Source organism: Acidovorax sp. GW101-11A03 (assembly GCF_059424825.1).
Map to the genome: position 1 here is coordinate 1 of NZ_JBWKZU010000018.1, position 56,290 is coordinate 56,290.

Consider the following 56,290-nt stretch of genomic DNA (forward strand, 5'->3'; position numbering starts at 1 on the left):
GGGCCACGCGCTGGCGCTGGGCGCCGGACAGGCGCGCGGGCCATTCGCCCAGCCGGTCGCCCAGGCCCACGCGGGCCAGCACGTCGGCCGCTGCGCCGCGCCGCCCGGGGGGCAGGCCCAGGGCCACGTTGTCCTGCACGCGCTTCCAGGGCAGCAGGCGCGCGTCCTGGAACATGATGCGGGTGCTGCTGCTCAGGCCGTCCACGCGGTCGCCGTCGATGCGGATGGCGCCGCCCGACACCGACTCCAGCCCCGCCACCAGGCGCAGCAGCGTGCTTTTGCCGCAGCCACTGCGGCCCACGATGGCGACGAACTCGCCGGGCTCGATGACCAGCTCCGTCTTCTTGAGCACGTCGCGCGTGCCGTAGCGTTTGTCCACGCCGCGCACTTCCAGGCGCACGCCCTGTGGCTGCGGCGGTGGGGAAATATTGGTAGTCAAAATGGCCTCCTGCGCCTGTCCATCAAGCGCTAGCAGCTATGAAAAAGTGAGTATTCAGACGCCGAGAGCGGGTGTCATGCCTGGTAACCGGGATGCCAGCGCAGCCAGTACCGTTCGAGGCCCTTGGCGAAGACGTCGGCCAGCTTGCCCAGCAGCGCATACAGCAGGATGCCCACGAGCACGATGTCGGTCTGCAGAAACTCGCGTGCGTTCATCGTGAGGTAGCCGATGCCCGCCTGCGCCGAGATGGTCTCGGCCACGATCAGGATCACCCACATCAAACCGAGCGAGAAGCGCAGCCCCACCAGGATGCTGGAGAGCGCCCCGGGCAGGATGATCTGCTTGTAGAGCTGCCAGCGGTTGAGCCCGTAGGTGCGCCCCATCTCGATCAGCCCCGGGTCCACATTGCGGATGCCGTGGAAGGTGTTGAGGTAGATCGGGAAGAACACCGACACGCTGATGAGAAACAGCTTGGCCGTTTCATCGATGCCGAACCACAGGATCACCAGCGGAATCAGCGCCAGCGCAGGGATGTTGCGCACCATCTGGATGGTGGAGTCGAGCAGCGTCTCGAACAGCTTGATGGAGCCGGTGAGCAAGCCCAGCAGCAACCCCAGGCCGCCACCAATGGCCAGCCCGGTCAAGGCCCTGCCGGCGCTGACCCGCACATGGGTCCAGAGTTCGCCCGACACGGTCAGGGCCCAGGCGGCCTTGACGACCTCCAGCGGCGCGGGCAGCACGCGGGTGGAGAGCCAGCCTTGCGACGAGGCGATCTGCCACAGCACGATGAGCCCCACGGGCACGGCCCAGGGCAGCAGGCGCTGCGCGAGCTGCCGGGCAAAACGCGCCACGGGTGCGGGCAGCAAGGGGCCTTCGATGGGCAGGTCGGCCACGTCGGCCACAGGGGATACCTGCAGTTCTCGAACTGTCTGGGCGTTTGTCATGGGGTGGTTTCCTGCAGTTCGTTGTCGGGCTCCAAAAACTCCAGCTGGTTGCCCGCCGGGTCTTTGGCATAAAAGCGCAGATAGCCGGGTAGGACCCGCGTCTCATCCAGCGCCACATCGGCCTGCAGCAGGCGGTGGCGCAGGCCGGGCAGGTTCTGCACCTCCAGCGCGAGGTGCGACACCGCGGGCACGGGTTGCCAGTGCTCGGTGGGCACCAGGTCGATGCGCTGGCCCCCCGCTGCAAAACGCAGCGTGGCACCGGCCTGCAAGCGGACTTCCGGCAGGCCCAGCAGGCCGGTGTAGAAGCGGCGGATCACGTCTTCGGCCCCGGCCGGGAAGGCCAGTTGCACATGGTTGATGGCGGCAATGCCCATGGTGGTGCTCCTGACTCAGCTTTGGGATGCGCGTGGCACAAAATCATTGGCCACGGTTTCGCCAAACGGGCCGTGCGGGTTGCCGCCCGTGAGCTGGTTGCGCACCGACAGCGGCAACAGCGGGAACACCAGCTCGGCAAAACGGTAGGCCTCGTCCAGGTGCGGGTAGCCCGACAGCACAAAGGTGTCCAGGCCCAGCGCGGCGTATTCCTCGATGCGCGCAGCCACCGTCTGGGGGTCGCCCACCAGGGCCGTGCCCGCGCCACCACGCACCAGGCCCACGCCCGCCCACAGGTTGGGGCTGATCTCCAGGTCCTTGCGGCTGCGCTTGGCGCCACCGGCGTGCAGCGCAGCCATGCGGCGCTGGCCTTCGGAGTCCATGCGCGCAAACACGGCCTGCGCACGCACCACGGTGTCGTCGTCCACATGGCTGATGAGTTCTTCGGCCGCGGCCCAGGCCTGCGCGTCGGTCTCGCGCACGATGACGTGCAGGCGAATGCCGAAGTTGACGGTGCGGCCATGTTTTGCAGCGCGCGCACGCACGTCCGCCACTTTCCTGGCGACTTCCGCCGGTGGCTCGCCCCAGGTCAGGTAGGTCTCGACCTGCTCGGCCGCCAGGTCGTGCGCGGCGGGCGACGAGCCACCAAAGTACACGGGCGGGTGAGGCTGCTGCAGCGGCGGAAAGAGCAGCTTGGCGCCCTTCACCGACAGGTGCTTGCCTTCGTAGTCCAGGCTTCCGCCCTGGTGGCTGCGCGTGAGGATCTCGCGCCAGATGCGGATGAATTCGGCCGACTGTTCGTAGCGCGTGGCGTGGTCCAGAAACACGCCATCGCCCTCCAGCTCGGTCTGGTCGCCGCCTGTGACCAGGTTGACGAGCAGGCGCCCGCCCGAGAGCCGGTCGAACGTGGCCGCCATGCGTGCGGCCAGCGCGGGCTGGTGCAGGCCGGGGCGCACGGCCACCAGAAACTTGAGGTTGCGTGTGACGGGCAGCAGGCTGGACGCCACCACCCAGGGGTCTTCGCACGAGCGGCCGGTAGGGATGAGCACGCCTTCATAGCCCAGGCTGTCGGCCGCCACTGCGACCTGCTTGAGGTAGTCGTGGTTGAGCTGGCGCGCACCCTTGGCCGTGCCAAGGTAACGGCTGTCGCCGTGGGTAGGAATGAACCAGAAAATTTTCATGAATGAATGCCTCCGGGATGGGGGTCTTGCCCAGGTTTTTCAGGGCCGGGCCAGTGCAACCGCCAGCTGCGCGGCCGCTGGCCGCCACACGATGTCGGACACGTTCACGGGTTTGGGGATCAGGCCGAGCTTGAAGAACGCATCGGCCACGCGCTGCTGGTCGGCCACCGTGGCGGGCGAGAGCAGCCCCACGGGAGACGAGGGGCGGCGCTGGATGAACAGGCTCACCACGCCCGCGTCCAGGCCGCTGAAGTCGGAAATGAGCTTGATCGCGTCCTTGCGCGCCTCTTGCGCCAGACGGTCGGCGCGGCTGAGCTCTTCAAACAGCACACGCAGCACCTGGGGATGGGCCTGCACAAACGGGCGGGCCGCCAGGTAAAAGGAGTTGTTGCTGCTGGCCAGGTCGCGCCCCGTGGCCAGCACGCGGGGCTGGATGGCCAGCTCGGTGGCGGCGTAGAACGGGTCCCAGATGGCCCAGGCGTCCACGCTCTTGCGCTCGAACGCGGCGCGCGCATCGGCTGGCGTCAGGTACACGGGCTGGATATCGGCCCACTGCAAACCGGCCCGCTCCACCGCCTTGACCAGCAGGTAGTGGGCGCTGCTGCCCTTTTGCACGGCAATGCGGCGGCCCTTGAGGTCGGACAGGGTGCGCAGGGGCGAGTCCTTGAGCACCAGCAAGGCCGAGCTGTCGGGCTTGGGCGGCTCGGCACCGACGTAGAGCAGGTCTTTGCCAGCGGCCTGGGCAAACACGGGGGGCGAGTCGCCAGTCAGGCCGAATTCGAGGCTGCCGACTGACAGGGCTTCGAGCAGCTGCGGCCCGGCCGGAAACTCCAGCCAGCTCACGCGGGTGCCAGGGAAGCGCTTTTCCAGCACGCCCTGCTGCTTGAGGATGACCAGGTTGACGGCCGACTTCTGGTAGCCGATGCGCAGTTGCTCGGGGCCCTGCACGGCAGGGCCATGCGCTGTGGCACTCTGTGCATGGGCGTAGCGGCTGGCCAGCACCCAGTGGAAGGCGGTGACGCCCAGCAGCTGCAGCGCGCGGCGGCGCTCATTGCTCAAGGGAAGGTGGGTCATGGTGACTCCTTGCAGTGCTTTGTGAGCCCGCCCTCAAAGGTCCACCGGCGCGGCGTGCAGCAGGTTGAGCTTTTTAGGGATGAGCTTCAGGTCGAAGAAGGTGTCGGCAATCGCCTGCTGCTCGGACAGGATCTCGCGCGTGACAGGCGCAGTGCCGAAGCGGGCGCGGCTCAGGTACAGGTCGGTGATGGATTTGTCCAGGCCCAGCACGGCCGACAGCTCGGCTGCGGCGGCGTCCTTGTTCTTGGACACCCAGGTGTCGATGGCATTGACCTCTTCGATGGCAATGCGCAGCACGTCGGCGTTTTTGGTGGCGAAGTCGCGCGAAGTGAAGTAGTAGGCGCGGTTGTTGACCACGCCCGTGGCATCGACCAGCAGGCGCGCGTCGAGCTGCTTTTGCGCGGCGGCGAGGAAGGGGTCCCAGATGATCCAGGCATCGATCGCGCCGCGTTCAAACGCGGCCCGCGCGTCGGCCGGGGCCAGGAAGATGGATTGCACGTCGCCGTATTTCAGGCCGTTCTTCTCCAGCAGCTTGACCAGGAAATACTGCACGTTGGAGCCCTTGTTGTAGGCCACGCGCTTGGCCCTCAGGTCGGCCACGCTGCGGATGGGCGAACCGCTGGGAACGATCACGGCCTCCAATGCGGGGCGCGGCACGGTGGCACCGGCGTAGACCAGCGGCGCGCCAGCGGCCTGGGCAAAGATGGGCGGGGCTTCGCCCACGTCGCCAAAGTCGATGGAGCCGACATTGAGGGCTTCAAGCTGCACGGGGCCCGCGTTGAACTCGGTCCAGGTCACCTTCACGCCCAGCGGGGCCAGGCGCTTTTCGAGCGTGCCACGGCCCTTGAGGATGGAGAGCCAGCCCTTTTGGTGGCCCACGCGCAGCACGCGGCCAGCGCTTTGCGACCAGGCCTGGGGCGTTGCGACCGTTGCCGTAGTGGCAGCAACCGCGGCCAGCAGTTGGCGGCGTTGCAGGGAGAAGCGGTTCAGTTCGTTCATGGTGCGGATTCCAGATTCAAAACAGGTGATGGATGGGCGAGCAGGCTGGGCTGGCAGCAGGCGGCACACCGCCCTGCCCGCGCACCCGGCGCAGCAACAAAATCAAAATAAAGAGGACGAAGGGGAGGAAGGCAGGCGCTGGCACCACGGCAGGGCCGCAGCGCCAGGCCGGTGTCAGACGCTACATCGCACCTGCGAGAACGGCACCGGCGCAAACCGCGTGGCCTGGGCGGGCGATGGGCGCAGGGTTTCGGTCACGAGCACATTCACCGCGTCGTCCAGCCGCGTGGCGATGTCGGGCTGCAGGTGGTAGCTGCCCTCGGGCGTCAGCGTGACCTGGGCATCGGTGGCGTAAATGCCAGGCAGGATGCTTTTGGCGCCCAGCGACTGCAGCACGGGCCGCAGCGCGTAGTCGAGCGCCAGCATGTGGTGCGGGCTACCGCCCGTGGCCAGGGGCAACACGGTCTTGCCCTTGAGGGCCGTTTGCGGCAGCAGGTCCAGAAACACCTTGAGCACCCCGCTGTAGGCCGCCTTGTAGACCGGGGTGGCCACCACCAGCACGCTGGCATCGGCCACCTGGTCGATGGCATGCACCACCGTGGGATGCCCAAAGTCGGCCAGCAGCAGCGCCTGGGGCGAGAGGTCGCGGATGTGGATGCGGTCCACCAGCGCACCACGCACCGAGAGGCGCTGGGCCACGGCATCCAGCAAGGCGGCGGAGCGGGAACGCTCGGAGGGGCTGCCAGCGATGAGCAAGGCGGACATGGTGTGGATTCCTTGATTACTACTGTTTTGATAGCTATCAGCGCTTGATGGACGCGCGCAGAAGGCTGTTTTTTCTTATAAAAAGGACGTACAGCGCCCTGCCCGGCCCGCCCGGGCTGGGTTTCTTGCGTGGAGATCGGGGCACTGCCCACCCGCGCACAGAGGCGGGCGGGCTTGCTGGCTTACTTACTTGCGCGTGTAGATCTGGTCAAAGCTCGCGTTGTCCGCAAAGTGCTCCTTGGCCGCCTTGTCCCAGCCACCGAACGCGTCGTTGATGGTGAACAGGTTCAGCTTGGGGAACTGCTTGGCGTACTTGGCCTTGGCTTTGTCAGAGACAGCGGGGCGGTAGAAGTGCTTGCCCGCAATGTCCTGGCCTTCTTCGGTGTAGAGGTACTGCAGGTAGGCCTCGGCCACGGCACGGGTGCCCTTCTTGTCCACGTTCTTGTCCACCACCGACACGGCGGGTTCGGCCAGGATGGAGATAGAGGGTGCGATCACATCGAACTTGGTGCCGAACTCCTTTTCGAGCAGGTAGGCCTCGTTCTCCCAGGCGATCAGCACGTCACCCTGATTGCGCTGAGCGAAGGTGATGGTGGAGCCGCGCGCACCGGTGTCCAGCACGGGCACGTTGCCATACAGCTTGGCCACGAAGTCCTTGGCCTTGGCGTCGCCACCGTACTTGCGCTTGGCGAATTCCCACGCGGCCAGGTAGTTCCAGCGGGCGCCGCCCGAGGTCTTGGGGTTGGGCGTGATCACCTTCACATCGGTGCGCACCAGGTCGTCCCAGTCCTTGATGCCCTTGGGGTTGCCCTGGCGCACCACCAGCACGATGGTGGAGGTGTAAGGCGAGCTGTTGTGCGGTAAGCGCTTTTGCCAGTCTTTCGGAATCCAGCCGCCGTTGGTGTGCAGCGCATCGGTGTCGCCCGCCAGGGCCAGCGTGGCCACGTCGGCGTCCAGCCCGTCGATGATGGAACGCGCCTGCTTGCCCGAGCCGCCGTGGCTTTGCTTGATGGTCACGTCCTGGCCGGTCTTGGCCTTCCAGTGCTTGGCAAAGGCCTGGTTGAACTCCACGTACAGCTCGCGCGTGGGGTCGTACGACACATTGAGCAGCGTCACAGACTGTGCAAACGACGGCAATGCCGTCAGGGCCAAACTGCCCACCAGGGCGGCGGCGAAGGGAAACTTGATAAAGTCGCGGCGAAAGTTCATGGGGAGGGCCTCTTTTGTGAATGTGGTGCGGTGCAAATCACCGATGGAACGCATTCTGGAAGGCCCTCTTCAAAACTGGAACTACTGAGATTTCAGTTCTTAATATCCAAATCATCTGAGCGAAGCCTTTTTCGCTCACCCCCACTGCAAGGAATTCCCATGGCACGCACCGTTCAATGCATCAAGCTCGGCAAGGAAGCCGAAGGCCTCGACTTTCCGCCCTACCCCGGCGAACTGGGCAAGCGCATCTGGGAAAGCGTGAGCAAGGAAGCCTGGGCAGGCTGGCTCAAGCACCAGACCATGCTGGTCAATGAAAACCGCCTGAACCTGGCCGATGCGCGCGCGCGCCAGTACCTGGCCCGCCAGATGGAGAACCATTTCTTCGGCAGCGGTGCAGACGCCGCAGCGGGCTACGTCCCCCCCAGCGCATAAAGCTGCCTGCATACGCACAGTTCAGCCTGTCATGTCCGAGCCCGTTGACTGGCTGCCGGACGGCACTCCCTACAGCCCTCGCTTCGGCGACCGCTACCACAGCGAAAACGGCGGCCTGGACCAGGCCCGCCGGGTGTTTCTGCACGGCTGCGGATTGCCCGCCAACTGGGCCGGGCAGTCGCAGTGGCGCATTCTGGAAACCGGGTTTGGCTTTGGCCTGAACTTCCTGGTGACATGGGCTGCCTGGCGGGCCGACCCAGAGCGCCCTACTCTGCTGCACTTCGTGTCGACCGAAGCGTGGCCCGTGAGTGCCGACGATCTGCTGCGCGCCACCTCGGTCCACCCCGAACTGGCGCCGCTGGCAGAAGCACTGCACCAGCAATGGTGGGGCCTGCTGCCGGGCGTGCACCGCCTGCGTTTTGACGAGGGCCGGGTGCTGCTCACCCTGTATGTGGGCGACACCCAGGCCATGCTGCGCCAGCAGAACCTGGTGGTGGATTCCATCTACCTCGACGGCTTCAGCCCCCAGCGCAACCCCGCAAGCTGGGACCTGCACACCCTGAAGGCCGTGGCACGCTGTTGCCGACGCGGTACCCGCCTGGCCACCTGGACCATTGCCCGCGCCGTGCGCGATGCGCTGGCGCAATGTGGCTTTGAAGTGGCCCGTGTGCCCGGCGTGCCGCCCAAACGTGACAACCTGCACGCCATCTTCAACCCGCGCTGGGAGCCACGCACCACGCGCCAGCCTGCGGTGGCGCCCGAACCCGCCCAGCCCGGCCCCTGCATCGTGATCGGCGGGGGCATTGCAGGTGCCGCCGCCGCCGCCAGCCTGGCCCGGCGCGGCTGGCAGGTCACGGTGCTGGACCAGGCCCCCGAGCCCGCTGCGGGCGCCTCAGCCCTGCCCGCCGGGGTGTTCGCCCCCCATGTGTCGCCCGATGACAGCGTGCTGTCGCGCCTGTCGCGCAGCGGCATCCGCGCCGCGCTGGAGCAGGCCCGCTGGTTGCTGAACGAGGGGGTGGACTGGGCGCACTGCGGCGTGCTCGAACACCGTACTGATGGCACGCCCGGCCTGTCACCCAACTGGACCCAAGGGCCGGGCGCCGCCTGGAGCGAGCCCGCGCCCCCCGCTGCCCTGGCCGCGGCCCAGTTGCCGCCCGACGCAACCGCCTGCTGGCACCACCAGGCGGGCTGGGTGCGCCCGGCGCGCCTGGCCAGGGCCTTGCTGAGCCAACCCGGCATTCAATGGCAGGGGCATTGCGCGGTGGCCCAATTGCGGCGTGTGGAAACGCCCACCGCCACCTGGCAGGCGATCGATGCCCAGGGCCAGGTGCTGGCCGAGGCCCCCACGGTGGTCATTGCCGCAGGCGCGGGCAGCCTGGCCTTGCTGAACCACCGCTGGCCCCTGCAGCCGGTGCGCGGGCAGGTGTCCTGGGGCAAACATTCCGATCCGGCAAGGCCACTGCTGCCATTGCTCCCATTCCCGGCCAACGGCAACGGCAACCTGGTACCCCGATTCCCGCTGGGCGACAACCCTCAAGGCGAGCAAGGCTGGGTGATGGGCTCGACGTTCGAGCGCGATGTGCAGGCGCTGCCGCCCAGCGCAGCCGACGTCCACGCCGCCCACGGCACCAACTGGGCCAAGCTGCAGGGCTTGCTGCCCGGCATCGCGCCGCAGCTGGAGCCCTTGTTCGCCCAGGTGCTGAACGCCCCCGCCCCCCAGCCCGCCCCGGGCGAGCCCGCCGCCCTGCGCACCTGGGCCGCCGTGCGCTGCACCGCGCCCGACCGCCTGCCCATCGCGGGCCCCGTGGACCCGGCGCACCTGCCTGGGCTGTGGGTCAGCACCGCCATGGGCGCACGCGGGCTCACACTGGCGCTGCTGTGCGGCGAACTGCTCGCGGCCCGGCTGCAGGGCGAGCCGCTGCCGCTGGATGCGCGGCTAGCCAAGGCGCTGGGCACCGAGCGGCTGCAATAGATCAAGGGAAGCGGGCGAGTCCAGCATCCCCCCTGCCAGCCCGCGCCAATCCTTACTTATAAACAAATCGACATATTGGCAGAGCAAAACAATAGTTTGCATCCATAAGAAGCCCCTCTACATTCGCCGCCATGCATGAATTGGCGTTTGTTTTTGCGGGCTTTGCCGTCGGGCTCATCGTGGGCCTGACCGGTGTGGGCGGTGGCTCGCTCATGACGCCGATCCTGATCTTCTTCTTCGGCGTGAAGCCGCACATGGCCGTGGGCACCGATCTGCTGTTTGCGGCCTTTACCAAGATGGGCGGCACCGTGAGCCTGGCACGCCAACGCCTGGTGCCCTGGAAAGTGGTGGGCCAGCTGTGCGCTGGCAGCATCCCGGCGGCGTTGCTGGCGCTGTGGGCGCTCAAGGTACTGGGCCCGGCCAGTAGCACGGCCCAAGCCATCATGACCACCACACTGGGCTTTGCCCTGCTGCTCACGGCGGCGGCCACGCTCTACAAGGTGGTTGCGTTTTCTGCCCAGCGCCAGGCAGCCGAAGCGGCCGCCCGCAAGACCCACACGGGCGACGCCACCCGCCCCCGCCACTGGAGCCTGCCCGTGCTGCTGGGCGCCGTGATCGGCACGCTGGTCACGTTCACCTCGGTGGGTGCCGGTGCCATCGGCGTCACGGTGCTGCTGCTGGTCTACCCCCTGCTGCCGCTGCCGCGCATCATCGGCGCCGACATTGCCTATGCCGTGCCTTTGACCCTGGTGGCAGGGTTGGGACATGCGTCGCTGGGCTCGGTGGACTGGCCTTTGCTTGCACAATTGCTGGCTGGCTCGCTGCCGGGCATCTGGCTGGGTTCGCGCCTGGTCACCCGCACGCCTGAGCGCCTGATCCGCTCCGCCCTGTCCGTCCTGCTGGCCTGGGCAGGCTTCAAATTGATTCTGATCTAGGAACCGCCCGGTTCCCGCCCCACGATGTACCAATACACAGAATTCGACACCCAGTTCGTGCAGCAGCGCGCTCACCAGTTCCGCGACCAGCTCACCCGCTGGCAGACGGGCAAGCTGAGCGAGGACGACTTCCGCCCCCTGCGCCTGCAAAACGGCTGGTATGTGCAGCGCTACGCCCCCATGCTGCGCGTGGCCGTGCCTTACGGCGAGATCGCCAGCCGCCAGCTGCGCGTGCTGGCACAGATTGCCCGCGAATACGACGAGCCCGAAGCCGCCGTCTTCAAGGCCGCCATGGAAGGCCAGGGCAAGCTGGGCACCACGTTCTTGCCCACGCACTGCGCCCACTTCACCACGCGCACCAATGTGCAGTTCAACTGGATTCCGCTGTCCAAAAGCGCGGACGTGATGGACCTGCTCGCCAGCGTGAACCTGCACGGCATCCAGACCAGCGGCAACTGCATCCGCAACACCACCACCGACGCGCTAGCAGGCATCGCCGTGGACGAGATCGTGGATCCCCGCCCCTATGCGGAGCTGATCCGCCAGTGGTCCACGCTGCACCCCGAGTTCGCGTTCTTGCCGCGCAAGTTCAAGATCGCCATCACCGGTGCCAAGGACGACCGCGCCGCCACCGGCTGGCACGACGTGGGCCTGCACCTGGTCAAGAACGACGCGGGTGAGATCGGCTTCAAGGTGTTTGTGGGCGGCGGCATGGGCCGCACGCCGGTCATCGGCACCGTGATCCGCGAGTTCCTGCCCTGGAACCAGATCATGAATTACATCGAGGCCATCGTGCGCGTGTACAACGAGCATGGCCGCCGCGACAACAAGTACAAGGCCCGCATCAAGATTCTGGTGAAGTCTGAAGGCCAGCAGTACATCGACGATGTGGAAGCCGAATACCGCCAGATTCTGGAGATCGACGGTGGCCCCCACACCATCCCGCAGGCCGAGTTCGACCGCGTGGCCGCATGCTTTGTGGCACCGAAGCTGGCGGACATTGCCGACGTGGCGCCCGAGGCCCTGCAGGCACAGCTGGACGCGCAGGCTGCAGAGCATGTGATGTTTGGCCGCTGGCTGCAGCGCAATGTGCACCCGCACCAGAACCCCCAGCTGCGCGCCGTGACGCTGTCGTTCAAGCGCCCCGGCCAGTCGCCTGGCGACGCCACCAGCGACCAGCTCATCGCCCTGGCCGACCTGGTGGACAAGTATTCCGCCGGTGAAGCCCGCGTGACCCACGACCAGAACGTGCTGCTGCCCTGGGTGCACGCCAGCCGCCTGTTCGACCTGTGGCAAGAAGCCAGGGCCCTGGGCCTGGCCAGCGCCAATGTGCAGTTGCTCACCGACATGATCGCCTGCCCCGGCGGCGACTTCTGCGCACTGGCCAACGCCCGCTCGCTGCCGATTGCCGAAGCCATCACCCAGCGTTATCAAGACCTGGACGAGCTGGACGACATCGGCGAGATCGACCTGCACATCAGCGGCTGCATCAACAGCTGCGGCCACCACCACAGCGGCCACATCGGCATCCTGGGCGTCGATAAAGACGGCAAGGAGTGGTACCAGGTGACGCTGGGCGGCTCCGATGGCTCCGACCTGTCGGGCGCTGCCGTGGCAGGCAAGGTGATTGGCCCCTCGTTCTCGGCCGCTGAAGTGCCGGATGTGATCGAGGCCGTGCTGAACACCTACCGCGACCTGCGCGAAAGCGGCGAGACCTTCCAGAACACCGTGCGCCGCGCGGGCCTGGACCCCTTCAAGGAAGCCGCCAAGCTCGCCCGCCACAAAGACGAAACCCTGGCCACGGCCTGAAGCCGCACTGCCCCCGATCCCGGAACGATGATGAACCTGAAACTTCTCGCATCCCACGAACACCAGCCCCCGGCAGAAGGCGACGCCCGCGTGGTGGCGCTGGCCAACGATGCCGACGCCATGGCACTGCCGCTGGAAGGCGTGGAGCGTGTGGACCTGCACTTTCCCAACTTCACCGATGGCCGCGCCTTCAGCCAGGCCTTCCTGCTGCGCCGCCGCCGTGGCTTTACGGGCGAGATCCGCGCCACGGGCGATGTGCTGATCGACCAGCTGGTGCAGATGCAGCGCACGGGCTTCTCCAGCGCCGTGCTGCGCGAGGGCGTGGACGCTGCCGATGCGCAGCGCCAGTTTGAACGCTTCCCTGGCTTCTACCAGGGCGACGCCGTGAACCCCCAACCCCTGTTTGCGGCCAAGGCCGCCTGATAGGCGCACCGCCCACGCACCCGCTGCACCGAAACACGAGCCCCCTCACCATGAGCCACATCGATCTCGCACGCATCAACGCGGAACTCGGCCGCAACGCCGAGGGCCTCGTCGCCTGGGCCCTGGGCCTGGGCCAGAGCCCCATCGTCACCACCAACTTCCGCCCGTTCGAAGCGGTGATCCTGCACATGGTGTCGCGGGTGAACCCCGATGTGCCCGTGGTCTGGATGGACAACGGCTACAACACCGAAGCCACCTACCGCTTTGCCGACGAGGTGACCAAGCAGCTGGGCCTGAACCTGAAGATCTACCTGCCCCGCCGTTCGCGCGCCCACCGTGAAGCGGTGGACGGCCCTACGCCCGCGCTGGACGACCCACGCCACGCCGCCTTCACCGAAGAGGTGAAGCTGGAACCTTTTGCCCGCGCCCTGCGCGAAACGGCGCCCAAGGTCTGGTTCACCGCGCTGCGCGCCACCGACACCGCCGTGCGCGCGCAGATGGACCCGGTGAGCATCAACCCCGATGGCCTCATCAAGGTCGCACCGCTGCTGCACTGGTCGTCCAAGGACCTGCACGAATACTGCGTGAAGCACGGCCTGCCCAATAACTTCGACTACGTGGACCCCACCAAAGGCGAAGACAACCGCGAGTGTGGCCTGCACATTGCGCACTGATCCGCCCGCCCAAGGCCCGACCATGAACGCCCGCACCGACTCAGCGCTGCTTGAGAAAACCAACAACATGAGCTACCACCTCAACAACTCCCACCTGGACGCGCTGGAAGAAGAAACCATCTTCATCCTGCGCGAAGTCGCCGCCGCCTTCGAGCGCCCCGCCCTGCTGTTCTCGGGCGGCAAGGATTCGCTGGTCATGCTCAAGTGCGCCGAGAAGGCCTTTGGCGCGGGCCGCATTCCCTACCCGCTCTTGATGATCGACACGGGCCACAACTTCCCCGAAGTGACGGACTTCCGCGACTTCCGCGCGAAGGAACTGGGCGCAGAACTCATCGTGCGCAGCGTGGAGGATTCGATGGCACGTGGCACCGTGCGCCTGGCCCACCCGGGCGAGAGCCGCAACGTACACCAGTCGGTCACGCTGCTCGAAGCCATCGAGGAATTCCGCTTTGACGCCCTCATCGGCGGTGCCCGCCGCGACGAGGAAAAGGCGCGCGCCAAGGAGCGCATCTTCAGCCACCGCGACAGCTTCGGCCAATGGCAGCCCAAGGCCCAGCGCCCCGAACTGTGGACCCTGTTCAACACCCGCCTGCACCCCGGCGAGCACTTCCGCGTGTTCCCCATCAGCAACTGGACCGAGCTGGACGTGTGGCAGTACATCGACCGCGAGCAGATCGGCCTGCCCAGCATCTACTACACGCACAAGCGCCAGGTGGTGGACAAGAAGGGCCTGCTGATGCCCGTGACCGAGCTGACCCCGCCGCGCGAAGGCGACGTGGTGGAAACACGCGACGTGCGCTTCCGCACCGTGGGCGACATCACCTGCACCGCACCGGTGGAAAGCACCGCTGCCACCCCGGCCGAGATCGTCATCGAGACCCTGGCCGCAGACGTGAGCGAGCGCGGCGCGACCCGCATGGACGACAAGACCTCCGACGCTTCGATGGAGAAGCGCAAAAAAGACGGCTATTTCTGAGACGGGCACTTCTGATGACTACTACCAATTCTATAGCTGCCAACGCATATCAGACGGGCGGTGAAGCCCAAAATAGCCATGTTTCCGCCCTCAAGTTCATCACCTGTGGCTCGGTGGACGACGGCAAGAGCACGCTGATCGGCCGCCTGCTGGTGGACAGCAAGGCCGTGCTGCAAGACCACCTGGCTGGCGTGCAGCGCCAGGGCGAGACCGACCTGGCCCTGCTGACCGACGGCCTCAGCGCCGAGCGCGAGCAAGGCATCACCATTGACGTGGCCTACCGTTACTTCGCCACCGAAGAGCGCAAGTTCATCATTGGCGACGCGCCCGGCCACGAGCAGTACACGCGCAACATGGTCACGGCCGCGAGCAGCGCCGACGCCGCCGTGGTGCTGGTCGATGCGACCAAGCTCGACTGGAAGAACCCCGATCTGGCCCTGCTGCCCCAAACCCGCCGCCACAGCCTGCTGGTGCATCTGCTGCGCGTGCATTCGCTGGTGTTTGCCGTGAACAAGCTCGACGCGGTGGAAGACCCTGCGCTGGCCTGGAAGCACATCCAGGGCGCGCTGCAGTCCTTCGCGCAGGCCGCTGGCATCGCCGTGCGTGCCACCGTGCCCGTGTCCGCCCTCAAGGGCTGGAACGTGGTCGATGCCCACGCGGGCTGGTGCGGCTACGAAGGCCCCACGCTGCTGCAGGTGCTCGAAGTGCTGCCCAACACGCCCGCCGACACGGCGCTGGCACCGGCCTTCCCGGTGCAGTGGGTCGAGAAGTTCTCGTCCTCCTCCGACACCAGCCAGGGCCGCCGCGTGTTCTGGGGCCGCGTGGCCGCAGGCAGCTTTGCGCCCGGCACCGCCGTACAGGTTTTCCCCAGCGGCCAGCTGGCCACCGTGGCCCAGGTGCTGGACCACGCCCGCCGCCCCACCGATGTGCCCGCAGGCACCAGCGCCGGCATCATTCTGGACCGCGAGGTGGATGTCTCGCGCGGCGACTGGATCCTGGCCGCCCCCACGGCCGCCGCAGCGCCTGCTGACGACGACTTTGGCGACACACCCGCCGCAACCCCGGCCTGGCCTGCCAGCCGTGAACTGCAGACCACCATCGCCTGGATGGACGACGAGCCCCTGGTTGCGGGCCGCGTTTACTGGGCGCTGCACGGACACCGCTGGGTCAAGGCCAAGGTGAAAGCCGTGGTGCACAAGCTCAACATCAACACGCTGGCTGAAGAAGCCGCCACGCAGCTCGACCCCAACGCCATTGGCCATGTCCAGCTCGTGCTGCAAGAGGCCATCCCGGCTGCCGCCTTCGGCCAGGCCCGCGTGCTGGGCTCGCTGATCCTGGTGGACACCGCCAGCCACAAAACCGCTGGCGCCGTGCTGGTCCACTGACCCAAATCAGCACCCCAACCCCCCAGTCACCCCATCGGGGTGAGGGACCCTGTAACCAAAGGTCGGTGAAAGCTTTTAAAATCGAGGGTTTTCACCGACCCACACAACTCCTGTCATGACCCACGTCGTCTCCGAAAACTGCATCAAGTGCAAGTACACCGATTGTGTGGACGTGTGCCCCGTGGACTGCTTCCGCGAAGGCCCGAACATGCTCGTCATCGATCCTGACGAATGCATCGACTGCGCCGTGTGCATCCCCGAATGCCCGGCCAACGCCATCTTTGCGGAAGAAGACCTGCCCGCAGACCAGATCGCCTTCATCAAGCTCAACGCCGACCTGGCCTTTGCCGACGGCTGGAAGAGCATCACCAAGCGCAAGCCCGCGCTGCCCGACGCCGATGAGTGGAATGGCAAGCCCGGGAAAATCAACGATCTGGTGAAGTAAGCCAAACAGGCGCCCCTTGGTGAACCCGGCTTTGCAAACGCCCGCCGTTGTAGAGACCGACGCGGTCGTCATCGGCGCAGGCCCCGTGGGCCTGTTCCAGGTCTTCCAGCTGGGCCTGCAGGGCATCACCGCCCACGCCATCGACGCCCTGCCCCATGCGGGTGGCCAGTGCGTCGAGCTGTACGGCGACAAACCCATCTACGACATCCCGGGCATCCCCGTGTGCACCGGGCGCGAGCTGGCCGGTCTGCTGCTTCAGCAGATTGCCCCTTTCAAGACCCAGTGGCACCTGAACACGCTGGTGTCCGCCCTCACCGTACAAGCGGACGGGCGCCTGCTGGTCGAAACCTCGCAAGGCGCACAACTGCTGGCCCGCAGCGTGTTCATCGCCGCAGGCGTGGGCGCCTTTGTGCCGCGCACGCTCAAGGTGGACGGCATCGAGCGCTTTGTGGGCACCCAGCTGCACTACCAGAACCTCCCCGCCAGCTTGGATGTGGCCGGGCGCCACGTGGTAGTGCACGGCGGTGACGAGCCCGCCGTGGCCCGCGCCGTCGAACTGGCAGAGCAAGGCCAGCCCGCCCGCGTCAGCCTGCTGCACCGCCGCGACGTCTTCCAGGCGCCTGAAACCTTGCTGCAACGCCTGCAGCAATTGCGCGACGCAGGCCGCATCCACGTCGAGGCCGCACAGATCACCGGCATTGACACCGTGGGCGACCGCCTCACCGCACTACAGGTGGTGGATGCGGACGGCAGCACCCGGGCCCTGGCGCTGGACCTGCTGGTGGCCGTGCTGGGCATCTCACCCCGCCTCGGCCCCATCGCCGACTGGGGCATCGCCATGGATCGCAAGCAGCTGGTGGTGGACACCGAAGCCTTCCGCACCAGCGTGCCCGGCATCTACGCCGTGGGCGACATCAACACCTACCCCGGCAAGCGCAAGCTCATCCTGTGCGGCTTCCACGAGGCCACGCTGGCCGCCTTCGGCGCCGCCGAGGCGCTCAAGGGCGACAAGGTGGCGCTGCAATACACCACCACCAGCCCGCGCCTGCACCAGTTGCTGGGCGTGGCGCCCGCCCCTGCTGCCGCCTGACCGGGCGCACAGCGGCCACACACGCCACTACAATCCGCAGCGCGCTGCTTTTGCAAGCGCTACCGCTAGGGGTGTCGATGTGGGCCTGCCCACTTCGACTGAGAGAGTCCCTTTGAACCTGATTGAGATCATCCTCGCGCAGGGAAGCAAGTCCGCCATTGCACGGCTCTGAACACGTCAGGGCGCACCGGTGGGCGGCCCCTGCTCTGTATCTGCTTACGGAGCCCACCATGTCCTCATCCCCCGCCACGCACGCCACCAACGAAGCGCTGGCCCCCGTCTCCTCTGACCGCCGCGTCTTCCAGTGGCATGACCATGCCTCGCTCTGGTTCAGCCTGGGCGTGGGCCTGCTGGTCATGCAGGTGGGCGCGTACCTGATGCCCGCGCTGGGCACCAAAGAGGCACTGATTGCCATCGTCGCCGGCTCCATCGTGGGCGCGGGCCTGCTGGGCTGGGTGGCCAAGCTGGGTTGCGACAGCGGCCTGGCCAGCGCGGGGCTGATGCATGCTGTGTATGGCCGCACCTTTGCCAGCCTGCCCATCATCCTGAACATCGTGCAGCTGGTGGGCTGGGGCACGTTCGAGCTGGTGGTGATGCGCGATGCCACTGTGGCCATCGGCCAGCAGTCGGGGGCCATGGCGGGTGCCCACTGGCCGGTGCTGGCCACGCTGCTGTGGGGCAGCGTGGTGATGCTGCTCATCAGCGGCTCGATGGTCCAACTGGTGCGCAAGGTGATTGCGCGCGTGGCGCTGCCGCTGGTGGTGTTGTCGCTGCTGTGGCTGTCGTGGCAGTTCTTGTCGCTGGCCCAGGCCCAGGGTTTTGAAGCGCTGTGGACGCGCCAGGGCGCAGGCGGCATGGGCGTGTTGCCCGCGCTGGACCTGGTGATCGCCATGCCGATTTCGTGGCTGCCCCTGGTGGCCGACTATGCGCGCCATGGCAAAAACGGTGGCTCGGCATTGCGCGGCACCTGGCTGGGCTATGCGCTGGCCAACATGTGGTGCTACAGCCTGGGTGTGCTGGTGGCGCTGACCTTGCCGAGCAAGGACCTTGTGCAGGCGCTGCTGCTGGCCCAGGGTGGGCTGATCGCGCTGTCGCTGATCCTGATCGACGAGGTGGACAACGCCTATGGCGACACCTATTCGGGCGCCGTGTCGGCCCATAGCCTGCTGCCACGTTTTGGCGTGCGCGCCTGGGGCCTGCTGGTGGCCGCACTTTGCACGGGGCTGGCGCTGGTGCTGCCCATGCACAGCCTGGAGCCGTTTTTGCTGCTGCTCAGCTCGGTGTTTGTGCCGCTGTTTGGCGTGATTCTGGGGCGCCTGGCCTTTGGCACCGATGCGACCGCCCTGCTGGCGGCTGCGCGCAAGGTGAATGTGGCGCCCGTGGCCATCTGGCTGGCGGGCATCGCCGTGTACCACCTGGCGCCCAAGGTGCTGCCGGGTGCGGGCTCGGCCCTGCCAGCGCTGGCGTTCAGCTTTGCGCTGGCCTGGGCCACCCGGCCGCGCAGCCGCTAACGGCCAGGGCCCGCAGGGGATGGCTGGGCCCCTGCCAGCCGTGTGGCCAGGTACAGCAGCAAGCCCAAGGGGCCATACATGAAGGTGGCGGGCAACAAGACCAGCAGCGGCCACCGCGCCCGACCGCGCGCCAGGACATCGGCGGCCATCCAGTGCCCGACCCACAAGTCGAATGCCAGAAAATGCACCCAGCCGCCCAGCACCTTGCCGGGCACGGCAAACAGGGCCTGCACGGCAGCCAGGCTGGAAAAGCCCCCGCCCGGTGCAGAGCCCCAGTGCATGACCAGCAACCAGGCGTACAGGGCGCACAGTGCAGCAGGCACCCAGCGCCCCGCTGCCACTATCAGTGACGCCCGCAAGCGGCCCGGCGGCGCAATGACCGCCACACCCAGCGCCAGCCAGCCCAGCATGGCACCTACGCTGGCCACAGAAAAGAGGGTTTCGTTCATCTCAGCGCTCCCCCTCGCGGCCCCTTTGGCGCTCTGGTACCGGCCACACCACAGCCCCTTGGTGGCCAACCCGTGTCACCAGCCCGCCATGGGCCGAAGCGAACTGCGCGGCCTGCTGTTCGCCCACAAACCAGTGCTTCAGCATGGCCGTGCTGCGCTGTGCCGCCACCGACAACACCACCGACTGGGAGTCCAGGCTGGACAGGGCCTGACTGTAGGCCTCCCAGCTCGCATGGCCCGCCTCGAAGGCCAGCATCCGCAGCACATGCTTGCGCTGAAGGCTTGCGCGATCGCGGAACAGCGCCTGCAAGGGGCAGGCCGGAACCGCACGCGCGGCCAGCAGCCGCCGGAGCACCGGCAAGGCCTCTGACAGCGCGTCGGATGTGGCGGCGCGGTGCAAACGCTTGGCCTCACGCAGCATGGCGGCTTGTGCAGGAGAAGACGCAGGATGGGAGGAAGGCGACGGCGACAAGGCTTTGGCAGCAACGCGCGGTCCGCGAGCAAAAAGAGAGGGCATACCGGCTCCAGAAACAGGTGGCTCATCTCGCTGCGGGCCACGGAGGGTATGCAAGCCAGGCTTGCGGAAGGGAAAAGAAAAAGGTGCTTGCGCTTTTGCGAGGTGGGCGGCCTTTCAGCCCGGCGCGGATTGTACGGCACGGGATCGCGCGCCCCGCCAAAGGGGCGCCCACAGGTTTCGGCAGCGCTTTCAGCCTATGGCGATTTCCCAGCAGCCACGGAGAGAACTACTATTCTTATAGCAACAACGCATGATGGACGCGCGCAAGGCGCCAAAAAAGCCTAAATCTTCAGCCCTGCATTGCCACCTGCGCCACCGGCGCATAGCCATGGCTCAGCGGGCCATGGCCGCGCCCGGTGGTCACATCGGCACCGGCGGCAATGGCGCCCAGGATGTAGGCCCGGGCGCGTTCCACCGCCTGCGGCAGGGGCGCGCCCAGCGCCAGGTGCGATGCGATGGCCGACGACAGCGTGCAGCCGGTGCCGTGGCCGTTGTGGGTGGCAATGCGCTGCGATGCCAGGCGCTGGCAGGTGCCGTCTGGCAGGGCCAGCACATCCACCACCCAGTCCCCGGGCAGGTGCCCGCCTTTGAGCAGCGCGGCCGGGGCGCCCAGCGCGCGCAGGGCCTGCGCAGCGGCGTCCAGCGCATCCACCCCGTCGATCTTGCGGCCCAGCAGCCAGCCTGCTTCGTCCAGGTTGGGGGTGATCACCTCGGCCAGCGGAAACAGCTCCTGCACCAGCACGCCCACCGTTTCCTGCGCGATCAGGCGGTCGCCGCTAGTGGCGACCATCACCGGGTCCAGCACCACATGGGGCAGCTGGTAGCTGCGGATGGCATCGGCCACCACACGCACCACCTCGGGCGAATGCAGCATGCCGATCTTGATGGCGTCCACGCCGATGTCCTGCACCACCGCGTCGATCTGCGCCTTGAGCATCTCGGGCGGTACGCCGTGGATGCCTGTCACGCCACAGGTGTTCTGCGCGGTGATGGCGGTGATGGCCGTCATGCCGTAGCAGCCCAGGGCGCTGAAGGTCTTGAGGTCGGCCTGGATGCCCGCGCCGCCGCCGCTGTCGGAGCCTGCGATGGAAAGCACACGCACATAGCGGCGTGTGGAAGGCATGGACGGCACAGACGAGGAGGAGGACGGCGGGGTCAAAGAAGTCATGGCAAAAATTATGGCCTATGCGCCAGCGCAAAAAGGGCGGCGCGGGCTTGTGCTGTAATTTGATTTTTCCGGACGAAACAGGGGTGTCCCGCCGTTTAGAAGCTGTTCTAAGGTGTGCGACTGAGAAATACCCTGGGGCCCGCAGCAACACTGCACACCATGGCCCCGCTACCCGATCCAGGTCATGCTGGCGTGGGGAGTTTCTTTTCAAGCGGCACAGCCCCGTTTTGTCCCCATGCACCTTGCTCGCACCTCGTTTGCGGCACACGGACAGACCACAACGCCTATGCCACTGCCACCCTCCTCCTTTGCCATCCTGGGCGCAGGCCTCATGGGCCGCCTGCTTGCAGTGGAGCTGGCCCGCCAGGGCCACCGCGTGGACATCCATGACGCGGGCAGCCCCGCCGCCGAAGGCTCAGCCGCCACAGTGGCCGCCGCCATGCTCGCGCCTCTGGCCGAATCGGCCATCACCGAACCCGGCGTGGTGCGCATGGGCCACCACGCCCTGGCCCGCTGGCCGCAGCTGCTGGCGCCGCTGGCCGAGCCGGTGTTCTTCCAGCAAGCAGGCACGCTGATCGTGTGGCACCGGCAGGATGCCGCCGAAGCCCAGCGCCTGACGCGCCAGCTGGAGGCCAACCAGCACACCGTGCCCGAGCTGCCCCGGCTTGAAAAGCTGGACAGCGACGGCCTGGCCCAGGCCGAGCCCACGCTGGCCCACCGCTTCGCCCAAGGCCTCTACCTGCCCGGTGAGGGCCAGCTGGACAACCGCCAACTGCTGGCGGCGCTGGTGGTGGAGATGCAACGCCTGGGCGTGCGTGCGCACTGGCACAGCCCGCAGTCGCCCGACACCTTCAGCCCCGGTGCCCCCGGCCAGCCCGACTGGGTGCTGGACTGCCGGGGCCTGGGCGCCAAGGGCCAGTGGAGTGCGCTGCGCGGCGTGCGCGGCGAGGTGGTGCGCATCCACGCGCCCGATGTGACGCTGCAGCGCCCCACACGCCTGGTGCATCCGCGCTACCCCATCTACATCGCACCCAAACAAGACCACCTGTTTGTCATCGGCGCCACCGAGATCGAATCCGACGACCTCTCGCCCGCGAGCGTGCGCTCCACGCTGGAACTGCTGAGCGCTGCCTATGCCGTGCACCCCGGCTTTGCCGAAGGCCGCATCCTGGAGCTGGCCACGCAGTGCCGCCCCACGCTGCCCGACAACCTGCCCGCCATCCGCCAGACGCAGCCGGGCGTGCTGGAGATCAACGGCCTGTACCGCCATGGCTTCATGATCGCCCCGGCGATGCTGGATGTGACCCTGGAAGTGCTGAACACAGGACAATCGCAGCTTTCGCAACGTTTTGACCTCGCGCTGGACCTGGCCCCTGCATCCGTGCCCGCCACCAGCGCTGCCGCTCTCGCATGAACATCTCCATCAACCAGACCCCGCACGAACTGCCCGAAGGCGCCACCGTGGCCGACGCCGTGGCCGCCATCGCGGCGCGCCCGCCTTTTGCCGTGGCGGTGAACACCACCTTTGTGCCCAACACCGCCTACGCCGCCCACCGGCTGCAGCCCGGCGACCGCGTGGAAATCATCTCGCCCGTGACCGGGGGCTGATGCAGCGCCTGAAATTTGAAGAAAATAGGCCCTCTGCGCGCGTCCATCAAGCCCTGATAGCTATCAAAAACATAGTAAACACATGACCACTCCGACGCCCCAAGACCCGCTGGTGCTGTACGGCCAGCAGTTCACCAGCCGCCTGTTGCTGGGCACCTCGCGCTACCCCTCGCCCGCCGTGCTCGAAGCCGCCGTGTTGCGCGCGCAGCCCGCCATGGTCACCGCCTCGCTGCGCCGCCAGGGCAGCAACCCGGCCGAAAGCGGCAGCAGCTTCTGGGAGCTGCTGCGCAAGCTCAATGTGCCCGTGCTGCCCAACACCGCTGGCTGCCACAGCGCGCAAGAGGCCATCACCACCGCCCAGATGGCACGCGAGGTGTTCAACACCCCGTGGATCAAGCTGGAGCTGATCGGCGACGACTACACCCTGCAGCCCGACACGCTGAACCTGGTGGGCGTGGCCGAACACCTCATCAAGGAAGGCTTTCAGGTCCTGCCCTACTGCACCGAAGACCTGGTGCTGTGCCAGCGCCTGGTGGATGTGGGCTGCCAGGCCGTGATGCCCTGGGCCGCCCCCATCGGCACCGGCCGGGGCCCCGTCAACCCCTACGCGCTGCAGACGCTGCGCGAGCGCCTGAATGTGCCCATGCTGGTGGACGCGGGCCTGGGCCTTCCATCGCACGCCTGCCAGGTCATGGAATGGGGCTATGACGGCGTGCTGCTGAACACCGCCGTGGCCCTGGCGCAGGACCCCGTGGCCATGGCTGGTGCATTTGCCGATGCCGTGGGCGCCGGGCGCGCAGCGCGCCTGGCAGGCGCCATGGCCGCGCAGGACGCCGCCCAGCCCAGCACCCCCGTGCTGGGTACCCCTTTCTGGCACCACGCCCATGCATGACACCCCCGCCCTGGCGCACGCCATCCTGAGCCACCACGCAGCCACCTTTGCGGGTTTTGCACCCGAGCCCGTGCCTGCCCCCACCTCGCACGAGCCGGTCTACCTGGCCGCGCTGCAAGCCTGCAGCCAGCTGGGCTTCATCGCCCACGACGCCGAATGCCTGGCCCGGGCGTGGCAGGCGCGCGCCCTGCGCACTGGCGCGGCGCAGCCCGAGGTGTGGCCTGACGCCCCTGAGGACTTCGGCCTGCAGCCTCTGCCCCGCGCCCACCAGTTCGCGCCCTGCCCCGAGCGCCTGGGCCTGTACGCCGTGCTGCCGGACGCCACCTGGGTGGGCCGCATGGCCCGCGCAGGTGTGCCCACGGTGCAGTTGCGCTTCAAGTCCGACGATGCGGCCGCGATTGAACGGGAAGTGCGCGCCGCCGTGTTGGCCGTGCAGGGCACGGGTGCGCTGCTGTTCATCAACGACCACTGGCGCGTGGCCATCGACGCGGGTGCCTACGGTATCCACCTGGGCCAGGAAGACCTGGATGCGCTGAAAGCCGACGAGTTGCAGGCGCTGCGCAACTCGGGCCTGCGCCTGGGCGTCAGCACCCACGGCTATGCCGAAATGGTGCGCGCCGATGCCGTGGGCCCCAGCTACATCGCCATGGGGGCCGTGTTCCCGACCACGCTCAAGAAAATGGCCACGGCGCCCCAGGGCGTGGGCCGGCTGGGGGTGTATGCGCGGCTGATGCGGCACTACCCGCAGGTGGCCATTGGCGGCATTGGCGCCGAGCAGTTTGCGCAGGTGCTGGCCACGGGGGTGGGCTCCATCGCCGTGGTGCGGGCGCTGGTGAACGCGGCAGATCCTGAAAGCGCTGCGGCCCAGTTGATGCAGCACATGGCGCCCACGCCCATCTGAAGGCTGCCCCAGGGCCTGGCACACAACACCAGGGTCTGAAAGTGCTGCGCCATGCTGCGGCGGCGGTGCATTGACGTGGCATCCAACCCACCTGATGTCGCCCACGCAGCGCGAGCCGAGGCGCCACAGCAGGCCTTGGGCCGCTGGCCCAGGCCTTTTACTTGCTGCGATCGGCCTTGTGTTTCATCTGCTCCAGTTCCAGCCGCAGTTCCATCAGGTCGTTCTCCATGCCAAAACCCACGGCCTGCCCGGAGGATGGCGGGGGCGTCACCGGCACGGGCGGAAGGTCGCTGAGGGTCAGGTGCAGGGGTTCGGACAGGTCGAGATCTAGGGGGACATTGCCACTGTCTGCGCCCATGGCCGCCGGGGCGGTGGACACGGGGGCGCTGTTGTTCGCCGGGGCAGTGCGTGGCGGCATGGCCCCAAAGTCAAACTCCAGGCTGGCTGCGAGCGAATCCAGCGGCGCGTCATCCCGCAACGATGCAGCCACTGCCGGAGCAGAGGCCACGGACGGTTCGGCCACCAGGGCTTCGACCCGGGGCGGTGCCAGCGGGGTGGTCCGCTTGCGCGGCGGGGGCTCGCCCCGTGCACTGGCAGGGGTGGTCTGCGCGATGGACAGCAGCAGCAGCAGGTCGTCGTAGGCCGCCAGGTCAAACGGCTCCACCGCTTCGGCCCCGGTGCGGCGGAACAGGAACTTCTCCAGCAACCCCAGCACTTCGGCGGATGTCCACGCAGCTTCGATCTCGGCCAGCGCGTCGGTGTAGTGATAGAGCATGCGCCCCGTGCGGTGGAAGCCGGAAAACTCCGGCACCTGCGCATTGAAGGACTGCATGAACTGCGCACGCAGCTGGGCAAACTCGTCCACGCGGCTGAGCGTGTGGTACAGCTGCAAAAGCTCCAGATAGGCCAGCGGCGAAGTCTCGCGGTGCTCTGCGATGTGGTTCTTCAAGACCTCGATGGCCTGCTGGTGCTCGCCCACCGAAATGAAGAATTCAGCCTGCTGCTGGATGTCAAAAAGCTCTTCGGGGTTGACGATGTGCAGCGATGCCGATGCCGCAGCAGGTGATGGCGACGCCACCGGTGGCCTGGGCAGCGGCACAGGTGCGCTGACCACCGGGGGTTTGGTGGCAGCGCTGCTGGCTACCGCCGCCACCGGCACCGGGCTGGGCGCAGGGACGGTGACTGGCGACGACGGCCCCGTGGAGGTGGGGCCTTCGTCGGGCAAAGGCTGGGTGTCGGACGGCAGCCAGGAATCTGCGGGATGGGGTGCCAGGCCCAGCGTTTCCTCGGCCACGGCGGCATCGCGCGCGCCCAGGGCTACCGAGTCGCCCCAGGCCCGAGCAGCGTTCTGGGAGGCATTGCGCAGGCGCACCCACATCCACGCAACCCCGAGCAGGGCCAGCGCCAACAAGGCCCCCAGCGCATACACGATGGCCGCCGGAAAGCGCTCTTGCTCTGCCAACTCCAGCTGCTGCTGCAACTGCGCGGCGGCAGCACGGTCTTTGGCGGCCTGCGCGCGCAGGGCTGCGGCCTCGGACTCCAGCGTTTTCAGTTGCTCGCTGTCCTTGAGCAGGGTTTCTGGCTGCGCGTTCAGCGACTTCCACAGCGCAATGGCTTGTGCGCGCTGCACCGACATTTCCTCGGACGGCGTGACCATGAGTTCGGTGCTGGAACGCAGCGGGACCGGGCTGTCCAGCCAGATGTCCAGGGGCTCCAGCACCAGGCGGGGGCGCTGGGCGGGCGCGGCCCCAGCCGCCAAGGCCTTGGTGGGGGCCGGTGCGCGGGCAACAGGCCGCGCAGGGGTCGGGGACGCAGGCCGTGCCACGGTGGGCGCCCGGGGTGCCGGGGGTTGGCGCGTGGCTTGCCTGTCGGCAGGGGCTGGTACCGCACGGCTGTCTGGTGCCGCCGCCGGGGGCTGGACGGTCTCGCCCCCTCTGGCAGCGGGCAGACGCGACAGATCCACCGGAAGCGCCGAGGCCGAGCGCGTGGCAGTGGTCGGAAGGTCAGAGAGAAATGTGTATGTGCGTGTGGTTTTGCCAGCGCACCCGGCCGTGAGGGTCACGGTGAGCACGGGTTCATCCAGGGAAACGGATGCCATGACCCGCACACCCGATGGGCGCCCCCGCACTTCAGGCAGGGGGATGACGCGCACCTTGCTGTCGCCAATCGCGTTGTCGCCCGCCACCAGCTTCGCTGAGACGCAGGAAGACGCGACATCCGAACCCGGGTCGGGCTGCAATTCAAACGTCAGATCGACAGGAGATCCCAACACCACCGTGCCGCTGCCACTGCCCAGCGACAGTGCCGACGCACCAGCTGCGAACACCCACAGCCCCGGCCCAAAAATAGTGTTACGGATTTTCACAATAAGTTCTGTTCCTGGTCTGAGGCATTCTTGCACACAAGTCCCAGATAAGGCCAGAGCCATAATGGCGCTATGAAAATTCAGTTTCCCACCATCGCCATCGTGGGCACCGGCGCCATGGGCCGGGGCATTGCCCAAATCGCAGCCCAGGCCGGCAGCCAGGTTTTTCTGCTGGATGCCAACCCCGGCGCCGCTGATGCGGCCCAGGCAGCACTCCAGGAACAATGGAACAAACTGGTGGCCAAAGGCCGCATCGATGCCGCGCAGGCCAGCGAGCTGGTAGCGCGGCTGCACCCCGTCAAGGCCGTGACCGACCTGGCGAGCTGCGATTTGGTGGTGGAGGCCATCGTGGAGCGCCTGGACGTGAAGAAGGCGCTGTTTGCCGAGCTGGAGGCCGTGGTCCGCCCGGATGCCGTGCTGGCCACCAACACCTCCTCCCTGTCCGTCACCGCCATCGGCGCGGGCCTGCAGCGGCCCGAGCGCCTGGCAGGCTTCCACTTCTTCAACCCGGTTCCACTCATGAAGGTGGTGGAAGTGATTGCCGGGCTCAAGACCGATGCCGCCGTGTGCACCGCCCTGGCCGCCTATGCCAAGCAAATGGGCCACACGCCCGTGCAGGCGCAGGACACGCCCGGCTTCATCGTGAACCACGCCGGGCGTGGTTTTGGCACCGAGGCGCTGCGCATCGTGGGCGAAGGCGTGGCCGACTTCGCCACCATCGACCGCATCCTGCGCGACCAGGTGGGCTTCAAGCTCGGGCCATTCGAGCTGATGGACCTCACGGCGCTCGACGTCTCCCACCCGGTGATGGAATCCATCTACCGCCAGTACTACGACGAGCCTCGCTTTCGCCCCAGCGTGATCACGGCGCAGCGCCTGGCCGGTGGCGTCGTGGGCAAGAAGGTGGGCGAAGGCTTCTACCGCTATGTGGACGGCGTAGCACAGGTGCCCGCCGAAGCCCCAGTGCCTGTGGTCAACGACATCCCGCCCGTCTGGGTGTCTCCGCGTGCTGCCCGGCGCGCCGAGCTGTACCAGTTGCTCAAGGACCTGGGCGCCACCATCGAGACGGGCCAATCCCCCTCACCCCACGCCATCACGCTGGTGGCGCCGCTGGGCTTTGACGTGACCACAGTGGCCGTGGTGGAGCGGCTGGACCCGGCGCGCACCATCGGCATCGACATGCTCATCGACGACGCCGCCACCAAACGCCGCGTGCTGGCCACCAACCCCGCCACGCGCGTGGACATCCGCAATGCGGCACATGCGCTGTTTGCGCGCGACGGCAAGGCCGTGAGCGTGATCCGCGACAGCGGTGGCTTTGTTACCCAGCGCGTGGTGGCCACCATCGTCAACATCGCGACCGACATCTGCCAGCAAGGCATCTGCTCGCCCAAGGACCTGGAGACCGCCGTCACCCTGGGCCTGGGCTACCCGCTGGGCCCATTGGCCATGGGCGACCGCTGGGGCCCCACGAACATCCTCGAAGTGTTGTTCAACATGCAGACCGTGTATGGCGACACCCGCTACCGCCCCAGCCCGTGGCTGCGCCGGCGCGGTGCCATCGGCCTGAGCCTCACGCATGTAGAAGAAAACTGAACGCCCGCACCAAGGCCACCCATGCCCGCAGAACTCCGAAGCACCAGCCAGGGCCAGACCCTGATCCTGACCCTGAGCAACCCCGAGCGGCGCAACGCCATCGACCCGTCGATGTACGCGGCAGGCGTGGAGGCGCTGAGCGTGGCCGAGAGCAGCGCCGACATCCGCAGCGTGGTCATCACCGGGTCCGACGGCATGTTCTGCTCGGGCGGCAACCTGCAGCGGCTGCTGGCCAACCGCCAGCAGCCGCCCGAGGTGCAGGCCCAAAGTATCGAAGGGCTGCACAACTGGATCGAGACCATCCGCACCTACCCCAAGCCGGTGATTGCGGCGGTGGAAGGCGCGGCGGCCGGCGCGGGTTTTTCGCTGGCGCTGGCCTGCGACTTCATCGTGGCGGCACGCAATGCCGTGTTCGTGATGGCCTACAGCAACGTGGCACTGTCGCCCGATGGGGGGGCGAGCTGGAGCCTGTCGCAGGCCCTGCCCCGCCAGATTGCCACCGAGATACTCATGTGCGGTGACCGCATTGGTGCAGAGCGCCTGCATGCCCTGGGCCTGGTCAACCGCGTGGCCGAGGCGGGCTCTGCACTGGATGCTGCGCTCGCCCTGGCCGAACAGCTCAACGCCAAGGCCCCCAACGCCCTGGCCAGCATCAAGGAGCTGCTGAACGAAGCGCCCCACGCCAGCCTGACTCAGCACCTGGGCCATGAACGCGACCAATTCGTGAAGAACCTGCACCACGCCAACGGTGGCGCAGGCATTTCCGCCTTTCTCGAAAAACGCGTGCCGCGCTACGAGTAAGCCGCTACCCATTCACCCTCCCAAGCCCCTGGCAGTCGAACCGGCCGCCAGGGGCTTTTTGCTGCGCGGCTGCGCAGACGCGCAGGTGACAACCCTGACGCTTTGCCCAGGTCCCTCACGCGACAATGGGCCCGTTACCAGTCACGCAAAAGACAGACCATGGACGACCCGATTCTTACTATCGAAGAACGTGAAGCGATCAACTCCGGTCGCTGGTTTTCTTCCCTCTCACCTTCGCTACGCCACGACATCCTCCGATGTGCATACGTCAAACGTTTCAAGGACGGCGCCCTGATCTGCGCACGCGGCGATCCACCCGAGGAGTGGATTGCCTGCGCACGCGGTGCGGTGCGGGTGAGCTCCACATCCATCTCGGGCAAGCAGATCACGCTGACCTATGTGGAGCCGGGCATCTGGTTCGGCGACGTGGCGATCTTCGACGGGGACCGGCGCACGCACGACGCCTATGCGCATGGCGACACCACCATCCTGTGCGTGGCCAAGTCCGATTTCAAGAAGATCCTGGCCTCGCACGTGGAGTTCTACGAGGCCATGCTGCGCCTGCACGCGCGGCGCATTCGCCAGCTCTACGGCCTGGTGGAAGACCTCAACACCCTGCCCTTGCGCGCGCGGCTGGCCAAGCAGCTGGTGCACCTGGTGCGCAGCTACGGCATTCCCAGCCTGTCGGACGGCAGCGAGATGCGCATCGGGCTGCAACTGGCGCAAGAAGAGCTGGCACAGCTGCTGGGCGCATCGCGCCAGCGCGTGAACCAGGAGCTGAAAGCCATGGAGCGCGAGGATGCCATCCGCATCGAGCCGGGCGGCCTGGTGGTGCGCGACCGCGAGGCACTCATGCGCATTGCGGAAACCGACAACTGAAGAGCAACAACAACAAACTCTCCGCCCTCTCATGAGCAACTTTGACCACTTCGTGGGCACCCGGCCCGTTTCCGAGCAGCACGCGTTCGACACCGCCGCGCTAAGCACCTGGCTCTCGCAGAACATGAAGGGCTTTGCGGGCCCCCTGACGGTGGAGATGTTCAAGGGCGGGCAGTCCAACCCCACCTACAAGCTCATCACGCCCACCACCAGCTATGTGATGCGCGCCAAGCCCGGCCCGGTGGCCAAGCTGCTGCCTTCGGCCCACGCCATCGAGCGCGAGTTTGCGGTGATGAGCGGCCTGTACGGCACCGACGTGCCCGTGCCGCGCATGTTCGTGCTGTGCGAGGACGAGTCGGTCATCGGCCGCGCCTTCTACGTGATGGAGTGCATGCAGGGCCGCGTGCTGTGGGACCAGTCCCTGCCCGGCATGTCGCAGGCTGAGCGCGGTGCCATCTACAACGAGATGAACCGCGTGATTGCCGCGCTGCACACCGTGAAGTTTGCAGACCGTGGCCTGGCCAGCTACGGCAAGCCTGGCAACTACTTCGAGCGCCAGATCGGCCGCTGGAGCAAGCAGTACGTCGCCTCCATCACGCAGCCCATTCCCGAAATGGACAAGCTCATGGAATGGCTGCCCGCCCACATGCCCGCCAGCGCGCGGGATGAAAGCCAGGTGTCCATCGTGCATGGCGACTACCGGCTGGACAACCTCATGTTCCACCCCACCGAGCCGCGCGTGATCGCCGTGCTCGACTGGGAGCTGTCCACCCTGGGCCACCCGCTGGCCGACTTCAGCTACCACTGCATGAGCTGGCACATCCCCGCCGCCATGGGCCGGGGCATCGCGGGACAAGACCTGGCCGCGCTCGGCATCCCCAGCGAAGACAGCTACATCCGCCTGTATTGCGAACGCACCGGCATCGCCACGCCCGAGGCGCTGCGCGCCGACTGGAACTTTTACCTCGCCTACAACATGTTCCGCATCGCGGCCATCCTCCAGGGCATTGCCAAGCGCGTCGAAGCGGGCACCGCGTCCAGCGCGCAGGCCAAGGCCTCGGGGGACACCGCACGACCCATGGCCGAGCTGGCCTGGTCGTTTGCACAGCGCGGCTGAGAACAACACAGGCAGAAGCACAGGCGCCGCCCCACGATTACCAACGGAGAAGAAACCCATGGACTTTGACTACTCGCCCAAAACCAAGGAACTGCAGGCCAAGCTGCTCCAGTTCATGGATGACCACATCTACCCGAACGAAGCCACCTACACCGCTGAACTGGCGGCCAACACGGCAGCGGGCAAACGCTGGAGCGCGCTCAAAACCATCGAAGACCTCAAGCCCAAAGCCCAGGCCGCCGGTTTGTGGAACCTGTTCCTGCCAGTGGACAGTGCCGCCGCCTCGGGCTACGAAGGCGCGGGCCTCACCAACCAGGAGTACGCGCCCCTGGCCGAAATCATGGGCCGCGTGCAATGGGCCAGTGAAGTGTTCAACTGCTCCGCCCCCGACACGGGCAACATGGAAACCATTGCCCGCTACGGCGACGAGGCCAACAAGGCCCGCTGGCTCAAGCCCCTGCTCGAAGGCAAGATCCGCTCGGCCTTTGCGATGACCGAGCCCGATGTGGCGTCGAGCGATGCCACCAACATCGAGACGCGCATCGAGCGCCAGGGCGACGAGTACGTGATCAACGGCCGCAAGTGGTGGATCTCCGGCGCGGCCGACCCGCGCTGCGCGGTGTTCGTCACCATGGGCAAGACCGACCCCGAGGCGCCCAAGCACTCGCAGCAAAGCATGGTGCTGGTGCCCGCCGACACCAAGGGCATCACCATCATCCGCCCGCTGAACGTGATGGGCTATGACGACGCCCCCCACGGCCACGTCGAGATGACCTTCGAGAACGTGCGCGTGCCCGTCTCCAACATCCTGCTGGGCGAAGGCCGTGGCTTCGAGATCGCACAAGGGCGCCTGGGCCCCGGTCGCATCCACCACTGCATGCGCCTCATTGGCCTGGCCGAACGCGCGCTGGAGCTGATGTGCAAGCGCGCCTCCTCACGCACCGCCTTTGGCAAGACCGTGGCCCAGCAGACCGTGACGCAAGAGCGCATTGCCGAAGCCCGCTGCAAGATCGACATGGCCCGCCTGCTCACCCTCAAGGCCGCCTGGCTGATGGACGTGGCTGGCAACAAGGTCGCCAAGACCGAAATCGCCATGATCAAGGTCGTCGCCCCCAGCATGGCCTGCCAGGTCATCGACTGGGCCATGCAGGTGCACGGCGGCGGCGGCATGTGCGACGACTTCCCGCTGGCCTATGCCTACGCCGGTGCACGCACGCTGCGTTTTGCCGACGGCCCGGACGAAGTGCACCGCAACGCGATCGCCAAGTGGGAGCTGGGCAAGTACGGCACCTACGGCCGCGATGCGGGGGTGCCGATCACGCGCGGGGCTTGATCGCGCGGGCAACACAATGAACAACGGGGCCACAGGCCCCGTTTGCTTTTTGGGTCGGCATGGCGAGGGGGTTTACCGCTCCACATTCGGCAAATCATCCGGCCCCGCCACCGACATGGGCGGCAGGTTCTGCATTGCGGCCTGGGCGCCTATCAGCAGCATCTGGGTGGCGTGTGCAATTTCGGGCAGGCTGCGCTCGGTGTGTTCCATGCGCAGGTAGACCTTGCCGCGCACCAGCATCAGCACCAGGGGAGACTGCGCACGCGCGGCGCTGTGTTCGCCTTCCAGGAAGTTGAGCAGCTGCGACACCACGGGCGCGTGGATCCAGCGCTGGGCCACCTCGATGCGCTCGGCAATCACCGCGAAATGCTGGCGGAAGGACGCGGGCAGGCCGGGCCAGGTCATCTCTTCGTACATGGCCAGCCAGCGCATTTCTTCGGGCAGGCTGGTGTTCACCGTGGTCTGCAGCGTGTCGGTGATGGCGTTGTAGGCGCTGCCCTCCAGTGCCTCGTGCAAGGAGCGGTTGAGCACCATCACGGCGGCGTCCGGGTCGGCGCCCACGTCGGCGCGACCGCGCAGCTCCAGGCCCCGCACATAGTCGCGTGTGGGGGCACCACATTCCAGGCGCCAGGGGTGGCCGCCCACGTCGCCCCCCAGGTCGAAGTGCCCCTCGGTGGCCGACGGCACGATGGCCAGCTGTTGCGACGCGGCCCAGCGGGCCACTTCCTTGTTGGTGACGGGCCGGGCGGCGGAGCCGCTGGACGGGCTGAAGGCTTTGCGCAGGCGATCGAACATGGCCAGGGGGAAGCGGAGTGCTTCGCAAGAGTCACGGGTACGGGCATTATTGGGGGCATTCGCTGCCGGAGAAAGCCCCCCCGAGGGAAAAGCCGCCCTGAGTCGCCTGCGGCGCCCTGCCCGAAGGGGGACGCACCCGGTGGCCCGACACAGCAAGCCCCACGGGTGCACTGGCCTTGCGCCGCGCCGGTTTCGTCGGCCGTGGATGGGGCACAGCGTTTGGCTCACTTGCATGTTTTCACCATGAACCGCCGTCTTGCCTTTTTTTCCCTGGGTTGCACGCTGGCCTCGTCTCCGCTGGCCTCCCTGGCGCTGCCCGCCGATGCCTCGGCCACGGCACGGCAGCTGGTGCGCTGGGCCACGGACACGGGCGACCACCAGGGCTTGCCTTTTGCAGTGATTGACAAGCCCTGGGCCCGCATCCATGTGTTTTCGGCCCAAGGGCAGTGGCAGGGCAGTGCGCCGGTGCTGCTGGGCGCGGCACGGGGCGACCGGTCGGCGCCCGACCTGGGCACGCGGCCGCTGGCGCAGATCCGGCCGGAGGAGCGCACCACGCCCGCAGGCCGTTTTGTGACCGAACCGGGCCGCAACCTGCGCGGGGAAGACATTGTGTGGATCGACTACGACTCGGCCGTGTCGCTGCACCGGGTGCGCAGCGTCAGCGCCTCCGAGCGCCGCCACCAGCGCCTGGCCAGCGGCAGCACACGCGACAAGCGCATCAGTTATGGCTGCGTGAATGCGCCCGAGGCGTTCTACAACAAGCACATCGCCCCGCTGTTCGGGCTGGGGCCCGGCGTGGTCTATGTGCTGCCAGACACGGAATCATCTGCTACATTTTTTATAGCTGCAAGCGCTTATCCTTAGCGCGGAGACGGCACTTTTTATTCAAATTTTTCCCCGATCCCGGGCGCCGGGGGCTTCAGCCCGTCTTTTGCAGCCTGAACACCGCGCGCCGCGCGCCCACCGTGAGCCCCTTGGCGTTGACGATGTGCGCAGAGCGCCGCCATGCCAGGGCCTCGCGCTGGCCAGCGTTCAGCCAGCCAAGCTGGTCCATCACCTCCACGGCGGCAGCCACCTGGGCGACCATGTTGCCGTCCATGATCTTGAGCGCAAAGGCCTCGCCCCGGCTGCGGCTGCCCACCACCTGCACGCCGTCGGCGCCCGTCTTGGACACCCAGTCGCCCTGCCCCACCTGCATGAACTCCAGGTCGTGCCGCCCTGTGCCTGAGCCCAGCTCGGGCCGCGCCACCATGGCGTCGGCCAGCGTGGTCAGGCTTTCGTGCAGGTCGGTGTCGGGCGCGCCACCGGCCAGCCGGGCGTAGCCCCGCGCCAGGTGCGCCAGCGGCATGGCGTAGTTGGGCGCCGAGCAACCGTCGATGCCCATGGCGAGCCGATCGGGAGCGAGCCCCACCGCCTGCGCCACGTGGTTGCGGATGGCCACCTGCAGCGGATGGGCGGGGTCCAGGTGATCCTCCAGCGGCAGCCCCTGCTGCACGCAATGCGCCACAAAACCCGCGTGTTTGCCGCTGCAGTTGTTGTGGCGCTCGTCGGGCACAAAACCCTGGGGCAATGTGCCCAGGCCCAGCTCGGCGAACAGGGGGCGGTGGCAGCCGCAGCGCAGCGCGTGGTAGTCCTGCCCCACGCTGGCCAGCATGCGGTCGGCCTGTTCCACATGCATGGGCTCGCCGTTGTGGCTGGCGCACAGCAGCGCCAGTTCGCCCGGCCCCCAGCCCAGCGCGCGGGCCCCGCCCGACTGCATGAAGGGCAGCGCCTGAAACGCCTTGATGGTGGAGCGGGTGAAAGTGACCGTATAGGGATCTCCCACCTGTGCCAGCACCTGGCCCTGGCGGTTGGCCACGGCCACGGCGCCCCAGTGCTGGCACTCGGGCAAGCCGCCCCGGCTGACTTCGATCAACGGAACAAAACCCATGGCGATGATTCCTGGCAGCGGCCTTAGCGTGCGGTGGTGGGAGGGGTTGCGGGGGCCAGCGTCAGGCTGTGCGCCCAGCGCGCGGGCTGGCGCTGCAGGGCGCGGTAGCCGGTGTCGGCCCAGGTGGTGCTCATGTCGCGGTAGCGTGGCGAAAACACCAGGCCGCTTTGGCCGGTCTGGTAGATGAAGCGCGACTGCTCCAGGTCCGCCAGGTCATACACCGCGCGCAGCGACGCGGCGTGGCGGTTCACATAAGGCCCCTTGGCCTCGCCGGCGTTGTACTGGCCCACGTTCACGGTGTACGAGTCTCCGTGCGATGGCACGCTCACGTCAAAGAAGCGGGCCAGCGCAGGCACATTGCCAAAAGGCCGGTGCACGCTGAGCGCGGGGTGGGCTGCGCCCCAGCGCCACTGGGCAGGGTCTGCGCCGTAGGTGGCCTGCAGGCGGTCGAGCGCGCGCCCCAGGGCGGCGGCGGATTGCTCGGCGCAGGTCGCAGGCTGGCACCACCAACTGTCGTTGCGCTCCAGGATGCCTTCGATGGCCGCACGGTAGTCGCGCTTGCCGTAAGTGGCCTTGAAGCGGCCCTCGCCAATGCGCGGGACGATGAGGCCCCGTGCCAGTTCGTCCGTCCAGGCCACAAAGATCAGCGGCGCGGCGCGGCCCGCGTCCATCACGCCGTCAAAGCCCTGCAGCTCCTTCTGCGCCGCAGCGGCAAGCGGGTGCGCGGACTGCGCCTGCTGCAGGTACGGCAGCAAGCGCCGCGTGGCGAGCGAGGCCACATCGCGGTGGATCGCCTGCATGCTGGCTGCGTCGTGCTTGGGGGTGGCTTCGATGAGCTGAGCGATGCGGTCGTAGCGGTAGGGCAAGGCCCAGTCCTGCGTGAGGAAGTGCGGGTAGCCGGGCGCCGTCACGCGCTGGTTGGCGGTAGCCACCCAGCCCTTGTTGCCATCGTCCTGCGGGGTCTGTTCGTAGGGCAGCCAGCCCTTCCAGTCGTAGCGTGCATCCCAGCCGGGCGATGGCGCTACGCCCCGGATGTCGTTGGCCGCATCGCGCACCGGCACGCGGCCAGCGGCCTTGAAACGGATGGTGCCCTGGTCGTCGGCCGCCACCACGCTCTGCATGGGTGAGTGGTAGTGGGCCAAGCCTGCAAAGAGCTCGTCCACGCTCTTGGCCTGGTTGGTCTTGAAGCCTGCCAGCACCGTCTGGTTGTCGTCGTCCAGCGCGCTCCAGCGCAGCGCCAGCACGTACTTGCCCAGGTCCAGCACCTCGGCGTGCGACTTCTGCACGTCGCTCAGCACCGGTCCGTGGCGGGTGCTGCGCAGCTGCAGCACCACGTCGGCCTCGCCCTTGACGCGGATGGTCTCCTTGCGCACGGTGAACGGCGCCCAGCCCTCGGGTGTGCGGTACTGCGTGGCATCGGCCGGGTTGATCTGCTCCAGGTACAGGTCCTGCACATCCGGGCCGGTGTTGGTAAAGCCCCAGGCCACCTTGTCGGTGCGGCCCAGCACCACAAAGGGCAGGCCCGGCAAGGTGGCACCCACCACGTCGATGGCGGCAATGGGCGTGCCGTCCGAGGCCTGCCCTGCAGGCGCCTGCAGCCCGGCGAAGTACCAGATGGCCGGGGCCGACAGGCCCAGGTGCGGGTCGTTGGCGAGCAGGGGTTTGCCGCTCACGGTCCGCGAGCCCGCCAGCACCCAGTTGTTGCTGCCCTTGCCTTCGTTGGTGCCCGCGTTGCGGGTCAGCTCGTCGGCCCAGGCCAGCATGCCGGTGCTGATCTGGCGGGCCAGCGGGCCTTCCGACTTGCGACTGACCGCGTCCACCGCACTGCCCTGCGCCGCCGCAGTGGAGCCCGCATCTGCCGCGCGGTACACGCCCAGCTGGCGGTACAGCGCTGCCAGGTCAGCCGAGGCGGCGGGCTTTTCGCCCGGATAGGGCGGCATCAGCTGCCAGAGGCGGTCCGTGTCGAGCGTGCGCGCCACCGACAGGCGCGCAAATTCGGTGCCCCAGTTGCCACCCAGGTCCAGCGCCATCATCAGCGCCCACCCCACGCTGTCTTCGGGCTCCCACACCGTGCCCTGCGCGCCGCCGGGCTGCACGCCCAGCACATGGAACTCGGGCGGCAGCGCCTGCGGGCGATTTTTGTGGAAGGCGTGGATGCCCTGGCTGTAGGCCTGCAGCGCGTCCTTGGCGTATTGGGGCAGGCCCGCGTACTGGCGCTTGGCCACGCCCATGATGTCGAGCGCACGCATGAGCTTGTCGGTCTCGACGGTGGCCGAGCCAAACACCTCGGACAGCTCGCCATGCATGACCCGGCGGTTGAATTCAAGCTGCCAGGTGCGTTCCTGCGCATGCACATAGCCCATGGCAAACCAGGCATCCTGCGGGGTCTGCGCGCGCACATGGGTTACGTCCGATGGGTCACGCTGCACACGCACGGCGTCGCGCAACCCAGGCACTTGCAGCGTGCCATCCACCACCGCAAAGCTGCGCTGCACATACACCGCCGCGCCCGTGCCCGCCAGCAACGCCGCCACCACCAGCCCGACGGCCGTCCGCTTCATCCACGCCATGTCTTGTCTCTCCTGCTGTTGTGTTGTGTCATCTGAGTGTTTAGCCGCACGTCCCTTGGGACGCCTGCAGACCAGCAGCCTGCGGCATCGAACCTGCAGTGGGCAAAACGATCAGCCCAGGTGCACGCTGGTGCCCACCACCTGGAAGCTCATGACCGGCGCGCTGGGTTCTGTAAAAGGCACGCCCAGAGCTATCTGCCCATTGCCGTGCAGGATGCAGGCATCGCGGCGCAGCCGCACGGGCGAATCGCTGCCTTCAAACCGCACCCAGGTGCCAAAGCTGCTCATGTCGGTGAGCACAAAACCGCTGTTGCGCCAGTCGATGCGTGCATGCAGGCGCGACACCCGGGGATCATTGATGCACAGCTGCGCATGGTTGGCGCGCCCCACATGCACGGGGGCGTCCGACGAGGTGAACGACATGTTCACCCCATGCCACGAAAACTGGATTTCCCCCAGGATCGGGTCCACCGGGGCAAAACTGCTGGCCAGCGCCGCCTGCATGGTGAGGGAGTCGGGTTCTTCGTTCTCGCGCCACTCCACCTGGTAGAGCATGAGGAGTTCGGCCTTGCCCCGGATCTCCATGTGGCCGAGCTTGCGGTACCAGGCATCGGGCGCCGAGCCAGCGAGCAGCACGGTGGTCTCGGTGGCCCAGATTTCGGCGGGCCCGGCCCGCTCGCACAGGCGGGAGGCCACGTTGACCGCGTCGCCATAACAATCGCCATCCACATCCACCACCTCGCCACTGGCCACGCCCACGCGGATGTCCATGCGCAGCGGCTGCGGCCAGCGGCCCAGCCGCTCCTGGTGCTGGCGCAGCATGGTGGTGGTGGCCGAAACGGCCCCGGCCGCGTCGCCAAACACGCACAACACGCCGTCGCCCAGCTTCTTGACCACCCGCCCCCCGTGGGTTTCGATGGTGTCAGCAATCCACTGGGTGACCTGCGTCACGGCTTCCGTGGCACGCTCGTTGCCCAGCGTTTCGTACAACGAGGTACTGCCCGAAATGTCCGCGAAGACCACCGTTGACAGCACGCTCATGAACGATGGCCTATTAGTAACATCATGTGAATCAGTTTAGTGCAAGCTCAACGAAGACGCACCCACCCAAGCGTCAACAATCCTGAGCCGGGTGTGGCGCCTCCACCAGCGCGCTCCAGGCCACCCACCTCCGGGCACCTGGCCAGGGGCAAAAGGGAACGCATGCACCTTCAAGCCCCATCCACACACTACTTAGTACATGGCATGCCCAAGCGGTGTCAGGGCATTGCAAGCAACTGCGCGAAATACGTAAAAGTTCGCAACAAACGGGGCTGGCGTGTTGTCTTTATACAAAAACAGGAGCACCACCCTTGCGTCAATCCTCGCTCCCGCTTAATTTGACCGACCCTGTTACAAAAAACGTTGTGCGCCCTGCCCATGCGCTGGAACAAACCCAATCTCCGCAACAACCTGCACGACCTGCTCGGCCGTGACAAGCCGTCTTCGACGGCCTGGGTGCGCGACCAGGGGCTGGAGGAAGTGCGCCAGGCGATGCTGCAAGGCCTGATGGGCGTATCGGGCTGCGAAGTGGCGCGCATGAACATGCGGCTGCGGTATGCGGGCGACATCGAAGCGCTGTGGTATCTGCGCATCGATCTGTTTGACACCCTGGTGCCCTTGCGGGGCGAGGCCGTCGCCCAGAAGGTGCTGGACCACGTCACCCCCTTGTTCCAGGGTCAATTGCCGCTGTCCCTGCGCACCCCCCAGGCACCACAGGAACCCCGGTTCCGGAATTTCTAAGCCAGCCTAGCGGCCCCTTGGGCCACACTCTCCGGCCCGGTCCACTTGCCTCAGTGGCCTCAGTGCTGGTGCCCCCAGTAGATCAGCGCATCACGCGCCTCCACCGACAGCGACACCGTCGCCCCCACCGGCAGCAGCACCTTGGTCTCGACATGCCCGAACGGCAGGTTTGTGAGCACCGGCGCCTTGATCTGGCTGCGCAGCCAGTCCACCACCGACTGCAGCTTGTAGCCCTTGTCGTGCGGCGCCAGCTTGAAGTTGGTGAACTGCCCCAGCACCACGGCCTTTTGCTGGGCGAGCACACCAGCGTGCAGCAACTGGGTGAGCATGCGCTCGATGCGGTAGGGGTGCTCGTGCACGTCCTCGATGAACAGCACCCCGCCCTTGATCTGTGGCAGATACGGCGTGCCCACCAGCGCAGCCAGCACCGACAGGTTGCCGCCCCACAGCGTGCCGCTTTTCACATACACGTTGGGCACGACGGGCTTGCCCGTGGTGGCGTTGGGCTTCTCGTTGTGCATGCGCCAGCCCGTGCCTTCACCATGGCCGGTGAGCAGGTCGTCAAAGCAGGCTTCCATGATGTCGTCGGGCTCGCCCGCCACGCCAAAATCCGCCCCCAGCGAGGGGCCAGCCCAGGTGGTGGCGCCGGTCTTGGCCAGCACTGCAAGCTGGAAGGAGGTGAAGTCGCTCACCCCCACAAAGTGCATGCCCTTGTCGATGGCCTTGGCTACGGCCTTGTAGCGGATGCCCGGCAGGATGCGTGTGAGGCCATAGCCACCGCGCGAGATCAGCGCCACGTCGGCCCCGCTGGCGGCAGCGCGGTGGATGGCGGCCAGCCGCGTCTCGTCGTCGCCTGCAAAGCGGGTGTGGGTGGCCAGCGCATCGGCGTCCACCTCGACCTCGTGGCCCAGGGCCTTGAGCCGCGCAATGCCGCGCTTGAAGGCCGCCTTGTCGCGCACGGCGCTGGAGGGCGAATAGACGTAGATGTGCTTGGGACCGTGGTCGTGGTCGCACAGGGAATGGTCGTGATCGTGGTCGTGCAAAGCGCTCAGACCCGCCGAGGGCCTGCTCCGTCAAAAAGAGAGGTCTGGCGCTGTGTCAGCCGTTAGAGCTGCCAGCGCCAGGAAACGAGAAGTATTCCACAGCCCGTGCGGCGATCACCTCGCCATGCTCCTGCACAAAGTGGCCCGCATCCGGCAGCACCACGGGCTCGGAGCAGCCGTGGATGGTTTGCTGCAGCGCGCGCATGGTAGGCAGGCCCAGCACCGGGTCTTGCGCGCCCACCACCATCAGGGTCTGGCCCTGCCACTGGCGCTGCCAGAAATCGCGGGCCGCGCGCGACAAGGCCGCGCCCGGGTCTTCGGTGGCGGCGGGCACGCGTTCGGGGAACGCGCGCAGCGCGGCACGGTAGCCTTTATCAGGGAACGGCGCATCGTAGGCTGCGCATTCGGTCGGGCTCAGGTGTGGGTTGCCACGCGCCAGCAGGCGCCCTACCCCATACAGCGGCTTGTCGCGGCACATCGCACGCCAGTCCACAAAACCCTTTGGCAGTGGCGCGTCGCCCGTGGCCAGCAAGGTGTTCATCACCAGCACACCGTTGAACCGCTCGGGCATCGCCATGGGCAGCGTCAAGCCCAGAATGCCGCCCCAATCCTGCACCACCAGCACCACGTCGCGCAAATCGAGCCTTTCAATCAGCTCCAGCAGCACCTGACGGTGCCATTCGAACTGGTGGGCGCCCTCCTTCTTGGGCTTGTCGCTTTTGCCAAAGCCGATCAGGTCGGGCGCCACCACGCGGTCGCCTGCGGCCAGAAAGGCGGGCAGCATGCGGCGGTACAGGTAGCTCCAGGCCGGGTTGCCGTGCAGGCACAGCCAGGTGCGGGGCGCCATCGCCGGGTCTGGCGGGCCTTCGTCCAGATAGTGCAAACGCAGGCCCGCCAGGCTGGGCAGGTCGCTGATGTACTTCGGCGCCCACGGGTAACCGGGCAAATCGGCAAACGCGGCATCGGGCGTGCGCAGTGCATCGTCGCGCAGCGGGTGGCGGGCCAGCGCTTCCGCGCGCTGCTGGCGGCGGCGCTCTGCAAAAAAGCCGCTCAGCAGGCTGCCACATTCGTCGGCCAGCACGCTGCCCAGTACCTCGGTCTGGTGGTTGATCTCGGCGTGAGCGAACAGGTTGAGCACTGAGCCAGCGGCGCCCGTCTTGGGTTCCTCCGCGCCATAGACCACGCGGGCCAGGCGCGCATGCAGCATGGCGCCACTGCACATGGCGCAGGGCTCCAGCGTCACATACAGGCTGCAGCCGTCGAGCCGGTAGTTGCCCAGCTGCTGGGCTGCGGCGCGCAACGCCACGATCTCGGCGTGGGCCGTGGGGTCGTGGGCCTGCACCGGGGCATTGCGGCCCGTGGCAATCACCTTGCCGTCCTTCACCACGATGGCGCCCACGGGCACCTCGCCCGCCTGCGCGGCCACCTGCGCCTCGGCCAGGGCCAGGCGCATCCAGTGGGTGTCGTCGGGGTTTTTGCCCATCATTTCAATATTAATAGCAATAAAATGAATACAGCCGCGCGGAAGCGGCCATTTTTATTCATTATTTGGCGGCATCCTCGGGCATGGGGCGCGCCTGCTGCATCAGGCCTTCCATTTGCTGCTTGACCTGTTGCTGCACCTGCTGGCTTTGCTCGCGCACGGTGGCCGGGGGTGCCGATGCGGGTGCGGCTCCCGGGGCCGTCTGCAGCGCGGGCACCGGGGCGCGCGTGGCCGACAACTGCTTTTTGGCCAGCAGGCCCACGATGGCCAGCACCACAACCAGCCCCACCAATCCAAACACTGCACGCATAAGACCGCTCCTTGCCGGGCACCAGCCGCCCGTTGGCTCAGCGACCGACTGTAAATGCAAACCCCGCACGCAAAAACGGCCGCTCGCGGCGGCCGTTGAAGGTGTCGCTAACGCAGCGGGCCTCAGTTCAGCGCCACGCGGCTGCCGTCCTTGAAGGTATAGAGCGTCACGGCGGGCGTCGTCAGTTCGCCCTTGGCGGTGAAGGCGATGTTGGCCGTCACGCCCTTGTACTCGGTCTTGGCCAGGAAGGGAGTGAACACCTTGGGGTCCACCGAGTTGGCGCGCTTCATCGCATCGGCCAACACCATGGCGGCGTCATAGGCGTAGGGGCTGTAGATCTGGAACTGGCCCGGGAACTTGGCGTCGTAGCGCTTCTTCCAGTCGGCGCCGCCCTGCATCTTGTCCACCGACGCGCCGCCCGTGGCACAGGTCACGTTCTTCAGCGCGGGGGTCTTGCCCGACAGCTCGGGCAGCTTCTCGGTGCACAGCGCGTCGCCGCCAAAGAACTTCACGTTGCCCAGGCCCAGCTGCTCCATCTGGCGCAGCATGGGGCCGGCCTGCGCGTCCAGGCCGCCGTAGAAGATCGCGTCGGGCTTCTTGTTCTTGATGCCGGTGAGGATGGCCATGAAGTCGGTGGCCTTGTCGTTGGTGAACTCCTCCGCCACCACCTTCAGGCCCTTTTGTTGGGCCGTGGCCTTGAACACCGAGGCCACACCCTGGCCGTAGGCCGTGCGGTCGTCGATGATCGCTACGTTCTTGAGCTTGAGGTGGTCGGCACCAAACAGCGCCAGCGCTGCACCCAGCGCGTTGTCGTTGGCGATCAGGCGGAAGGTGGTCTTGTGGCCGGGCTTGGTCAGGTCGGGGTTGGAGGCCGAGGCCGTGATGTGCGGCAGATCGCACTTGGCATAGATCGCCGATGCAGGGATGGACGTGCCCGACTGCAGGTGCCCCACCACGCCCGCCACCTTCTGGTCGCACAGCTTTTGCGCCACGGCGGTGGCCTGGCGTGGGTCGCCTGCGTCGTCTTCGGCCGCAATTTCAAACTTGATCTTCTTGCCGCCGATGAGGAGGTTCTGGGCGTTCAGGTCGTCAATGGCCAGGCGCACGCCGTTTTCAGTGTCCTTGCCGATATGGGCAATGCCGCCGGACACGGGGCCCGCGTGGGCGATCTTGACGGTTTGCACATCTTGCGCAGAAGCCACGCTGGCGGCCAGCGCAACGGCGGTCAGGGCAGAAATGCGGAACAGGGGCGAGGAAGCAAAAGCGGGACGAAGCACGGTACGGAGTCTCCAAAATCAGTCTATGCAGGCATGTTGTGCACCGATCTTGTACACAACAAGCCCTGCATCCTAGCCATGCCAGCGGCCAATTGCTGTACTTGCTATGCAAACTTAGCAATTTGCTCTGGCATTAACCACGCTAATGGGCAGTCCTCCCGCAGGCATTTCGCGACGTGGCTGGGATAATCACGCCCCATGTCTCTCCTGCCCCACCAGCTCGAACTGCTCTCCCCCGCGCGCGATGCCGACATTGGCATCGAAGCCATCAACCACGGCGCCGATGCCGTCTACATCGGCGGCCCCGCCTTTGGCGCGCGGGCCAGCGCGGGCAATGACATCCGGGACATCGAGCGCCTGGTGAAGCATGCGCACCGGTTCAACAGCCGCATCTTCATCACACTCAACACCATCCTGCGCGACGATGAACTGGAGGCCGCGCGCCAGATGGCCTGGCAGGTGTACGAGGCGGGCGCTGACGCGCTCATCATCCAGGACATGGGCCTGCTCGAAATCGACCTGCCCCCCATCCAACTGCATGCCAGCACCCAGACCGACATCCGCACACCCGAGAAGGCGCGTTTTCTGCAGGACGTCGGCCTCTCGCAAATCGTGCTGGCACGCGAGCTGACGGTGCAGCAGATCGCGGCCGTGCACAAGGCGCTGGGCCCGGTGGATGCGCCGGGCCGCGCCAACATCGAGTTCTTCATCCACGGTGCGCTGTGCGTGGCCTACAGCGGCCAGTGCAACATCAGCCATGCACAGACCGGCCGCAGCGCCAACCGCGGCGACTGCAGCCAGGCCTGCCGCCTGCCCTACCAAGTGACAGATGCGCAGGGCCGCTTCATTGCGCATGACAAGCATGTGCTCAGCATGAAGGACAACAACCAGAGCGACAACCTGCGCGCCCTCATCGACGCCGGAGTGCGCAGCTTCAAGATCGAGGGGCGCTACAAGGACATGGGCTACGTGAAGAACATCACCGCCCACTACCGCACCTTGCTCGACGAGATCATCGAAGAGCGCGAGGCCCAGGGCCGGCCGCTCTCCCGCTCATCCAGCGGGCGCACCACCTTCACCTTCACGCCCGACCCGCTGCAGAACTTCAACCGCGAGTTCACCGACTACTTCGTGACCGGCCGCAAGGAAGACATCGGCGCCTTCGACAGCCCCAAGAACCCGGGCCAGGCCATTGGCTGGGTGACCAAGGTGGGGCCCGACTTTGTGGAGCTGGAAGTGAGCGACCCCGCCACCGTGCTCCACAACGGCGACGGCCTGTGCTACTACGACCTGCACAAGGAGCTGGTGGGCATGGCCATCAACGTGGCCGAGCCCGTGTCGGCACGCAGCGTGGGCCAGTGGCGCGTGTATCCGAAAGACCCGATGGAAGGCTTCAAGGATCTGCGCAAGGGCACCGAGATCAACCGCAACCGCGACATGGACTGGGTGCGCACGCTGGAGAAAAAGTCCAGCGACCGCCGCATCGGCCTGTGGGCGCACCTGAGCGAGACACCTTCCGGCTTCAGCCTGATGCTGACCGACGAAGACGGCAACGTGGGCTGTGCCGAAGTGCAGCAGCCGCACCAACCCGCCACCGACGCAGCCAAGGCCGAAGCCAGCCTGCGCGAGCAACTGGGCCGTTTTGGCGCCACCGTTTTTGCGGTGCACGACATTGCGCTGCAGCTTTCGCAGCCGTGGTTTGTGCCCGCCTCGGTGCTCAACACGCTGCGCCGCGATGCGCTTGCCGACCTGGAAGCCAGCCGCGCCCACAACTTCACGCGCCTGCAGCGCGCCACGCCGGTGGAGCCCCCCGCGCCCTACCCTGAGGACACGCTCTCGTTCCTCGGCAATGTGTTCAACCACAAGGCGCACGACTTCTACGTACGCCACGGTGTGAAGGTGATCGACGCGGCCTACGAGGCGCATGAAGAGGAAGGCGAAGTCAGCCTCATGATTACCAAGCACTGCGTGCGCTTCTCCATGAGCCTGTGCCCCAAGCAGGCCAAGGGCGTGACGGGCGTCCAGGGCACCATCAAGGCAGAACCCTTGATGCTGATCAATGGAAAGGAAAAGCTGACCTTGCGCTTTGACTGCAAGCCCTGTGAAATGCACGTGGTGGGCAAGATCAAGCGCCAGGTACTGAACCAGGTGCCGGAAGTCCCGCTCCAGTTCTACAAAGCCCGGCCGCAGAACGCGCATTGATCCCCCGGCATGCGGCCTCTGTCCAGATTGCCGCATGCCCCCTACCCAAGCCCCCCACCTGCATCCCGCCGAGGCTGTGGCCCAGGCCCATGGCGTCAACCCGGACGCAGGACTGCATGCTGACGAGGCCCGGCGCCGCAGTGCCACCCATGGCGCCAACGAACTGGCCGCATCGCAAGACCGCCCCTGGTGGCGCCTGCTGGCCGACCAGTTCAAGGACTTCATGGTGCTGGTGCTGCTGGGCGCGGCCGTCATCTCGGGGCTGGTGGGTGAGGTCACCGACACGCTGGTGATCCTCGTCATTGTGGTGCTCAATGCTGTCATCGGCTTTGTGCAGGCATGGCGCGCCGACCAGGCCATGGCTGCACTGCGGCAACTGGCGGCTGCGCACGCCACCGTGCTGCGCAGCGGTGCGGTGCAGGTGGTGCCTGCCACCGTGCTCGTGCCCGGCGACATCGTGCTGCTGGAGGCAGGCAACCAGATCCCCGCCGACCTGCGGCTCATCGAGATTGCGCAGCTGCAGGTGGATGAATCGGCCCTCACGGGCGAATCCGTCACCGTGGCCAAGCAGACCGAGGCCCTGGCGGCCGAAGATGTGGGCGCACTGGGCGACCGCACCAACATGGCCTTCAAAGGCACCACCGCCACGCATGGCCGGGCGCGCGGGCTGGTGGTGGCCACTGGCATGCACACCGAGCTGGGCAAGGTGGCTACGCTGCTCGACGCGGGCGACCGCAGCACGCCGCTGCAACTGCGCCTGGCGGCGTTTGGCAAGCGCCTGGCGATTGCGGTTCTGGGCATCTGCGCGGTGATCTTTGTGGTGGGCGTGCTGCGCGGCGAGGCGCCATTGCTGATGGCCCTCACGGCCATCAGCCTGGCGGTGGCCGCCATCCCCGAGGCGCTGCCCGCCGTGGTGACCGTGCTGCTGGCCCTGGGCGCACGCCGCATGGTGGCCGTGCATGCGCTGGTGCGGCGCCTGCCATCGGTGGAGACGCTGGGCTCGGTCACCACCATCTGCTCCGACAAGACGGGCACCCTGACCCAAAACCGCATGCATGCCGAGCTGCTGCTGGCCCAGGGCATGCGCTGGGTGCCCGGCGACCCCCTGCCCGGCCCGGCCCATGCCGAAGCCCTGCGCGCCGCCGCGCTGTGCAACGACGCCACGCGGCAGGCGCAAGGCGACGGCGACGCCCCAGGCACGCAGTGGCTGGGCGACCCCACCGAAACTGCGCTGGTGCTGGCCGCCCACGCGGGCGGGCTGGACAAGGCCCAGCTCGACACTGCCAGCCCCCGCGTGCAGGAGCAGCCCTTTGACTCCGACCGCAAGCGCATGACCACCTTCCACCGCGATGCGCACGGGTTTGTGGCCTACACCAAGGGCGCGCCGGAATCGCTCTTGCCCCGCTGCACCGCCCACTGGACACCCGACGGCGCTGCCGCACTCGACACCGCCAAGGTCCTCGCCACTGCCCAACAACTCGCCGCCCAGGGCCTGCGGGTGCTCGCCCTCGCCCGCCGCAGCCACGCCCGCCTGCCGGACACCAACGACATCGACGCGGTAGAAAACCAGCTGGAGCTGCTGGGCCTGATCGCCCTCATCGACCCGCCCCGCCCCGAGGCCCAGGCCGCAGTGCGCGACTGCATCAGCGCGGGTATCACGCCGGTGATGATCACGGGCGACCACCCCGCCACCGCGCGCGCCATTGCGCACCGCCTGGGTATCGTGCGCAGTCCCGATGCCCCGGTGCTCACCGGCGCCGACCTGGCCACGCTGGACGACGCCGCGCTGCAGGCGAAGGTGGAGCAGGTGCAGGTCTACGCCCGCGTGGACCCGGCGCAGAAGATCCGCATCGTCGAGGCGTTGCAGGCCCGGGGCCACTTTGTGGCGATGACGGGCGACGGTGTGAACGACGCTCCGGCGCTCAAACGCGCCGACATCGGCGTGGCCATGGGCCAGGGCGGTACCGACGTGGCGCGCGAAGCATCGAGCCTGGTGCTGCTGGACGACAACTTCGCCACCATCGTCGCGGCGGTGCGCGAAGGCCGCCGCATCTACGACAACATCCGCAAGTTTGTGCGCTACGCGATGACGGGCAACTCGGGCGAGATCTGGACCATCTTCCTCGCACCGCTGCTCCTGCTGCCTATTCCGCTGCTGCCCATCCACATCCTGTGGGTCAACCTCGTCACCGACGGGCTTCCGGGTCTGGCGCTGGCGGCCGAGCCGGCCGAGCGCGGCATCATGCAGCGCCCGCCCCGCGCGCCGCGCGAGAGCCTGTTTGCCCACGGCATGTGGCAGCACATCCTGGGCGTGGGCCTACTGATTGGCGGCCTGTGCCTGGCGGTGCAGGCCTGGGCGCTGCACACCGGGCACGCGCACTGGCAGACGATGGTGTTCACCGTGCTCACGCTGGCGCAGATGGCGCATGTGATCGCCATCCGCTCCGAATCCGAGCCCATCTGGCGCCTGGGGCTGTTGAGCAACCGCCCGCTGCTGGGCGCGGTACTTCTCACGTTTGCGCTGCAGATGGCGACCATCTATGTGCCCTGGCTCAACCCCATCTTCCGCACCGAGCCGCTGAGCCTGGGCGAGCTGGCGCTGTGCATTGGCGCCGCGCTGGTGGTGCTGGTGGTGGTGGAAATAGAGAAGGCCTGGCGGCGCAGCCAGCAACAGCGGCGCACTGCACCAGAGCCCAGCGACAGCGCACTGGATGAGCCCGCAGCGTGAACAGGCACAGGGCCCCTGGACGCACAAGAACCTCATAAGCACATAGCCAACGATTCGATGACGCCAGGGGCCTGCGGTGCCAGAATCGCCCGCGCCTTCGGCACATCGAGCAACGCCCGCCATGGGTGGAACGCGGTTGCTCCACTCCCTTCCCTTCAACGAAAGAGACAGCCTTCATGAAAATCGAGACCCTGGCCGTACACGCAGGCTACAGCCCCGACCCCACCACCAAGGCCGTGGCCGTGCCCATCTACCAGACGGTGGCGTATGCGTTTGACAGCGCCCAGCATGGCGCAGACCTGTTCGACCTGAAGGTGCCGGGCAACATCTACACCCGCATCATGAACCCCACGACCGACGTGCTCGAAAAGCGCGTTGCGGCGCTCGAAGGCGGCATCGCCGCGCTCGCCGTGGCCTCGGGCATGGCCGCCATCACCTACGCCATCCAGACCATTACCGAGGCGGGCGACAACATCGTGTCGGCCAGCACGCTGTATGGCGGCACCTACAACCTGTTTGCCCACACGCTGCCCCAGCAAGGCATCACCACGCGCTTTGCCGACCCGCGCGACCCGGCCAGCTTTGCGCAGCACATCGACGCACGCACCAAGGCGATCTTCATCGAGTCCATCGGCAACCCGCTGGGCAACGTGACCGACATCGCTGCCATCGCCAAGGTGGCGCATGACCACGGCGTGCCGCTGATCGTGGACAACACCGTGCCCAGCCCCTACCTGCTGCGCCCCATCGAGCACGGTGCGGACATCGTGGTGCACTCGCTCACCAAGTACCTGGGCGGCCACGGCAACAGCGTGGGCGGCGCGATTGTGGACAGCGGCAAGTTCCCGTGGGCGCAGCACAAGGCGCGCTTCCCGCGCCTGAACGAGCCCGATGTGAGCTACCACGGTGTGGTGTACACCGAAGCCCTGGGCCCCGCCGCCTTCATTGGCCGTGCGCGCGTGGTGCCGCTGCGCAACACGGGCGCGGCGCTGTCGCCGCAAAGCGCGTTCCTGATCCTGCAAGGCATCGAGACCCTGGCCCTGCGCATGGACCGCATCTGCGACAACACGCTGGCGCTGGCCCAGTACCTGCAAAGCCACCCCAAGGTGGAATGGGTGCGCTACGCGGGCCTACCCGACCACCCGGACCACGCCATCGTGCAACGCCAGCTGGGCGGCCGCGCCTCGGGCATCCTGAGCTTTGGGCTCAAGAGCACCGACGCCGACCCGCGTGCGGCCGGGGCGCGCTTCCTCGACGCTCTGCAGCTCTTCACGCGCCTGGTCAATATCGGCGATGCCAAGTCGTTGGCCACGCACCCGGCATCCACCACCCACCGCCAGCTCAACCCCGAAGAGCTGGCCAAGGCGGGCGTGAGCGAGAACATGGTGCGCCTGTCGGTAGGCATTGAGCACATCGACGACCTGCGGGCCGACCTGGTGCAGGCTCTCGACGCCGTCTGAGCCTTCGGCAACAGCCAGCGCAGGTTGCGGGATACTGGAGGGCCTGCCCCGCAGATCGCGGGGTGCCCTGATTCAAGATCGCCATGTCCCGCCTATCCTCTCTTGCTCCGGTCACGCTCGGCCTGCTGATTCTGGTCGGCTGCAGCTCCACACCATCCATCCCGCCGCGCGGAGCGGATGTGACCGATTCCCACGTCGCCAGTTTTCGCCAGAAGGAGGACGAGCAACTGCTGCAAAAGCAGGTGTCGCCTCCGCTGGATGCGCCTTTGTCGCTGCTGGAGGCACCGCTGCCGCGCTACCCGTCCTTCCTGCTGAATGACACCTCATCCAAAGCACGCGGCGATGTGACGGTGTCGTTCGAGATCATGCCCAGCGGGCTGGTCGGCACCGTTCGTGTGCTGTCTGGCACAGGGGATGATGCCTTGCACAAGCCGGCGATCGATGCCGTGCGCCGCTGGAAATTTGCGCCGCTGCTACGCAACGGGGAACCCGCCCGCCTGGTCCTGCAGCACACCTTCCGCATGGAACCTGAGCGCGTCAGATAGCGCGGTGACGCCACTCATGCGTCACGCGCCAGCCGCAGCCCGCTGTATTGCCAGCGTGCAGTGGCAGGAAAGAAATTGCGGTAGGTGCTGCGCGCGTGCCCCGGCGGCGTAGCGCACGAACTGCCGCGCAGCACGTACTGGTTGACCATGAACTTGCCGTTGTATTCGCCCACCGCGCCTTCGGCAGGGTGAAAGCCGGGATAGGCGGCGTAGCTCGACTGGGTCCACTGCCAGGCGGTGCCAAACAGCTGCTCCAGTCCAGGGCTGCCGGTTGGGGCGGGCTGCGCGGCGTGTTCCCATTCGGCCTCAGTGGGCAGGCGCGCGCCTGCCCAGCGGGCATAGGCGTCGGCTTCGTAATACGAGAGATGCAACACCGGCAGCGCCGCCTGCAAAGGCTGCAGCCCCGCCAGCGTGAACACCTGCCAGGGGCCGTCGCCAACCGGGCGGTGCCAGTACAGCGGGTGCTCCAGCCCCTGGGCCACACGCCAGTCCCAGCCTTCGGCCAGCCAGTGGGCGGGTTGCTGGTAACCCCCGGCCTGCACAAACGCCAGCCACTCGCCGCAGGTCACCAGCCGCGAGGCCAGCGCATACGGCGCCAGGTAGCAGTGGTGGCGCGGGCTTTCATTGTCGAAGGCGAAACCGGTGCCGCCGTGGCCGATGTCCACCAGCCCTCCTTCCAGACGCACCCAGCCCGGGGGCGCAGTGGCGGGGGTGATGGCGGGATCGCCCACCGGGGTGGTGGCATCGCCATAGGCCGGAAAGATGGGGTTGCACGACAGCAGGTGCTTGATGTCGGTGAGCAGCAGCTCCTGGTGCTGCTGCTCATGCTGCAAGCCCAGCTCAACCAGTGCGCGCAACGCATCGCTCTGCAGCACGGCGGGCATAAGCCGCGCGATGCGCTGGTCCACATCGGCGCGGTAGGCCAGCACCTCGGCCAGCCGCGGCCGCGTGAGCAAACCCCGCTGCGGGCGCGGGTGCCTGGCGCCCACGCCGTTGTAGTAGGAGTTGAACAGCACGCGGAACGCCGGGTTGAACGGCGCAAACATCGGCTCGTGCGGTTCCAGCACAAAGGTCTCGAAGAACCAGGTGGTGTGCGCCAGGTGCCACTTGGCGGGGCTGGCGTCGGGCATGGACTGTGCGCCGCAATCCTCGGCCGACAGGGGGGCAACCAGGGCCTCTGTGTGGTTGCGCACAGCGGTGTAGCGGTGCAGCAGCCTGGTGAGTGGAGAACCAAAATCCATGTTGGTCATACCAGAAACCTTCAGGGCCTGGCGTGCACCACGGCAAACCAGCCCCGGTCGTCGGTCCAGGCCTGGGCCTGCGAAAACCCGGCGCGCTCCAGCATGTCGGTGAACACGCGCAGGGGGTACTTGTAGCTGTTCTCGGTGTGGATGCGCTCGCCCTGCTCAAACCGGCGGCCGCCGCCGGGCCATTGCACATCGAAGTCCGCCATGGCCTCCAGGTGCATTTCGATGCGGGACGCACCCTGGTTGAAAAATGCGCGGTGCTGCCACTGCTCCACGTCGAAGTTGCTGCCGATGAGCCGGTTCACATGCCGCAGCACGTTGCGGTTGAAGGCGGCCGTCACACCCGCCGCATCGTCGTACGCGGCTTCGAGCACGTCCACGTCCTTGGGCAGGTCGATGCCAATCAACAAGCCGCCGTCGTCGTCGATCAGCTCGCGCATGTGGGCCAGCAGGTCGAGCGCGTGGGGCGGGTCGAAGTTGCCGATGGACGAACCGGGGTAGAACACCAGCCTACCAGTGCGCGGGATGTCGTCGGGCAGGGCCACGCCCTGCGTCATGTCGCCGCCCACGGCCCGTGCATCGAGGCCCGGGAAGTCGTCACGCAGGTCCTGCACCGCCGCCTGCAAAAAGTCGGCCGAAATGTCCACCCCCACAAAGCATGCGGGCTGCACCAGCCGGCACAGGGTGCGGGCCTTCTGGCAGTTGCCCGCACCCAGCTCGACCAGCGTGCGCCCCACCCCCACGGCGCGGGCAATGTCGGCCGCATGCTGCTGCATGAGCGCGGTTTCGGTACGTGTGGGGTAGTACTCGGGCAGGCGGGTGATTTCTTCAAACAGGCGGGAGCCGTGCTGGTCGTAGAAATACTTGGGCGAAATGCTCGCGGGCCGCTGGCTCAGGCCGCGCGTGATGTCGTCGGTGGGGCTGGGCAAATGCATGGGTTGTGTCGAGGCGTCTCACGCGGCGCACATGCGCCGCTGGTTCATCCAACAGAACGGCCCCGAGGCCCTGGGGGCTCCCGCAGACCATCCCGCACCCAGGCGGGGGTGCCAAACAATCACCCCACCGCCAGCAGGCCATTGTGCGCCGCCTGGATGACATTGTGTACACGCCATTTCTGCCGCAGCCCGCGCCTGGCACGGTGCTCCATTGCCATTTTTGTGGGCACTTTCGCCCGGGGCCCCGCTCCAACGCCGCTGTGCCCACCTTTTTTTGCAGGAGTGCCCCATGCCCACCCGCACCGGTCCAACGCCATCCAGCCCCCGCCCTTGCCCCTCACCGGGCATCGACACGCGCCCCTCACCGGACTCGGGGCCCACGCGGCGGCGCCTGCTGCGGCAAGGGCTCTGGGGCAGCGCCCTGGTAGTGGCCCCGGCCCTGGTGCCCGCCGCCTTGGCGCAAGGGGCCTTGGCCCCCACGCCGCGCCAGACCGAGGGGCCGTACTACCCGGTCCGGTTCCCATCGGACAGCGATGGCGACCTGCTGCGCAACGGCCTGATGCGCTATGTGGATGGTCAACCCGTGTGGGTGGAAGGCCGGGTCACCGACACGCAGGGCGTGCCCCTGGCGGGTGGCACGGTCGAGATCTGGCAATGCGATGCAGACGGCCACTACCACCACCCTGGCGATGGTGACAAGGCCGCCCCGGCCTTCCAGGGCTTTGGCCGCGTGGTGCTGGGCCGCGACGGGCGCTACCGCTTCCGCACCATCCGGCCCGCGCCCTACACGGGGCGCACGCCCCACATCCACTTCAAGGTGCGCCTTCCCGATCGCGAGCTGCTGACCACGCAGATGTATGTGGCGGGCGACCCAGGCAACGCGAGCGACTTCCTCTGGCGCCGCCTGAGCGCGGCGGAGCGTGCGGCCCTCACAGTGCCGTTTTCGCCGTCGGCCGATGGCATGCGGGCCGAGTTTGCACTGGTGGTGCAGGCCTGAATGGCCGCCACCCACCACAATCCACTACCCCATCTGCCCAGCCCACCTTCTCCACCGCAGGGATTCCGTCACCCAACTCGTTCTGGGCTCCGCCGTCAGCATCGCCACCCTGGGCCGCCGCACCGCCGTGTGGAAGGCCGCGCTCTGGGGCGGCATTGCTGGCACGCTGCCCGACCTGGACGCCCTCATCGACCATGGCGACGCCATTCTCAACATGGTGCTGCACCGTGCAGAAAGCCATGCCCTGCTCTACCTCACCCTGCTGTCGGCGCCGCTGGCCTGGCTGGTGTCGCTCCTGCACCGGGAGCCTGATCTGTTTACCCGCTGGTGGCTGGCGTTGTGGCTGGCGCTGGTCACCCACCCCTTGCTCGACTGGATGACGGTGTACGGCACACAGCTGCTGCTGCCCTTGACCAACACGCCGTATGCCGTGGGCAGCGTGTTCATCATCGACCCGCTCTACACCCTGCCTCTGTTGCTGGGCGTGCTGCTGGCGCTGCTGCTGCGCCACGGGCGCGGCATTGCCTGGGCGCGCGCCGGGCTGGTGCTGAGCACGGCCTACCTGGGCTGGAGCGTGGCCGCGCAGCAGATGGCCACGCAGCGGTTTCTGGCACACGCCCCGGTGCCGCAACTGGCGCCCGGCAATTTGCTCGTTACGCCCGCGCCCTTCAACACCCTGCTGTGGCGCGCCGTGGCCGTGACGCCCACGCACTACTACGAGGGCTACTACGGGCTGCTGGACGGCGACCGCCCTGTGCGCTGGACCGCCCACGAACGGGGCGCAGACCTGTATGCGCGCTACCAGGGCAACGCCCTGGTGGACCGTATTACACGGTTCAGCCACGGCTTCTTCAAGATGAGCGAGGCCGGGGGGGAGGTCTTCATCACCGACCTGCGCATGGGCAACGAGCCCACCTACACCTTTCACTTCAACCTGGGCAGCCCAGCAGAGATGGCTGGGGGCCAGCGCCCGACCACCCAGCAGTGGCAGCGGCCCGACCTGGCCACCGCCCTGCCCTGGCTGTGGGCGCGCATGTGGGGGGCGGATGTGGCGCTGGCACCACCACAGGCCGTGCGCGGGCAGCCATCGGGGAGCAGGCCATGAAGCGCAGGTGTACTGCCCAAAATTGCGGCATCTGTGCCTTGTGAAGGGGCTGCCTGCGGCCTACGCTGGGTCCATACATCCCGACCACACCATGCCATGCCCTCCATGCCCCGCCACAGCACAAAGAGTCACAGGAACCAATGGCCCGGTAACGCCGACATCCGCATCAGCAACGTGAAACCCGCCACCGGTTGCGGGATGGCGGCATGACACTCGCCACCCTGCTGGTCTTCTCGCTGGTGGCACTGGTGGCCATTGCCACGCCGGGCCCCACGGTGCTGCTGGCGCTGACCAATGGCGCCCGCTACGGCGTACGCCGGGCCCTGCCGGGCATGCTGGGTGCGGTCACGTCCGACTTCGTGCTTGTAGGCGCGGTGGCGTTGGGCCTGGGCGCGCTGCTGGCCGCGTCGGAGTTCTGGTTCTCGGTGGTGAAGTGGCTGGGGGCGGCCTATCTGGCCTGGCTGGCATGGCGGCTGCTGCGCTCGCGCGGGGGCCTGGATGTTGTATCCGCAGGGGGCGAACCGGGCGCTGGAGGGGCGGCAGCCACGCCGCGCAGCATCTTCCTGCGTTCGTTTCTGGTGGCGGTCACCAACCCCAAGGGCTATCTTTTCTGCTCGGCGCTGTTGCCACAGTTCATCAATGCCAATGCACCACAGTGGCCGCAGTACGCAGCCATTGCGGTGGTGTTTGCCAGTCTCGATGGTGCGGTGATGCTGGGCTATGCGCTGGTCGGAGCGCGCGCCATCCGGCTGCTGCACCGCCGTGCCGTGCAGTGGCTGGACCGCTGCTGCGGGGGGGCATTGCTGGCGCTGGCCGCCTCACTGGCGTTGTACCGCCGCAGTGCGGGCTGACCAGCGCCGCCGCAAAGGCGCTTTCCGGGCACAGCCCGCCATCGCCGGGGCGATGGCGGGCGGCACCTCAGAAGCGCCAACCCAGACCCACGCCCACCAGAACAGGGTCTACCTTGAAGGTGCCCAGCTTGGCACCACCCGCAGTCACATCGGTCTTGATGAAGACCTTCTTCACGTCAAAGTTGAGGTAAAGATTCTTGGCCAGCGGGATGTCCACACCCACTTGCAGCGCGGGGCCGAAGCTGTTGCGGTCGATGTCCACACCGGCAGGCAGGTTCACGCTGGAAAAGCGCGTGTAGTTGAGGCCCGCGCCCACATAAGGTTTGAAGCCGGGGGCATCAAAGTGGTACTGCGCCAGCAGTGTCGGTGGCAGGTGCTTGAGCGTGCCGATGGCTGCGCCGCCGGCGCGCAGCGTGTGCTTTTGCGGCACCGTGAGGATCAGCTCCGCAGCAATATTCTTGTTGAAGAAGTACGTGATATCGACTTCAGGAATCGCCTTGTTGTTGACCGTGAGGCCCAGGGGCGTGCTGTCCTTGTTGGCGCTGTCCAGGTGCACCGCACGTGCACGGACCATCCAGGGGCCTTCAGCCTGTTGCGCCAGGGCAGCGCCAGAAGACAGGACACACAGGGCAGCTACAGCCAGCAGGTTCTTTTTCATGGTGATTTCGCATCGGTTGGACGGGGACGACCCCCGTGCATGTATTGAACCGTTGCACCTGCCCACCGGCCTTGCCTTAACTCAAGGCCTTGGTACTAACCCTTGGACCTA

52 protein-coding genes and 1 riboswitch are annotated in these 56,290 nt (G+C 67.1%); of the genes, 29 read left to right on the forward strand and 23 right to left on the reverse strand.

The window, feature by feature from the left end:
• The 8 genes from AC07Z7_RS09815 to AC07Z7_RS09850 form a co-directional block, all read right to left on the reverse strand.
• Window positions 1-439, reverse strand: a 439-nt coding sequence (locus AC07Z7_RS09815; protein ID WP_494766135.1) for an ATP-binding cassette domain-containing protein, incomplete at its 3' end; no start/stop codon positions are given.
• Window positions 440-513: 74 nt separating this feature from the next.
• Window positions 514-1,383 carry an aliphatic sulfonate ABC transporter permease SsuC gene (gene ssuC / locus AC07Z7_RS09820; RefSeq protein ID WP_252661857.1) on the reverse strand — a complete coding sequence of 290 codons (870 nt, stop codon included), beginning with the start codon at window positions 1,381-1,383 and terminating at the stop codon, window positions 514-516.
• On the reverse strand, window positions 1,380-1,757 hold the full coding sequence (locus AC07Z7_RS09825) for a VOC family protein (protein WP_094290725.1): 378 nt from the start codon (window positions 1,755-1,757) through the stop codon (window positions 1,380-1,382). The genes ssuC and AC07Z7_RS09825 overlap by 4 nt, the downstream gene beginning before the upstream one ends.
• A 15-nt stretch (window positions 1,758-1,772) precedes the next feature.
• Window positions 1,773-2,936, reverse strand: a complete 1,164-nt coding sequence (gene ssuD / locus AC07Z7_RS09830) for an FMNH2-dependent alkanesulfonate monooxygenase (protein WP_494766136.1) — start codon at window positions 2,934-2,936, stop codon at window positions 1,773-1,775.
• A gap of 39 nt (window positions 2,937-2,975) precedes the next feature.
• Entirely contained in the window at window positions 2,976-4,010 is a 1,035-nt protein-coding gene (locus AC07Z7_RS09835) for a sulfonate ABC transporter substrate-binding protein (protein ID WP_494766137.1), read from the reverse strand.
• A 33-nt stretch (window positions 4,011-4,043) separates the two neighbouring features.
• Complete coding sequence (locus AC07Z7_RS09840; RefSeq protein ID WP_494766138.1) at window positions 4,044-5,009, reverse strand: sulfonate ABC transporter substrate-binding protein; 966 nt, start codon at window positions 5,007-5,009, stop codon at window positions 4,044-4,046.
• Between the two features lie 174 nt (window positions 5,010-5,183).
• Entirely contained in the window at window positions 5,184-5,774 is a 591-nt protein-coding gene (gene ssuE, locus AC07Z7_RS09845) for an NADPH-dependent FMN reductase (RefSeq protein WP_296021418.1), read from the reverse strand.
• A 186-nt stretch (window positions 5,775-5,960) separates the two neighbouring features.
• A complete protein-coding gene (locus AC07Z7_RS09850) occupies window positions 5,961-6,983 on the reverse strand; it encodes a sulfate ABC transporter substrate-binding protein (RefSeq protein WP_494766139.1) in 1,023 nt (340 codons plus the stop codon).
• Between the two features lie 159 nt (window positions 6,984-7,142).
• On the opposite strand from AC07Z7_RS09850, the gene AC07Z7_RS09855 reads away from it, so the two are divergent.
• From AC07Z7_RS09855 to AC07Z7_RS09905, 11 genes are all read left to right on the forward strand, one after another.
• Window positions 7,143-7,415, forward strand: a complete 273-nt coding sequence (locus tag AC07Z7_RS09855; protein ID WP_015013765.1) for an oxidative damage protection protein — start codon at window positions 7,143-7,145, stop codon at window positions 7,413-7,415.
• Between the two features lie 31 nt (window positions 7,416-7,446).
• On the forward strand, window positions 7,447-9,387 hold the full coding sequence (gene mnmC / locus AC07Z7_RS09860; RefSeq protein ID WP_494766140.1) for a bifunctional tRNA (5-methylaminomethyl-2-thiouridine)(34)-methyltransferase MnmC2/FAD-dependent 5-carboxymethylaminomethyl-2-thiouridine(34) oxidoreductase MnmC1: 1,941 nt from the start codon (window positions 7,447-7,449) through the stop codon (window positions 9,385-9,387).
• Window positions 9,388-9,518: 131 nt separating this feature from the next.
• Window positions 9,519-10,322, forward strand: coding sequence for a sulfite exporter TauE/SafE family protein (locus AC07Z7_RS09865; protein ID WP_252661864.1), 804 nt, complete (start codon window positions 9,519-9,521; stop codon window positions 10,320-10,322).
• A gap of 24 nt (window positions 10,323-10,346) precedes the next feature.
• Entirely contained in the window at window positions 10,347-12,131 is a 1,785-nt protein-coding gene (locus AC07Z7_RS09870; protein ID WP_494766141.1) for a nitrite/sulfite reductase, read from the forward strand.
• Window positions 12,132-12,167: 36 nt separating this feature from the next.
• Window positions 12,168-12,554, forward strand: coding sequence for a DUF934 domain-containing protein (locus tag AC07Z7_RS09875; protein ID WP_252661872.1), 387 nt, complete (start codon window positions 12,168-12,170; stop codon window positions 12,552-12,554).
• A 50-nt stretch (window positions 12,555-12,604) separates the two neighbouring features.
• Window positions 12,605-13,228 (forward strand): phosphoadenosine phosphosulfate reductase domain-containing protein, encoded by a 624-nt coding sequence (locus tag AC07Z7_RS09880; RefSeq protein ID WP_252661866.1) that lies wholly within the window; start codon window positions 12,605-12,607, stop codon window positions 13,226-13,228.
• 22 nt (window positions 13,229-13,250) lie between these two features.
• A complete protein-coding gene (gene cysD, locus AC07Z7_RS09885) occupies window positions 13,251-14,204 on the forward strand; it encodes a sulfate adenylyltransferase subunit CysD (protein WP_252661867.1) in 954 nt (317 codons plus the stop codon).
• 14 nt (window positions 14,205-14,218) lie between these two features.
• The gene (locus AC07Z7_RS09890) at window positions 14,219-15,589 is read left to right on the forward strand and encodes a sulfate adenylyltransferase subunit 1 (RefSeq protein WP_494766142.1); all 1,371 of its coding nucleotides are present in this window, start codon (window positions 14,219-14,221) and stop codon (window positions 15,587-15,589) included.
• 115 nt (window positions 15,590-15,704) lie between these two features.
• Entirely contained in the window at window positions 15,705-16,034 is a 330-nt protein-coding gene (gene fdxA, locus AC07Z7_RS09895) for a ferredoxin FdxA (protein WP_108618795.1), read from the forward strand.
• A gap of 31 nt (window positions 16,035-16,065) precedes the next feature.
• On the forward strand, window positions 16,066-17,124 hold the full coding sequence (locus AC07Z7_RS09900) for an NAD(P)/FAD-dependent oxidoreductase (protein WP_494766174.1): 1,059 nt from the start codon (window positions 16,066-16,068) through the stop codon (window positions 17,122-17,124).
• A 57-nt stretch (window positions 17,125-17,181) separates the two neighbouring features.
• Window positions 17,182-17,286: riboswitch (TPP riboswitch) on the forward strand.
• Window positions 17,287-17,354: 68 nt separating this feature from the next.
• Window positions 17,355-18,635: a purine-cytosine permease family protein gene (locus AC07Z7_RS09905; protein WP_494766143.1), complete on the forward strand. Its 1,281-nt coding sequence runs from the start codon at window positions 17,355-17,357 to the stop codon at window positions 18,633-18,635.
• Here the strand turns inward: AC07Z7_RS09905 and AC07Z7_RS09910 are convergent.
• From AC07Z7_RS09910 to thiD, 3 genes are all read right to left on the reverse strand, one after another.
• Entirely contained in the window at window positions 18,632-19,084 is a 453-nt protein-coding gene (locus AC07Z7_RS09910; RefSeq protein WP_494766144.1) for an ABA4-like family protein, read from the reverse strand. The two genes, AC07Z7_RS09905 and AC07Z7_RS09910, sit on opposite strands and share 4 nt — an antisense overlap.
• Window position 19,085: 1 nt before the next feature.
• A complete protein-coding gene (locus AC07Z7_RS09915) occupies window positions 19,086-19,505 on the reverse strand; it encodes a hypothetical protein (RefSeq protein ID WP_494766145.1) in 420 nt (139 codons plus the stop codon).
• A gap of 385 nt (window positions 19,506-19,890) precedes the next feature.
• The gene (gene thiD, locus AC07Z7_RS09920; RefSeq protein ID WP_494766146.1) at window positions 19,891-20,724 is read right to left on the reverse strand and encodes a bifunctional hydroxymethylpyrimidine kinase/phosphomethylpyrimidine kinase; all 834 of its coding nucleotides are present in this window, start codon (window positions 20,722-20,724) and stop codon (window positions 19,891-19,893) included.
• 331 nt (window positions 20,725-21,055) lie between these two features.
• On the opposite strand from thiD, the gene thiO reads away from it, so the two are divergent.
• The 4 genes from thiO to AC07Z7_RS09940 all read left to right on the forward strand — a co-directional run bounded on the left by thiO (window position 21,056) and on the right by AC07Z7_RS09940 (window position 24,170).
• Complete coding sequence (gene thiO, locus AC07Z7_RS09925) at window positions 21,056-22,183, forward strand: glycine oxidase ThiO (protein ID WP_494766147.1); 1,128 nt, start codon at window positions 21,056-21,058, stop codon at window positions 22,181-22,183.
• Window positions 22,180-22,377 (forward strand): sulfur carrier protein ThiS, encoded by a 198-nt coding sequence (thiS, locus tag AC07Z7_RS09930; protein WP_063460959.1) that lies wholly within the window; start codon window positions 22,180-22,182, stop codon window positions 22,375-22,377. Before thiO ends, thiS begins: the two co-directional genes overlap by 4 nt.
• A gap of 82 nt (window positions 22,378-22,459) precedes the next feature.
• Window positions 22,460-23,269 (forward strand): thiazole synthase, encoded by an 810-nt coding sequence (locus tag AC07Z7_RS09935; RefSeq protein WP_494766148.1) that lies wholly within the window; start codon window positions 22,460-22,462, stop codon window positions 23,267-23,269.
• Complete coding sequence (locus AC07Z7_RS09940) at window positions 23,262-24,170, forward strand: thiamine phosphate synthase (RefSeq protein ID WP_494766149.1); 909 nt, start codon at window positions 23,262-23,264, stop codon at window positions 24,168-24,170. The genes AC07Z7_RS09935 and AC07Z7_RS09940 overlap by 8 nt, the downstream gene beginning before the upstream one ends.
• Window positions 24,171-24,327: 157 nt before the next feature.
• Here the strand turns inward: AC07Z7_RS09940 and AC07Z7_RS09945 are convergent, their stop codons facing one another.
• Window positions 24,328-26,535, reverse strand: a complete 2,208-nt coding sequence (locus AC07Z7_RS09945) for a hypothetical protein (RefSeq protein WP_494766150.1) — start codon at window positions 26,533-26,535, stop codon at window positions 24,328-24,330.
• Window positions 26,536-26,607: 72 nt separating this feature from the next.
• Between AC07Z7_RS09945 and AC07Z7_RS09950 the strand changes: the two genes are divergently transcribed.
• The 5 genes from AC07Z7_RS09950 to AC07Z7_RS09970 all read left to right on the forward strand — a co-directional run bounded on the left by AC07Z7_RS09950 (window position 26,608) and on the right by AC07Z7_RS09970 (window position 32,261).
• Window positions 26,608-28,131 (forward strand): 3-hydroxyacyl-CoA dehydrogenase, encoded by a 1,524-nt coding sequence (locus AC07Z7_RS09950; protein ID WP_494766151.1) that lies wholly within the window; start codon window positions 26,608-26,610, stop codon window positions 28,129-28,131.
• Between the two features lie 21 nt (window positions 28,132-28,152).
• The gene (locus AC07Z7_RS09955; protein ID WP_494766152.1) at window positions 28,153-28,932 is read left to right on the forward strand and encodes an oxepin-CoA hydrolase, alternative type; all 780 of its coding nucleotides are present in this window, start codon (window positions 28,153-28,155) and stop codon (window positions 28,930-28,932) included.
• A gap of 159 nt (window positions 28,933-29,091) precedes the next feature.
• Window positions 29,092-29,811 carry a Crp/Fnr family transcriptional regulator gene (locus AC07Z7_RS09960; RefSeq protein ID WP_063460954.1) on the forward strand — a complete coding sequence of 240 codons (720 nt, stop codon included), beginning with the start codon at window positions 29,092-29,094 and terminating at the stop codon, window positions 29,809-29,811.
• Between the two features lie 31 nt (window positions 29,812-29,842).
• Window positions 29,843-30,928 (forward strand): phosphotransferase, encoded by a 1,086-nt coding sequence (locus AC07Z7_RS09965; protein WP_494766153.1) that lies wholly within the window; start codon window positions 29,843-29,845, stop codon window positions 30,926-30,928.
• Window positions 30,929-30,986: 58 nt separating this feature from the next.
• The gene (locus tag AC07Z7_RS09970; protein ID WP_094290501.1) at window positions 30,987-32,261 is read left to right on the forward strand and encodes an acyl-CoA dehydrogenase family protein; all 1,275 of its coding nucleotides are present in this window, start codon (window positions 30,987-30,989) and stop codon (window positions 32,259-32,261) included.
• 72 nt (window positions 32,262-32,333) lie between these two features.
• Here the strand turns inward: AC07Z7_RS09970 and AC07Z7_RS09975 are convergent, their stop codons facing one another.
• Window positions 32,334-33,056 carry a hypothetical protein gene (locus AC07Z7_RS09975; protein WP_494766154.1) on the reverse strand — a complete coding sequence of 241 codons (723 nt, stop codon included), beginning with the start codon at window positions 33,054-33,056 and terminating at the stop codon, window positions 32,334-32,336.
• Window positions 33,057-33,299: 243 nt separating this feature from the next.
• Between AC07Z7_RS09975 and AC07Z7_RS09980 the strand changes: the two genes are divergently transcribed.
• On the forward strand, window positions 33,300-33,920 hold the full coding sequence (locus tag AC07Z7_RS09980) for a hypothetical protein (RefSeq protein ID WP_494766155.1): 621 nt from the start codon (window positions 33,300-33,302) through the stop codon (window positions 33,918-33,920).
• Between the two features lie 55 nt (window positions 33,921-33,975).
• Here AC07Z7_RS09980 and AC07Z7_RS09985 read toward each other — a convergent pair whose 3' ends face one another.
• The 3 genes from AC07Z7_RS09985 to AC07Z7_RS09995 all read right to left on the reverse strand — a co-directional run bounded on the left by AC07Z7_RS09985 (window position 33,976) and on the right by AC07Z7_RS09995 (window position 38,597).
• The gene (locus AC07Z7_RS09985; protein WP_494766156.1) at window positions 33,976-34,986 is read right to left on the reverse strand and encodes an asparaginase; all 1,011 of its coding nucleotides are present in this window, start codon (window positions 34,984-34,986) and stop codon (window positions 33,976-33,978) included.
• Between the two features lie 23 nt (window positions 34,987-35,009).
• Complete coding sequence (locus AC07Z7_RS09990) at window positions 35,010-37,556, reverse strand: penicillin acylase family protein (RefSeq protein WP_494766157.1); 2,547 nt, start codon at window positions 37,554-37,556, stop codon at window positions 35,010-35,012.
• Window positions 37,557-37,667: 111 nt separating this feature from the next.
• Complete coding sequence (locus AC07Z7_RS09995; RefSeq protein ID WP_252658204.1) at window positions 37,668-38,597, reverse strand: adenylate/guanylate cyclase domain-containing protein; 930 nt, start codon at window positions 38,595-38,597, stop codon at window positions 37,668-37,670.
• A gap of 378 nt (window positions 38,598-38,975) precedes the next feature.
• Here AC07Z7_RS09995 and AC07Z7_RS10000 point away from each other — a divergent pair, with 378 nt between their 5' ends.
• Window positions 38,976-39,338: a hypothetical protein gene (locus AC07Z7_RS10000; protein WP_252658205.1), complete on the forward strand. Its 363-nt coding sequence runs from the start codon at window positions 38,976-38,978 to the stop codon at window positions 39,336-39,338.
• A gap of 59 nt (window positions 39,339-39,397) precedes the next feature.
• Here AC07Z7_RS10000 and AC07Z7_RS10005 read toward each other — a convergent pair whose 3' ends face one another.
• The 4 genes from AC07Z7_RS10005 to AC07Z7_RS10020 all read right to left on the reverse strand — a co-directional run bounded on the left by AC07Z7_RS10005 (window position 39,398) and on the right by AC07Z7_RS10020 (window position 43,451).
• The gene (locus AC07Z7_RS10005) at window positions 39,398-40,381 is read right to left on the reverse strand and encodes an LD-carboxypeptidase (RefSeq protein WP_494766158.1); all 984 of its coding nucleotides are present in this window, start codon (window positions 40,379-40,381) and stop codon (window positions 39,398-39,400) included.
• 55 nt (window positions 40,382-40,436) lie between these two features.
• Entirely contained in the window at window positions 40,437-41,867 is a 1,431-nt protein-coding gene (tadA, locus tag AC07Z7_RS10010; RefSeq protein WP_494766159.1) for a tRNA adenosine(34) deaminase TadA, read from the reverse strand.
• Between the two features lie 58 nt (window positions 41,868-41,925).
• Window positions 41,926-42,174: a hypothetical protein gene (locus AC07Z7_RS10015; RefSeq protein WP_094290494.1), complete on the reverse strand. Its 249-nt coding sequence runs from the start codon at window positions 42,172-42,174 to the stop codon at window positions 41,926-41,928.
• A 122-nt stretch (window positions 42,175-42,296) separates the two neighbouring features.
• Complete coding sequence (locus AC07Z7_RS10020; protein ID WP_494766160.1) at window positions 42,297-43,451, reverse strand: branched-chain amino acid ABC transporter substrate-binding protein; 1,155 nt, start codon at window positions 43,449-43,451, stop codon at window positions 42,297-42,299.
• 198 nt (window positions 43,452-43,649) lie between these two features.
• On the opposite strand from AC07Z7_RS10020, the gene AC07Z7_RS10025 reads away from it, so the two are divergent.
• The 4 genes from AC07Z7_RS10025 (at window position 43,650) to AC07Z7_RS10040 (ending at window position 50,386) form a co-directional block, all read left to right on the forward strand.
• A complete protein-coding gene (locus tag AC07Z7_RS10025) occupies window positions 43,650-45,653 on the forward strand; it encodes a peptidase U32 family protein (protein WP_494766161.1) in 2,004 nt (667 codons plus the stop codon).
• Window positions 45,654-45,687: 34 nt separating this feature from the next.
• Window positions 45,688-48,381, forward strand: a complete 2,694-nt coding sequence (locus AC07Z7_RS10030) for a cation-translocating P-type ATPase (protein ID WP_494766162.1) — start codon at window positions 45,688-45,690, stop codon at window positions 48,379-48,381.
• 176 nt (window positions 48,382-48,557) lie between these two features.
• Window positions 48,558-49,841, forward strand: a complete 1,284-nt coding sequence (locus AC07Z7_RS10035; RefSeq protein ID WP_494766163.1) for an O-acetylhomoserine aminocarboxypropyltransferase/cysteine synthase family protein — start codon at window positions 48,558-48,560, stop codon at window positions 49,839-49,841.
• Window positions 49,842-49,924: 83 nt separating this feature from the next.
• Window positions 49,925-50,386: an energy transducer TonB gene (locus tag AC07Z7_RS10040; RefSeq protein WP_494766164.1), complete on the forward strand. Its 462-nt coding sequence runs from the start codon at window positions 49,925-49,927 to the stop codon at window positions 50,384-50,386.
• A 14-nt stretch (window positions 50,387-50,400) separates the two neighbouring features.
• Here AC07Z7_RS10040 and egtB read toward each other — a convergent pair whose 3' ends face one another.
• On the reverse strand, window positions 50,401-51,636 hold the full coding sequence (gene egtB / locus AC07Z7_RS10045) for an ergothioneine biosynthesis protein EgtB (RefSeq protein ID WP_494766165.1): 1,236 nt from the start codon (window positions 51,634-51,636) through the stop codon (window positions 50,401-50,403).
• A gap of 11 nt (window positions 51,637-51,647) precedes the next feature.
• On the reverse strand, window positions 51,648-52,568 hold the full coding sequence (gene egtD, locus AC07Z7_RS10050) for an L-histidine N(alpha)-methyltransferase (protein WP_494766166.1): 921 nt from the start codon (window positions 52,566-52,568) through the stop codon (window positions 51,648-51,650).
• 289 nt (window positions 52,569-52,857) lie between these two features.
• On the opposite strand from egtD, the gene AC07Z7_RS10055 reads away from it, so the two are divergent.
• From AC07Z7_RS10055 to AC07Z7_RS10065, 3 genes are all read left to right on the forward strand, one after another.
• The gene (locus tag AC07Z7_RS10055) at window positions 52,858-53,565 is read left to right on the forward strand and encodes a dioxygenase family protein (RefSeq protein WP_494766167.1); all 708 of its coding nucleotides are present in this window, start codon (window positions 52,858-52,860) and stop codon (window positions 53,563-53,565) included.
• A 31-nt stretch (window positions 53,566-53,596) separates the two neighbouring features.
• A complete protein-coding gene (locus AC07Z7_RS10060) occupies window positions 53,597-54,670 on the forward strand; it encodes a metal-dependent hydrolase (protein WP_494766175.1) in 1,074 nt (357 codons plus the stop codon).
• Window positions 54,671-54,876: 206 nt separating this feature from the next.
• Window positions 54,877-55,521, forward strand: a complete 645-nt coding sequence (locus AC07Z7_RS10065; RefSeq protein WP_494766168.1) for a LysE family translocator — start codon at window positions 54,877-54,879, stop codon at window positions 55,519-55,521.
• Between the two features lie 67 nt (window positions 55,522-55,588).
• Here the strand turns inward: AC07Z7_RS10065 and AC07Z7_RS10070 are convergent, their stop codons facing one another.
• Window positions 55,589-56,179 carry an OmpW/AlkL family protein gene (locus AC07Z7_RS10070; protein WP_252658217.1) on the reverse strand — a complete coding sequence of 197 codons (591 nt, stop codon included), beginning with the start codon at window positions 56,177-56,179 and terminating at the stop codon, window positions 55,589-55,591.
• Window positions 56,180-56,290: the final 111 nt, after the last annotated feature.

Coding starts and splice junctions, on each gene's coding strand:
- ssuC (WP_252661857.1), bottom strand. CDS start 1,383: ATGACAAACGCCCAGACAGTTCGAGAACTGCAGGTATCCCCTGTGGCC.
- AC07Z7_RS09825 (WP_094290725.1), bottom strand. CDS start 1,757: ATGGGCATTGCCGCCATCAACCATGTGCAACTGGCCTTCCCGGCCGGG.
- ssuD (WP_494766136.1), bottom strand. CDS start 2,936: ATGAAAATTTTCTGGTTCATTCCTACCCACGGCGACAGCCGTTACCTT.
- AC07Z7_RS09835 (WP_494766137.1), bottom strand. CDS start 4,010: ATGACCCACCTTCCCTTGAGCAATGAGCGCCGCCGCGCGCTGCAGCTG.
- AC07Z7_RS09840 (WP_494766138.1), bottom strand. CDS start 5,009: ATGAACGAACTGAACCGCTTCTCCCTGCAACGCCGCCAACTGCTGGCC.
- ssuE (WP_296021418.1), bottom strand. CDS start 5,774: ATGTCCGCCTTGCTCATCGCTGGCAGCCCCTCCGAGCGTTCCCGCTCC.
- AC07Z7_RS09850 (WP_494766139.1), bottom strand. CDS start 6,983: ATGAACTTTCGCCGCGACTTTATCAAGTTTCCCTTCGCCGCCGCCCTG.
- AC07Z7_RS09855 (WP_015013765.1), top strand. CDS start 7,143: ATGGCACGCACCGTTCAATGCATCAAGCTCGGCAAGGAAGCCGAAGGC.
- mnmC (WP_494766140.1), top strand. CDS start 7,447: ATGTCCGAGCCCGTTGACTGGCTGCCGGACGGCACTCCCTACAGCCCT.
- AC07Z7_RS09865 (WP_252661864.1), top strand. CDS start 9,519: ATGCATGAATTGGCGTTTGTTTTTGCGGGCTTTGCCGTCGGGCTCATC.
- AC07Z7_RS09870 (WP_494766141.1), top strand. CDS start 10,347: ATGTACCAATACACAGAATTCGACACCCAGTTCGTGCAGCAGCGCGCT.
- AC07Z7_RS09880 (WP_252661866.1), top strand. CDS start 12,605: ATGAGCCACATCGATCTCGCACGCATCAACGCGGAACTCGGCCGCAAC.
- cysD (WP_252661867.1), top strand. CDS start 13,251: ATGAACGCCCGCACCGACTCAGCGCTGCTTGAGAAAACCAACAACATG.
- AC07Z7_RS09890 (WP_494766142.1), top strand. CDS start 14,219: ATGACTACTACCAATTCTATAGCTGCCAACGCATATCAGACGGGCGGT.
- fdxA (WP_108618795.1), top strand. CDS start 15,705: ATGACCCACGTCGTCTCCGAAAACTGCATCAAGTGCAAGTACACCGAT.
- AC07Z7_RS09905 (WP_494766143.1), top strand. CDS start 17,355: ATGTCCTCATCCCCCGCCACGCACGCCACCAACGAAGCGCTGGCCCCC.
- AC07Z7_RS09910 (WP_494766144.1), bottom strand. CDS start 19,084: ATGAACGAAACCCTCTTTTCTGTGGCCAGCGTAGGTGCCATGCTGGGC.
- AC07Z7_RS09915 (WP_494766145.1), bottom strand. CDS start 19,505: ATGCTGCGTGAGGCCAAGCGTTTGCACCGCGCCGCCACATCCGACGCG.
- thiD (WP_494766146.1), bottom strand. CDS start 20,724: ATGCCTTCCACACGCCGCTATGTGCGTGTGCTTTCCATCGCAGGCTCC.
- thiO (WP_494766147.1), top strand. CDS start 21,056: ATGCCACTGCCACCCTCCTCCTTTGCCATCCTGGGCGCAGGCCTCATG.
- thiS (WP_063460959.1), top strand. CDS start 22,180: ATGAACATCTCCATCAACCAGACCCCGCACGAACTGCCCGAAGGCGCC.
- AC07Z7_RS09935 (WP_494766148.1), top strand. CDS start 22,460: ATGACCACTCCGACGCCCCAAGACCCGCTGGTGCTGTACGGCCAGCAG.
- AC07Z7_RS09940 (WP_494766149.1), top strand. CDS start 23,262: ATGCATGACACCCCCGCCCTGGCGCACGCCATCCTGAGCCACCACGCA.
- AC07Z7_RS09950 (WP_494766151.1), top strand. CDS start 26,608: ATGAAAATTCAGTTTCCCACCATCGCCATCGTGGGCACCGGCGCCATG.
- AC07Z7_RS09955 (WP_494766152.1), top strand. CDS start 28,153: ATGCCCGCAGAACTCCGAAGCACCAGCCAGGGCCAGACCCTGATCCTG.
- AC07Z7_RS09960 (WP_063460954.1), top strand. CDS start 29,092: ATGGACGACCCGATTCTTACTATCGAAGAACGTGAAGCGATCAACTCC.
- AC07Z7_RS09965 (WP_494766153.1), top strand. CDS start 29,843: ATGAGCAACTTTGACCACTTCGTGGGCACCCGGCCCGTTTCCGAGCAG.
- AC07Z7_RS09970 (WP_094290501.1), top strand. CDS start 30,987: ATGGACTTTGACTACTCGCCCAAAACCAAGGAACTGCAGGCCAAGCTG.
- AC07Z7_RS09975 (WP_494766154.1), bottom strand. CDS start 33,056: ATGTTCGATCGCCTGCGCAAAGCCTTCAGCCCGTCCAGCGGCTCCGCC.
- AC07Z7_RS09980 (WP_494766155.1), top strand. CDS start 33,300: ATGAACCGCCGTCTTGCCTTTTTTTCCCTGGGTTGCACGCTGGCCTCG.
- AC07Z7_RS09985 (WP_494766156.1), bottom strand. CDS start 34,986: ATGGGTTTTGTTCCGTTGATCGAAGTCAGCCGGGGCGGCTTGCCCGAG.
- AC07Z7_RS09990 (WP_494766157.1), bottom strand. CDS start 37,556: ATGGCGTGGATGAAGCGGACGGCCGTCGGGCTGGTGGTGGCGGCGTTG.
- AC07Z7_RS09995 (WP_252658204.1), bottom strand. CDS start 38,597: ATGAGCGTGCTGTCAACGGTGGTCTTCGCGGACATTTCGGGCAGTACC.
- AC07Z7_RS10000 (WP_252658205.1), top strand. CDS start 38,976: ATGCGCTGGAACAAACCCAATCTCCGCAACAACCTGCACGACCTGCTC.
- tadA (WP_494766159.1), bottom strand. CDS start 41,867: ATGATGGGCAAAAACCCCGACGACACCCACTGGATGCGCCTGGCCCTG.
- AC07Z7_RS10015 (WP_094290494.1), bottom strand. CDS start 42,174: ATGCGTGCAGTGTTTGGATTGGTGGGGCTGGTTGTGGTGCTGGCCATC.
- AC07Z7_RS10025 (WP_494766161.1), top strand. CDS start 43,650: ATGTCTCTCCTGCCCCACCAGCTCGAACTGCTCTCCCCCGCGCGCGAT.
- AC07Z7_RS10030 (WP_494766162.1), top strand. CDS start 45,688: ATGCCCCCTACCCAAGCCCCCCACCTGCATCCCGCCGAGGCTGTGGCC.
- AC07Z7_RS10035 (WP_494766163.1), top strand. CDS start 48,558: ATGAAAATCGAGACCCTGGCCGTACACGCAGGCTACAGCCCCGACCCC.
- AC07Z7_RS10040 (WP_494766164.1), top strand. CDS start 49,925: ATGTCCCGCCTATCCTCTCTTGCTCCGGTCACGCTCGGCCTGCTGATT.
- egtB (WP_494766165.1), bottom strand. CDS start 51,636: ATGACCAACATGGATTTTGGTTCTCCACTCACCAGGCTGCTGCACCGC.
- egtD (WP_494766166.1), bottom strand. CDS start 52,568: ATGCATTTGCCCAGCCCCACCGACGACATCACGCGCGGCCTGAGCCAG.
- AC07Z7_RS10055 (WP_494766167.1), top strand. CDS start 52,858: ATGCCCACCCGCACCGGTCCAACGCCATCCAGCCCCCGCCCTTGCCCC.
- AC07Z7_RS10065 (WP_494766168.1), top strand. CDS start 54,877: ATGACACTCGCCACCCTGCTGGTCTTCTCGCTGGTGGCACTGGTGGCC.
- AC07Z7_RS10070 (WP_252658217.1), bottom strand. CDS start 56,179: ATGAAAAAGAACCTGCTGGCTGTAGCTGCCCTGTGTGTCCTGTCTTCT.